Raw genomic sequence first — 43125 nt, 5'->3', positions numbered from 1 at the left:
CGCACAAAAAGGCCTTACACATGTTCGCAGCCGGTCACTGCCCATGGGAATCAGAAAACACTTGCGCAAGCGGGGGTATCCACACATGCCTGACCATCAAGCTCCTGTTCAAGGTGCCGCTGCGGCAGACGACCGGGATGGTGGTCAGCCTGCTGAAGATGGCTGGCCTGGCCTGGGCCATGCCAGACTATACGACCCTGTGCCGGAGGCAGAAGACCTTGGCCGTCCAGATCCCGTATCGGCGCGCCGATGGCCCCTTGAACCTGCTCGTCAACAGCACCGGGATCAAGTTCCTCGGTGATGGCGAATGGCAGGCCAGAAAGCACGGTGTTCAGGGCCGACGCCAATGGCGCAAGGTCCATCTGGCGATGGACACCGCCACGTCCGACATCCGGGCGGTGGAGTTCACCTCCAGCAGCGATGGCGACAGTCCAGTCTTGCCAGACCTGCTGGACCAGATCCCCGAGGGCGAAGAAATCGGCACGGTAACCGCCGACGGCGCCTATGACACCCGCCGCTGCCACACCGCCATCATCGACCGCCAGGCCACCGCGATCATCCCGATCCGCAGGAACGGTCGGCCCTGGAAAGCGGACAGCCCGGCCGCAATCGCCAGAAACGAAACCCTGCGCGCCACCCGGCACTATGGCCGGGCATTCCGGAAGCGTTGGACGGGATATCATGTCCGCAGCCGCATCGAGGCGAAGATGCGGTGCCTGAAGGCCTTCGGTGAACGCATCGCCGCCAGAGACCCCACCGCCAGACCGCTGAAATCCAGATCCGCGTCGCACTCATGAACCGCTTCTCGGCCCTTGGAGCGGCCGAGATCGTTCGCGTGGCGTGATGCTGACGGGGAAAGGCAAGTCACGCCTCAAGCCGCCTTTCTGCAACAACGCCGATGGCGGTTCTCGCGATGATGAACCTGCCACGCTACAATACACAAAGCCTTTCGGACCTTCAGCATCTTGTGCTGGACCCGATGCTGAATGACCGGGTCGCCTTTGCCTATCCCGGGCGGCCCGATCCCGCAGCCGGATCCGATCCGCGGCCCGGGGATGACCGGGACACCACCGGATTTGCCATCTGGGCCAGCGTGTCGGAAGAGGTGGATACCCGCATCCGCCAGCAAATCGCACAGGGGGTGTTCCCGATCCGCCTGAAACCGTCGGAGTGGAATGGCGGCAAGATCCACTGGCTGTTCGACACCGTCACCCCCGACCGCAAGGCGGCAGCGGCGGTGATCGCGAATTTTCGCCAGATCGTGAAGGACGGCGATTTCCGCCTGCATCCGCTGATCGGCCGGCTGGTCGTGCCGGAACTGCTGGAGCGGATGGGCGCCCGCAAGGCGACCGGGACAGCCACGGCAGAGGCCGGGAAGGATGCAAGACCCAAGGAAAAGGCCGCCGCCGACACCACAGGCGAAGCCAGACCGCAGAGCCCGCTCAACTGATCTGCAGTCAAGGCATGCGCCCCCTGCGCCTGCCCCGAATGGCCGGCGCAGGGTGCGTGGCTTGCAGGCGGACAAGCGTTATGGACACCTTGCCCCGGACGAATGGAATATACCCATAAATCAACTTTTACTGCGCCTTTCATGGGCAGGTGTTTCCGTTTTTGACCCTCGGTTTCACCCGACATTCGGGAGGATCAGACCCAAGCCGCAGCGCGTGTCGGGCGACCTGCCGGGCAAGGCGGGCCTGTTAATAGGATACCGGATTTCAGCATGTTTCCGCTGGCCCGTTTGAATCGTCGGATCAGGATCAATAGGTCTTCTGAACCCATCAGCACTGTCTGATGGGCCCGACCCGAACTGAAAGGAAGCCACGATGAAACTGTCCGGAAACCTGAAAACGCTCGCTGTCGTCGGACTTATGGGATCTGCAATGCCCTTTGCGGTGCCAGCACTTGCGCAGCAGGATGCCCCCGCCACATCCGAGGTCTCGGAAACGGAAATCGATGCATTTGTGACGGCCTATCGCGGTGTCAACCAAGTCTATGCCGAATATGAAGCCCCGATCGCCGAGGCCGGGGACGAGGCCAGCCAGACGGCCTTGCAGCAGGAGGCGCAGCAGAAGATGAATGAGGTCATCGACGAAACGCCCGGTATCGACCTCGACCGCTATGTGACGCTTCTCAATCTTGCGCAGACGGATGAACAGATGCGCGCCATCGTCGTGGCGAAGCTGGAAGAGTAAGTCGCGGCACCCTGACAGTCGCGCATTCCCCCCTGTGCAAATGGCGGCCGGGCCACCCATCAGACCGATGCGGTGGGCCGGTTCATGACCTTCTGATGCGATGTCGGGGGTCAGGTACGGCAGGATGGCCTGGCGCATTGGCCATTTCAGGTTCATGATCCTGCAGCACATCGGGATCATGGATTAGGGGCATGGATTCCGGCCCGCGTGTCCAGACTGTTTCCCCAGATTCCCCCGAGAAATCCGCGTAGCCGATCACGGCTTTCGGCGCGGCCAATGGCATTCGGCACGGCCCATACGCTCTGCGCTGGCCCGAAAGATGTTGCCCGGCGCCGGTTGTAACACGGCTGTTGATTTCCACTCAGAACTGACCCGGGCAGGCGCATAATTTCCATTGAGATTTGACCCATGTGACCCTTCTCCCGCGCGGTAAGCGATTGGGGGCAACGGAGTGATCAACATAGGACTTCTGAACGTCAGGTGACCCCGCCAATCGAAATCACGGGCCTGACCGCATTAGCATCTATGGCGACAAAACAACCGTCATCTACATCAAGCTGCGCATGTTTCACAAAGACCATCGCAGCACGGTCTTTCCATAGGATCGGTCGGGGCGGCGGCAGACCGGGCGTTACAGACATCGGCGAGGCCCATCAGACAGTGACTGGCGCGGCGGGAGCCGCGACTGTCACCGACGGCCCGGTGCCGTGTTCGGCAGGGATCAGACACCGGTCAGCAACAAGTCGAGCGCATTGGTGATGATCTGTTCCTGCCCGGCAAGGCTTACCGGCTCTCCATGCAGGACCGAAACCGGAACCGCCGCCAGAAATTGCGAAACCATCGCGTGATCGGCGCCCTCAACCTTCAGCACCGGGTTCAACCGCGCCGCCGGACGCGGGGCCTGTGCAAGGGGGATCAGCGGCACAACCACCCGCGTGGCGAGGTCGCACAAAAGATCAGTCTGCACGTCCAGCAGCCAACCCGGCCCGTCTGAATTCGGCCACGCCTCGAACCGGGCCATCAGAACGGCCGATGCCGGGCCAGAGGCAAGCCGTTCGCCTGCACCCAATCGTTTGAACTGGCAAGCGCAGCCGCATTTTCCTTGAGCCAGTGTGCGGCCCGCGCCTCCGCCACGGCGGCCCGCAGTCCCTGTTCAGCCGCCGCCGACAGGTTCAGGCCCAGTTCCCGCGCCTCTTCCAGAAGGGCGGAGTCCAGCGTCAGATTGGTCGGTTTCTTGATTGCCCGGGATGCGTCCATGTCATGTCTCCATATATCATGCGCATGGTATATACGCGTCATATCCTGTCAAGCGCGCGTGATCACCATCAATCCACAGCCAAAGGCCTTGGCCCGCCCGAACCCCTGCAGCAGTTTCGGCAGAAAAGCCACAGGATCCGTGATTTCAATCCGACCCTCCAGATCCAGCACACCGAACCGGGGACGCGGACGCCCCTTGCTCGGCGGTTCCATCACGCGGAAGGTTGACACTTCGGCCTGCAAGACCCGAAAGCCCGCCCTTGTACCCTGCCCTTCCGGCCATGCCGCACCGGCCCCCCTGCCCCATCTCACGCCACAGAAAATCGCGCCATGCATCGGGATCACCGGCAAAGGCCGCCCAGATCAGCCGGTGCTGCGCATCCATGCGCCGACCGTCATGATCCGGGTTTCCACGGGTATCATCAAGGACACTTGCAGCTTTGGAAAACAACTGGTGATAATGGGCCAGCGATGCCCTTCACCAAGTGTCAATCGGCACGCAGAACCGGCTCTGGCTCAGTTTTGGCGGCGAAGGGTCCGCTTGCAGGGATTGATCCGCCACCTTGCGCTGGCACTGGGCCGACGTGCAGCACATGCACCCGGGCGGCGGCTTCTGCTGTCCGTGAGCAGGGATACGTTCCTGCGAAGCCTCAATCATGGGAGGCCTGAGGCGTGGCTTAAGCGCCGATCATCGGCATTGATGACTGGGCATGGCGGAAGCGCCAGCGCTACGGCACGCTGATTTGCGATCTGGCACAATGCTGGGTGATCGACCAGTTGCGCAGATCGCGGGCCTGTCACGGTCAAAAATGGCTGCGCGCCCATTCGCAGGTGGACGTGGTCACCCGCGACCGCAACGGCGACTATGGCAGCGCAAGCTGGGAACACCTTCGATCCTTGGCAGGCTTTCGATATGGGGCAAATAATCTTCGTCTGCGTTCCGGAGGTCCGCCTCCCGCTTTCGTCACACCATGCCCGCCGTGACCGCAAGAACAAACCCACCAGTGACCATGAGCATCAGCCCCACAGCCAGTGATCCAAGGTCTTTGGCATCGCGCGCCATTGCAGACCATTCGGGCGAAATGCGATCGGTCAACACCTCAAGCGCGGTGTTCAAGGCTTCGACGGCCAGCACAAGGGCGAACAGCCCTGCAGCGACCAGCCAGTGCCAGACATCTGCCCCGCGAAGCAAGAAGGCCACTGCGGCCAACGCCATTCCCAGAATTTCCAGCTTGGTCGCCGTCTCCTGCCAAAGCCTGCGCAGGCCAGCGAGCGAGTAGCCTGCGGCATCGACGATATGCAAAAGCCCCCCCCTCGGCGGGATGATCTTTCTCTGGCTGGTATCTCTGCCTTGCATCATCCTAGCTTCCCTTCGCAACAAGGCCCGGCCAGATCCGGCGCAGGATCCCGGGCATCGGTGACAACATGCTACAGGTCAAGCGCGCTGTGGAACAGATTGTCATGGCCGACCCTGTGGCGTCCCGCTGCGCTCTGGCATGCGGCATAGATTTCAGGCTGGTGCAGCCCGGGTTCCGGGTTCCGGGTTCATCGAGCAGTCTCGGTTGCTGCAAGGCAAGGCGTGCATGGGGGATTGAGATCCCCGCCCATGGCGTTTCCAAGGTTTGTCATCCGGCCTGATCGGGCAGGGCGCGACACCTTTCTGCCATGCTTGTCCCAACTGAATAGTGAAGACTGAACCGACGTATCTCCGGAACCGATACATCCGCAATACCGTGTCACCCTGCTGTGCCTTGCCAATATTGCCTGATTTGGGAGCGACGAGTCACAGGCCGATCTGGTCCAGGACCTCGCCCGCCAGCCGGGCGGTATCGTACCAACCCGGCAAGGCCGCGCCGACCAGGGCCGAGGCGCGGGCCATGTCCTGCCGCAGCGTGGCATTGGTCAGCATCAGGTCCAGAGAATCCGCAAAGGCGGCGGGGTCGTCGGGGGCAGCAAGCAGACCGACGCTCGCAGGAACGGTATCCGGAACGGCACCGGTGCGGCAGGTGACGATGGGCAGGCCCCAGGCCATCGCCTCGTCAAAGACGATGCCGTAGCCTTCATAGCGTGTCGCCAGCGCAAAGATCGTGGCACTCTGGTAGAGCGACGCCAGCGCATCGGCAGGCACGCGGCCCGCAAGGCGCACCTGCGCGCCAAGGCCAAGCCGGGCATGCAGCCGGTCAAGGTCTTCTGCATGGGCCGCGTCATAGCGTGAGCCGACGATCACCGCCTGCCAATGGCGGTTTGTCAGCCGTGCCAAGGCACGCAGGAGGATGTCATGCCCCTTGCGCGGGTGCTGGATGCCCACCGACAGGATCAGCGGCGGATCGGTGCCTTGAGTTGCGCGGGGCAGCGACGGCCGGTCGGTGCCGGGGCGGGCGATGGTGATGCGGTCCCGCGTCACGCCATAGTCCGATACCAGCAGGGCTGCCGTATGCGGGCTTGGCACCAGAACATGGGCGGTGTGGGTCAGGTTGTCCCGTTCGGTCCGCAGAAGATGTGCGCGCAGATCGGGCGAAAGGGCGCTTTCATGCGCCAGAGGGTGGTGGATCATCGCGATGATCGGGGCGGCCATCCGGGCAAGGATGCCCGTGTCAATCGACCCGAACACAAGGCCATCCAGGATCAACGGCTGGTCGGGGGGCAGCGCCAGAAGCTGTGCCGCCGCGTCCGCCATATCGGCGGGCGTGGGTGTTGGAAAGCTGCCGCCCAGTTGCAGATGGTCAACCCGGCGGCCTTGGGCGCGCAGGCCTTCCAGAAGCTGGCGCTCGTAGATGTAACCCCCCGTCAGCGTGGTGATTTCGCCGGGAATGGCAAAGGCGGCAGGGGTCAGGGGAGGGACGGTCATGCCAGCTGCTCCGGTGCATAGCGGCGCAGGACGCGGGTCTCCACTGCACCAACCGCAGCATAGCCCAGTGCCGACAGCGTGGCGACAAGGGCGACCACACTCCACAACAGGTTATAGTCCGATACCGATGCCGCGCGGGCCATCAGGGTGCCGATGCCAAGCCCGGTTGCCAGCCATTCGACCACAGTCACCGCCAACACCGCCGCCGGAACCGCCATACGCGCGGCGGCGAAAAGGGCGGGCAGCATGGCCGGGATGCGCACCCGGATCAGGCGTTGCATGGACGAGGCGCCATAGCTGTCGAACACATCCATCACCTGACCGGGTGCCTGACGCAACCCGTGCAGGCAGGCGACAAGCGTGGGAAAGAACACCATGATGGCCACCAGCGTGATCGTTCCGGTCGCCCCCCGCCCCAGTAACAGGACCACCAGCGGCGCGGTGGTCACGATCGGCACCGACCGCAGCGCAATGGCCAGGGGCATCACCACCCCCGCCACGACGGTCATCAGACTGAACAGAACCGCACAGCCCGCGCCGACCGCAAGCCCTGCCAGATAGCCCGGCAGCAGCAGGATCAGCGTCTCGGCCATCGCCTGCGCCAGAAGGCTGCGGGTCGCGGCAGCATCGCTGTCCGTGATCAGCGTGGCCAGCACGTCCTGCGGACCCTTGGCGAAGAACGGGTTGAGGCCAAGCGCCGCGATGCCGCCCCACCACAGAACCAGCACCGCCATCAGCACCCCTGCCGCGCTGCCCAGCCGACGCAGGGCCCCCGTGCCGAAGGGCAGGCTGGCACGCGGCGGGGCCAAAAGGATCGGCGGCGCATCGCGCAAGACCATCCGCGCAAGCCCCCCGATGCCCAGATAGGCCAGCACGGCCACCAGCGTGGCCACGGTTGCCAGCGCCCAGGTCATCTCAACCTCGAGCCCGCGCATCGCGCGCACGGTCAGAACGCCGAGGCCCCGCTCGGCCCCGGTAAACTCTCCCACCATCGCACCAAGAAGGGCGGCGGGGGCCGCGATCTGCAAGCCCGCGAACAGATAGGGCAGCGATACCCGCAGTCGGACATGCACCAGCGTGGCCAGCCGCCCGCGCCCATAGCTCTGGATCAGGTCCAGCCAGCCGGAGGGGGCCGCCCGCAGGCCGACCAGCAGCGGGATCAGCGTGGTGTAATAGACGGCAAGGGCCGCCAGAACGATCTGCGGGCCATCTCCGGGGCCGAAAATCACCCGCAGGATCGGCCCGGTTGCCACCAGAGGCAGGCAAAACACCACCAATGCCACCCCAGTCACGATGCGCTGGCTGCGGGGCCAGACCAGTGCCACGGCTGCCAGAAGGATCGCCGCAAGGTTGCCGATCACAAAGCCCGCAAGCGCGTTGCCCAGCGTGGCCGTCAGGGCGCGGGCCATCAGCGCGCGCTCCTCCATCAGATAGCGCAGGATCTGCACCGGCCCGGCCAGCAGATAGGTGTCGGCAAGGCTGCGTGCCAAGGCTTCCCACCCCAAAAGCAGCAGCAAAAGGCCGATCAGCGTCACCCGCCCGTCACCCGGCCGCACCACCGGCAGATCGCGCCACGCGGCCATCATTGCGCGGCCAGGGGGCCGTCATGGCGGGCGCGGCCCAGCGACAGGGCTGCGACCACCTGATCGGCAAGCTGTCCGAATTCGGCGGATCGCGCGTCTTGCGCAAAGCGCGGGCGGGGCAGGGGAATGGCGATGTCAGCCACAACTTCGGCCGGTCGGGGGGACAGGACGATGACGCGGTCCGACAGCATCACCGCCTCGGTCACCGAATGGGTGACAAGGATGGTGGTGGTTCCCCGCGCTTCCCACAGCCCGGGCAGGTCCTCGGCCAGCTGCTGGCGGGTGATCTCGTCCACGGCACCAAAGGGTTCGTCCAGAAGCAGAAGGCGCGGCTCGGTCGCCAGCGCCCGGGCAATCGCCGCGCGCTGACGCATCCCGCCCGAGAGTTCCGCCGGGCGGGTATCGGCAAAGCCTGCAAGCCCGACCATGGCGATCAGATCATCAATGGCCTGGCGGTCCACCGGACGACGTGCCAGGGACAGGGCAAGCTCGATATTGCCGCGCACCGTGCGCCACGGCAAAAGCGAGGGATCCTGAAACGCCACCGACAGTCCCGCCGCACGCAACAGCTGCGCGGGCGGCTGGCCGTCAATCAGGACGGTCCCGGCGCTGGGTGTTTCCAGCCCCGCGATCATGCGCAACAGCGTGGACTTGCCGCAGCCGGACGGTCCGACCAGTGCCGTCGTCTGCCCGGCCTCAAAGGTCAGGTTGGTTGGCCGCAGGGCCGCAAGCCCCCCTTCCCAAGTCTTGGCAAGCCCCGCGCAGACAATGCGCGGCGGCGGGGTCCGGTCAGCCGCCATGGACTTCCTCAAGGATCGACCGATCCCATAGGTCGGGCGTGACCTTGCGCCCCAAAAGCGCCAGCGTCTCGATATTGGCGGCCACCGTCTCATCCGTCCACCAGCCGAAACCGTTGGCATCCGTCAGATCGGAAAACATCAGCGGCACCTGGCGTTCCGCCTGCAAAAGCTGCGTCGGCAGGTCAAGCCCTGCGTCAGGGAACATCGCCAGAGTCAGCGCTGCCGCCGCTGCGATATCCTCGCGGTAGATCTGCCAGCCCTGCGCCTCCCCCCGGATCAGGGCCACCAGTTCAGCGCGGCGGTTGGCCAGACTGTCGTCGGTGGCGATATAGGTCTGCGAATGCAGCGCATAGCCGTGATCGGCCATAAGCATCGTCACAGAGTCGACCCCTGCGATGGTCATCGCCACGGGCAGGTCGGTTTCCCAGCACAGCAGGCAATCCACCTCACCCGTCAGAAGGGGCTGGGGGGAATATTGCGTCGGGATCACCTCGATCCGGGCGCTGTCCACGCCGTTCAACGTGCACAGCGCCTGCAAGACCGGCGTGTTGGCCAGCGCCATCCCGATCCGCTTGCCCGCAAGCTGGGCCGGTTCGTTCACCGGATTGCCGGGCAGTGAGGCGATCACAAAGGGATTTTTCTGCATCGCGACGCCAAGAATTCGGAACGGCGCGCCCTGTTCCACCGCAGCGGCGGTATAATCGGCGGCCGATATCCCGACAAGCGCGGTCCCCGCCACCACCGGCGGCTCTACAGGCGCATTGGGCCCGCCCTGCAGCAGTGACACCTCAAGCCCGCCCTGCGACCACAACCCGCGGTCTTGTGCGATGTAGCTGCCCGCGAACTGGGTTGAATGCAGCCAGGACAGTTGCAGCGCGGCCTGCGCCTGCGCCGCCGCGCGCCCTGCGGAAAGCCCCAGCGCCGCTGCGCCAAACCCCACGGTGCCGGCGGCCAGCATCCCGCGCCGCGTCATTCTGCGAAGATCGTTCATGGTCTCTCCTTTGTAACAGAGGGAATCTAGCGGGTTTGACAGATTGGCAAGCGGGGATGACCGGTTATCAGAAAATATTAGTCGTCAACGCCGCCCGGTCGCTTATGGTTTCATCGTGAGTCGGCTCGGCACGGTCGCCAGAGCCGCTCCGCCAAGCAGGGTGGATGCCAGAAAGATCAGGCCGAAGGCGATGCTGGTTGCCAAAGCATCGCCCGTGCTGACCCCGGCAAGCGGCAGCAGCGCCACCGCCGCACCTTCGCGCAGGCCCCAGCCCGCGATGGTCAGCGGGATGACCATGGCCAACAGGATCAACGGCACCAGCGCCAGCATGGCGGGCAGCGACAGAGGTGCCCCTACGGCCCAGGCGCAGAAACCGAATGCCGCGATGTTGCACAATGCCGCCACGACGCTGAGGAGCAGCTGTTGCCGCAGGACGCCGCGTGCCGCGACGGCGCGCGCGAAAGCACCCCCTTGGGCGCGCAGAGCGGCGGGCAGACGGCCGCGGAGTGCCCAAAGGCCTGTCACCAGGATCAGCGCCGCCGCCGCTGCCCAGAGGAGCGGCTGCATCACCCAAACAGGCCAGTCCAGCCCCCCCGGAGCCCAAAGTGTGGCGGCGAAGGCAACCCCCAGAACCGCCAGCAGCGCCAGCTGTCCGGCCAGACGCTCGAACACGACAGCCTGACCCGAGGCCATCAGGCCCGCTGCACCGCGTGTCCGCATCGCGCGCCCGGCATCGCCCAGCACGCCGCCCGGAAGCAATTGATTGACAAGTTGCGACAGGTAATATTCGCGCAGCGCTTCGGACCGGGGCAGGGTGATGCCCAGTCCTGCCGCCGTCACCTGCCAGCGCGCAGCACAGGCGCAGGTCTGAAGGGTCAGCGCAAAGGCCGCCGCCACCAGCCAGACCGGATCAGCGGTGATCAGCGCCGTTGCCGCTGCATCGCCCCCGGCCAGATGCCAGACCAGCGCGCAGAGCCCCACTGCCAGCATCAGCCTTGTCGCGAAGACCAACCCCACTCGCGCCATACATCAGCCCCCATCCATGACCGGCAGGGCCGAGGAATAGGCCTGCAAGACAAGGTCGCGCAGCTGGTTCATCGGGATAACGGGCGCGTCAGGCGCCGGGATCAGGCCCGGCGTCGCAGCGAAGGCCTCCGCCCGCGCCACCAGATCCGCCGGGCCGATGACATGCACCGGCACCTCGGCCCGGCTGTCCAGCGCCACGAACTCGGCCGCCTGATGATCGCCAAGCACAATGATCAGCGGCGGATCGTCGGCGTGCAGCTCGGCATAGGCCAGCACGGTTTGCAGCGCATAGTCGATGGCCAGACGATACTGCGCGCGCACCCGATCATTGTCGCGCCAGACCACATCGGGCGGGTCGCCCTCGGCTGCCATGGCGTTGAAGATGGTCCCGTCACCGATATCCTGCCACGGCACAAGGCGCGGCACCGGTACCCAGGGCGCATGCGATGTGCCGGTGGCAATCTGGATGAAATGCCGCTTACCGCCGGATGCGGTGTCAGGCTGATCGCGCAACAGGCGGTCCAGGGCGGCAAAGGTGAATTGATCGGGCATCGTCACCCAGTTGAACGGCTTGCCGCGATACCCAAGGTCGGCCGCCGCCAGAATGGTGTCAAATCCAAGGGCCGCCGATTCAGGCCAGGGCATCGTGATCTGTGGCATCACGGCGGCGGTGTGAAACCCGGACCGTGCGGCAAGGTGAAACAGCGTCTGACGCCCCGAGACCAGCGATGCGCGATAACGGGTCTGGTCGGCAATCCACAGCCCGTTGGCAAAGGTGGAATGGGCCAGCCAGCTTTGCCCGCCCCGGGTCGGAGAGCCAAGGATGCCCGAGGCCATGGCAAGACCCGCCTGCGCCAACCGTTCCTCTCCACGCGACAGCGTTGCGCGGTGCAGGTCGGCGAACTGGGGCGTGTCAAGGCTGGTGCGCCCGTAGCTCTCGACAAAGACCACGATCACATCGCGGTCGATCAGGTCAAGAAGGGCAGGCAGGTCGGCAAAGGGGTCGATCCGTGCCGCGATGCGGAATGCCGCCAGTTCGGCAAGGGTGGCGCGCATAAGCTGCACCTGCTCCAATCCGACGCGCGCGGAAAATGCCGTGCCGGGCAGGTCGATCTTCAGGGTGGTCAGCCGCTTGGCCTGCGCCACATCCAGCGCCGCGACGGCTGAAAATACCAGTGTCGCACTGGCCATGAGCAATCGCAGGGCACCAGAGCGCAGCCCCATTCCAGACCACGCCCCTGCCCAGATCCCCGTCGCCCACCAGACCCCGATCAGGATCAGCCCTGTCGCCGCCACCGCGGCCACCGCCACCAGCCCCGCCGCAAACCCGCCCACCGAACCCGCCAGCAGGTGCAACCCGGCCTCGATCAGCGAGATGTCACTGATCAGGTTGAACGGGCGCGACAGGGCCGAAAACATCGCAAGGTTCGCCACCTTGAGGATCACGACCGGAACCAGCGTCGCGGTGATCGCCACGCGGATCAAAAGTCCGATCCGCCCGGGCCCGGCGGCAAGTAACGCCAGCAAGAGCACGGGCAGCTCCAGAGGCAGCAGCAAAAGCGCGCGCGGGGTCAGTGCGCCCAGGTGGTTCGGCAGGATCAACAGAAGGTGCAGCAGCACCGCTGCCAGACCAAGCCGAAGCGCGGGGTGTCGCAGGAATGCCCTCATGCCCGGGTCCGCCACAGCCAGACCACATCACGCCCGAAGGACCAGATCAGTGCCACCGAGACCGCAGCGACAATCATTTGCGCCGGGATGCCGGAGAACAGGGGCAATTGCAGCGCCATCAGACCAGCAATCTGCGCCACACACACCGCCTTGCGGCTGAACCGATCCGGCAGGGGGCGGTCCGCCCAGGGAAACATCAGCAGTGCTGCCGCGAACAGATAGCGCGGAAGTCCAAGCAGCAGAACCGCAGGACCGGCCATGCCTGCAGCCCAGGCATTGAGGGCCAGCAAGAGCGCCAGGCCCGAGTCCACCTCCATGTCGAAGCGCGCGCCAAAACCGGACACCCACGCCGCGCGCCGCGCCAGCCAGCCGTCAAGGCCGTCAAGCGACAGCGCAATCATCGCAAGGGTGAACATGGCCATGGGCGGTGCGGGTCCCGAGGCCAGTGGTGCCAGCAACGCCGCGGTCAGCGCCAGCCGTGCCAATGTGACCATGTTGCAGGCGCCAAGGGTCGGATGCGGAAAGCCACGGCGAAAGAGCGTCAGCGTCAGGCCAAGGCCGAGCGCATAGCCCCCGGTCGCAAGTGCAAATCCACCCGGAGCCGCCCCCAACCAGATTGCCCCGCCCCAGGTCAAGACCACGAATGCCATACCAAGCCGCGCCAGCTGCGATCCCGCGAACTGGCTGACGTCCGTGCCTTGCGGCGAGGGCGAAGATCGGGCGGCGCTGCGGAGTTGGGCCATTCAACTTGATCCCGCTTCACCGGATGACTGTCAAGCCGGGCAACGAATGCTTGCGCCTTTGCAGGTTTGAACTAATTGTTATGCAAATGGGTCTGGGCCTGCCGCCTGTCGGGCAACCTGTCGGGCCCCCGGTCGGGATTGGCAAAGCAAAGGGATGTCACGATGCAGCACGTCCGCTACTCCGCGACGGCACGACTTTTGCACTGGATCATGGCGGTGCTGATCCTGTCGATGCTGCCGGTTGGTTTTCTGATGGTGCAAACTGGGCTCGCCCGCGCGGTGCAGGATGCGCTGTTCCTCTATCACAAGAACATCGGCGTCGCAGTGTTGCTTCTGGCCTTTGCACGGCTGCTTTGGCGCTGGCGGCATCCGGGCCCGGATTTGCCCGCGTCCATTCCCGCGTGGCAGGCAAGGGTGGCAGGGGTCAGCCATGGTCTTCTCTATATTCTCATGGTCGCCATGCCCTTGGCGGGTTACATCCGGGTCCGCGCCGGTGGGTTCCCGATCGAGATGCTTGACCGCATTGGTCTGCCCACACTTGTCCCCCGGTCCGACGCGCTGGCAGAGGTGGCAAAGTCGGCGCATTATTACGGCGGCATCGCGCTTGCGGTCCTGTTGGTGCTGCATATCGGGGCGGCGCTCCATCATGCGCTGATCCTGCGCGACGGGGTGTGGGAGCGGATGGCGCCGCTGTCCCGTGAGTGCAAGACTTGACGATTTCCGGGGTCTGGACTTTGGGTGAGCAAGACTTTGCCGCGCCCGGATAAGATCCGAGGCGTCACGGATTGCGAGGCAGTCCAGTCTCTCGACCCGGATCATACGGGCCGGATCACACGGGCAGGATCACTCGGGCCAGTTCACACGGGCCGGAGCGCTGGCAAGAATGCGGTCCAGCGGCAAAAATGGCCGACCTACCGGAAAACTGGCACGCACGGGGCCGGACAAGGCAAGCCCGCTGACGCCCGGCAAAAAGCGCAAACCTGCCCCATGGCCGCCATTCGTTCAGATCACCGCACAGCGCGGTCTGTCCGGGCGCGCGCCGGAACAGATTCTGGCCAATGGTGCGCGTGCCCGCGAGCTGATCGCGGTCCGGGTTGCCGACGACAACACCGCGCGGCGCCACTCGGCCCTCGGCTCCCAGACCGCCGCAGGTTTCGCTCTGCACCTGACCACCGCAATCGCCCGACCCGCTGCGCGAGATGAAAGCTCCGCGCCCAGCGCGATTGCTCAAACCTCGCCGATCGGCGTAAATGACCACCGGGCTCCGGTCGCGGCTCAGGGAAAGTTCAGTGGCATGTCACTGTCCGCCATGGGCAGTGTGTGGGCGATGGTGGTTGTAGAAGGTGATCCAGCGACCGATTCCTGCTTTGGCCTGCGATCCGGTTTACCAGGCGTGCAGGTAGACGCATTCATATTTCAGGGATCGCCAGAGCCGCTCGATGAAGATGTTGTCGAGGCAGTGCCCCTTGCCGTCCATTGAGATCCGGGTGCCGAGCCGTTTCAGCCGGTCAGTCCAGGCGAAGGACGTGAACTGGCTGCACTGACGTCGCCTGGCCGCTCGAACCGATGGCGCGACCATGCTCCATGTTCATGATCTCGGGCGGGCCGAAGCGGTGGACGGCCTCGTTCAGCGCCTCGACGCAGAAGTCGGCCTCCAGCGTGTTCGATATCCGCCACGCCAGAACCTTGCGGGTGGACCAGTCTATGACGGCGACCAAATAGAGAAAGCCGCGGCGCATCGGCAGGTAGGTGATGTCAGCGCACCAGACCTGGTTGGGTCGATCAACCCGCAGCCCGCCCAGCAGGTAGGGATAGGTCTTGTGCCCCTTGGCGGGCCTGCTCGTATCGAGCTTCTGGTAGATCGGCATCAAGCGCATGAGGCGCATCAGCCGCCGGATGCGCTTGACGTTCACGGCATTGCCTTCGTTCTGCAGGTGCCACGTCATCTGCTGCACGCCGTAGAAGGGCGTCTCCATAAACTGCTTGTCGATCAGCAACATGAGGGCAAGGTTCATCTCGGTCTCGCCCTTCAGCGCGTAGTAGAACGAAGAGCGCGCGATCGACAGCAGGCGGCACTGCGCGCCCACCGACAGCTCAGGATGGTCCCCTTCGATCATCTTGCGCCTCACTTCTCGGTCCAAGGCTTCAGCTTTCGCGACAAAAAATCATTGGCGACGGCCTTCGCGTGCAAGGACCGGACCGTCTCCTCATCGACCCCAGCAGCCTGCGTTCTGCCGCCGCGCTCGAAGATGTCAACCCCAGTAGCACGATCCCCAGTCGCAGCAGGCGGCGCATCGCAAAGCGAAGTCCGGGACCGGTCTGCGGGATCGGCCCGGCGCAGGTACGCAGCACGATCCCCAACCCAACCCCCAGGATCATCGGCCCCAGCCCGGGAATTCCGGCAGCGCGCTGAAGTGCCAGCGCAAGCAGGGCCAACCCCAGCGCCAGCGCAAGCCCGGGCAGGATGGACCCGTCCGCACCGGGCAGGCGAAAGCGGCGGGGGACAAGGGCGGTTCGCGGCATCGTCAAATCCATCATGCAGGGCTCCCCATGGTCTGCGCCGGATCTGGAACGCATTAAATCAATTAATTCTGCTTGATATGATCGACAAAACCGATTGATTAAATCCAGCGATCCGGCAGACTGTCCGCATGACGCTGGACCAGCTTCGTATCTTTCTGGCCGTGGCGCGTCGCGGGAACATGACCCGCGCCGCACAAGACCTGCGCATGACCCAATCCGCCGTTTCGGCCTCGGTCGCAGCGCTGGAGACGCAGCATCAGGTCCGTCTGTTTGACCGCATCGGCCGTGGCATTGCCCTGACCCCCGAGGGCCGCGCCTTCATTCCCGCCGCCGAGGCCGTGCTTGCGCGGGCCGGAACCGCGCAGGTGCTGCTGGAGGATCTGCGACAGGATACGCGCGGGCTTTTGCGGCTGCATGCCAGCCAGACGGTCGCCAGCTACTGGCTGCCGCCGCATCTGGTGCGGCTGAATGAACTGCATCCCGGCATCACCATCGCGCTGGCCGTCGGCAATACCGAACAGGTCGCCCGCGCGGTGCAGGAGGGTGAGGCCGATCTGGGTTTCGTCGAGGGTGATGTGCGCCACAGCGGTCTGCGCCGGCAGGTGGTGGCGCGGGATGAACTGGTGCTGGTGCTGGCCGCCGATCATCCGCTTGCAACCCAGAAATTCCTTGATGCCGGTGATTACCGGCGTCTGGCATGGGTGCTGCGTGAACAGGGATCGGGCACGCGGGCGGAATTCGAGTCGCATCTGCAGACCATGGGCCTGACACTTGCCGATCTTGATCTCGCCTTCGAATGCCCGTCGAATGAGGCCCTTCTGGCGGCGGTCGGGGCGGGGCGGATGGCGGCGATGCTGTCGCGCCGCGCGGTCGGGGCGCATCCGGGCATAGCCGCGCGCACCGTCGACTGGGCGCCCGCGCCGCGCCGCCCCTTCGCCGCCCTGACCCATCCCGACCGCCACCGCACCCGCGCAGTCACCGCCTTGCTGGCACTGGTCAGCGCCTAGGCCTGTTCTGCGGGCAGGTGCAGTTCCAGCCCGTCCATCGCCCCGGTCACCTTGATCTGGCAGGACAGGCGGGATCGTTCCGGATCCGGTTCCAGTGCGAATTCCAGCATATCCTCCTCCATCGGGCCCCGTTCCGGCAGGCGACCCATCCAGCCGGGTGCGACATAGACATGGCAGGTCGAGCAGGAACAGGCCCCGCCGCAATCGGCGCGGATGGCCTGAATGCCATAGTCGCGGGCGGCCTCCATCAGTGACTGACCGGGGGATGCAGGCACGTCATGGCGCGTGCCGTCATGCTCGATGAAAATGATCGTGACCATTGGTGAAGGCTTTCAGATGCGTGGTTTCGGAAATGGCGTGGCGGTGCGTCAGTCGATGTCGATCACCAGCCGCCCGCGAACCTTGCCCGCCAGCAGTTGCGGGGCGACGTCGGTCACCTGATCCAGTGAGGTCTGACCGGTGATCCGGTCCAGCGCGGCGCGGTCCAGCCTTTCGGCCAGCAACGCCCAGGCCGCTTCGCGCAGCGGCCGTGGCGCCATCACGCTGTCGACTCCGGCCAGCGTCACACCGCGCAGGATGAAGGGCATCACAGAGGTTGGCAGCTCAAAACTTTCGGCCAGTCCGCAAGCCGCGACCACGCCGCCATAGGCCATCTGACCCAGCACGGTCGCAAGGGCCTGACCGCCCACTGAATCAACGGCTGCGGCAAAGCGTTCCTTGCCAAGAGGGCGGCCCCGGGCGGCGAATTCGGCCCGGTCGATGATCTCGGCCGCGCCCAGCGCCTTCAGATAGCCTGCTTCACCGGGGCGTCCGGTCGAGGCCGCAACACGGTATCCCAGCGCCGAAAGCAGCGTCACCGCAAACGAACCGACGCCACCCGAGGCCCCGGTGACCAGAACGGTGCCCGCCTCCGGTTTTGCCCCCAACGCCATCAGACGCTGCACGCAAAGCGCGGCAGTATACCCGGCGGTGCCGATGGCCATGCAGTCCCGCCCGCTCAGCCCCGCAGGCTGTTTCAGGAGCCAATCGCCCCGGACGCGGGCAAAACGGGCATAGCCGCCCATATGAACCTCACCCACCCCCCAGCCGTTCAGGATCACCGCATCTCCGGCGACGAAACCGGGATTGTCCGAGGTCACGACCTCACCGGCGAAATCAATCCCCGGCACCATGGGAAAACGACGCACCACGGGACTGGCCCCGGTAATCGCGAGGGCATCCTTGTAGTTCATCGTCGTGTGCCGCACCCGCACGGTCACATCACCCGCCATCAGGTCATCAAGCGTGATCTCGGACAGGCGCACGCTTTGCGTCTTTGTGGTCTCGTCGCGCTCGATCAGCACGGCTGGAAAGGTCTGGGACATCCTGTGGTTCCTTGTCTTGGCAATGGTCGACCGATGGTCCGGCATCCCGGGCCATCAGCGCGCGGTTTCGCTGGTCGCGGTTTCGCCATCCCGGCGCCGGACATTCCACGCCATCAGGTTGCGCGCCAGTCCCGCCGCCATCAGAACCACACCGACCAGTTGCAGCCAGAGTGGCGACAGGAACAGCAGCAGCGCAGCCACCACCAGCAGCACCCTTTCAATCCGCGTAAGGTTGCCCATCATGTACCGCTCATTCGCACCAGACATCGCAAAGACGGCGAGGACGGCGAAGGCAGCCGTCGAGGCGATCTCAAGGACCGTGCCTTGCAGCAGAAGCGGCGCATGTGTGGCAAAGGCAAAGGGCGCGATGAAGATCACGATGGCCCGCCGCATGGCGGCGAAACTTGTCTTCATCGGATCCGATCCCGCCAGGGCTGATGCCGCGAAACTCGCTATGGCGACGGGTGGTGTGATGGCCGACATGGCGGCGAAGTAGAACAGGAACATATGCGCCTGCAGCACCGACAGCCCCATCCGCACCAGAATGCCCGCAATCAGGACCGAGGCAAGGATATAGCTGGCCGATGTCGGCAGACCCATGCCCAGCACGATGGTCATCAGCGCCGCCGTGACCAGCGCCAGCCACAGGTTCCCGCCCGAGGTCAGCGCAATGATGCTGGCAAACTTGTTGGCGAGACCCGTCATGGTGATACCGCCCATCACCAGCCCCGCCGCAGCGCAGGCCATGGCGACCGGCAGCACGCGCTGGGTCGATTCCGCCAGTTCCTCAAAGATCACCCTGAGGCTCATCCTTGTGGCGCTGCGGATCGTGGCAACGACGATGATCGTCAACGATGACACAAAGGCCACCATCGAGGGCGAATAGCCCATCGACAGGACTCCGACCAGCACGACAAGCGGCAGCAGGAACAGCCAGTCGCGCCGCAGCACCGCCAGAATCCCGCCTGACTGTGTCGGGTCGCCCCGGATGCCGTCGCGAACCGCCTGCAGATGGACCTGCAGATAAAGACTGAGATAATAGACCATTACCGGGATCAGCGTGGCAAGCGCGATGCTGCCATAGGCGATGCCGGTGAATTCAGCCATGATGAAGGCCGCCGCCCCCATCACCGGCGGCATGATCGACCCGCCGGTTGAGGCCGTGGCCTCGATTGCCGCCGCCTCTTCGCGGGAATAACCATTGCGCACCATCACCGGAATGGTGATGGAACCGGTAGTCACCACATCCGCCACGGGGTTGCCCGAGGCCGAACCGAAGAGACCCGAGGACACGACGGCAATCTTGGCCGGCCCCCCCGGACGGTTCCCGACCGAGGCCGCGAGATTGTAGAAGAAATCCCCGCCCCCGCAGCGATGCAGCAGCGTGCCGAAGATCACGAAAAGAAAGCCATAGGTCGCGGCGACACGCAGCGGCGTTCCGAAGATCCCCTCGGTGGTGAAAAACCCCATCTCGACATAATGCACATAGCTGATGCCGTTATGCCGGATCAGCCCGGGCATATAGGCGCCATAGAGATTGTAAAGGAACAACAGCCCCGCGATCACGCACATCGCCAGACCGATCGTGCGGCGGACGCAGTCGAACAGCATGAGCAGCAGCATGGTCGAGAAGGCAAGATCCCAGGGTGAGAGAGGATCGAACATCGGAATGCGCATTGCCATCTCATCGACCTTGAGCAGGAAGTACCCCCCCGCCACCAGCGCCATGACCGCCAGGATGATGTCGTGAAGCGGCAGCTTGCCGGGGTCGGATCTCCGCGTGGGCGTATAGGTCAGAAAGGTCAGCGCCAGCGTCAGAGACAGAAAGACGATGGTCAGAGACACCACATCTATGGTCGCCCAAAGGGCCTGATAGATGCTCCAGAGCGCGGTGGCAAAGCCAAGCGTCTGGATGACCAGTCTGACCCAGTTGTCGATGCTGCGCCGCGTGCCCGAGGTAAGGGCGGCCCTGAGGAAATGCATGCGTCGTGCCTCGCGGTTCGGAAAGGATCGGGATCATGGGGAAGGCCGCCGCCCGGCCTGAAATCCGGGCGGTGGCGGGCGCGGGACCCTCAGTTGACCGGCATCATGTCGCGTTCTGTATAGAATGCCGTGGCGGCGTCATGATAGGGCAGGGTCGATCCCGAGAAGTTGGCCACGTCAAGGCGGCTCATAGACGGGTGAACCGAGGCGATCATTTCGGCATGATCGACGATGGCCGTCAGCACCGCCTGTGCGACATCCTCGGGCATTGAGGACAGGGTCACCAGATGTGCACCCAATGTCACCGTCTGCACATCTTCACCAATGAAATCATAATCCGATGAGCTGATCGTGAATTCTGGCACGTTCCACTGTTCGGCGATCTTGAGACGCACCTCATCCGGGATCGACAACAGTGTGATTGGCACCGCATGCGCCACGTCCAGCACCTGCGCCGCGCCGGGGAACAGGACGTTCATGCCGACATCGGCGCGCCGGTCGCGGAACAGATTCGCCTGTTCGGCCGAGGCCCCGTTCATGATCGTACCGCCCCATTCCTCGATCTGCTCGAACGAGGCCCCGGCCGCTGCCAGCACATCGCGCGAAACCGCATATCCGATATTGCCGGGGCGCTGCACGACAATCCGGACCGGCACCTGCTTGGCGGCAATGTCAGCCACAGTGCGCAGGCCATGCTGATCAGCCAGTTCACGCGAAACCATGATATGCAGCGGTGACCAGCTTTCAATCCGGGCCAGCAGGCGCAGATTGTCCATCGGCGCGCGGAACGGTTCCCCGCCCGCCATCGCAAGACCCACCTCGGGTGCATGCATGATGGCAAAGTCGCAGCCCCCCGATTGCAGCGATGCGGCATTGGCGATGCCTCCCGCCGAAGTCTGGATCGTCACGATGGAGCCCGGAAAAGCCTCACGCACGGCATTGTCGATACCCGCGCCGATCAGGCTCCAGGTGCCGCCGACCGATGCAGCGCAAAGTGTCAGGTTATAGGGCTGGGCGCTGGCCGGGGAATGGCCCGCCGTCACAGCCGCCAGCGCAATGGCTGCGCCAAAGACCGCGCGCCGCATTGGGCTGGGGAATCCTTTGATCGACTTCATGTTATTTCCTCCCTTGTTCGTCTCGTTGAAAGCCGGCCGCGTTGCGATGTTCCGGCGATGATGCTGTCTGCCGGTTCCCGCAGCGGCCAGCGGTCGACATCTGACGACCGGATCTTGCCCGGCCCGGGCACATCTGCTGGCCTTACCCTGGCCTGTGCCCCTTTTCTTGTTCTGCTCGGGTCCCTGATCCGCGCAAGCCCACAGCCGGACCATTGACACTGCGCGAAAGCAGTCGCCCCAGGCGCTGTCTGAAATGGTTCCGGTGTTCTGCAGCCCTCCCAAACCGCAGGTCGTTTCTGCCCGCATTCGCGGGCGCTGATCGTTGTCTTTTCTGCATCGGGCTGAAACACCGCCCCGGCCGACCATCGCGGGCCAAGGACGTGGCCCTTTTCCTGTCAAAACCGCTTAACAACGCAAGCCCGGCACCGGGCTCGGGGTCACCCTGCCTGCCGGTGTTCAGTCGGCAGAACCCGCTGCCCGGCCTGACGCCCGGCGACACGGCCAAAGACCGCCCCCGACATCAACCCCGTGCCGCTGGGATAGTTGAAATAAAACAGACCGCCGACGATCTCACCGGCGGCAAACAGCCCGTCGATCACCGCCCCGTCGGTATCCACCACCTCGGCCGAAGGCGTGATGCGGATGCCGCCGAAGGTGAAAGTGATGCCGCAGGTCACGGCATAGGCCTCAAACGGGCCTTCATCCAATGGCTGCGCCCAGTTCGTCTTGTCGATGGCCAGCCCGCGCGTGCGGCGCCCATCCTTGATATTCGGATCAAAGGCGCGGTCCTCCTCGACCGCCGCGTTGAAGGCATGAATGGTCTCCAGCGCACGGACCGCATCGACATCGGCCAGCTTGCCGACCAGGTCCTCCAGCGTATCGGCGCGGACGCGGGTCATGCCGCGAAACCGGTATTCATCCCGCAGGAATTTCTGTGACTTGGCATCGAAGATCTGCCAGGCGAACTGACCGGGCTGCCGAAGCACCTCACGGCCATATTTGGCATAGGTATAGCTGAAGACATCCGCGCCCTCATCGACAAAGCGTTCGCCATTGGCGTTGAGCATGATGCCGAAAGGATAGGAATGTTTCTGGAAATTGTCACCGACCACCAGATCACCGAATTCGGGTGCATTGCGGTCCCAGCCGGTGGCATGGCAGCCCGACCAGTTGCCGGTGGGCATCGCACCGATATCCATCGCCATGCGATGCCCGTCGCCGGTGTTGAACCGGGTGCCGCGCACCTTGGCAAGTTCCCAGTCCGGTCCAAGATATTTGGTGCGCCATTCGGCATTCGCCTCAAACCCGCCCGATGCCAGCACGACCGAGCGCGCGCGGATTTCATGCGTGCGGCCCTTGTGGCGGACGCGCACGCCCCGGACACCGTCATCACCGGCCAGAAGATCCGTCGCGCGGGTATCATAAAGGATCGGCACCCCCACCGCCGTGACCGCCTTGACGAGCGCCGCAACAAGGCCCGGCCCGCCGCCATGGGCCTCGACCGTCAGCCCGCCCCAGAAACGGAAGCGCCCCTCATGCTTGAAGGCCTGCCGCCCATACATCGGCAGGAAGCGCACGCCCTTGTCGCGCATCCACAGCATGGTGTCGCGGCTTTGCGTGACCAGCACTTCGGTCAGGTCCGGATCGGCGCGATACTGGGTCTGGCGCCCCATGTCGTCATAGAAGCGGCTTTCGGGATGCTCGCCGAAATCGGTCATCGCGATCTCGGACTCGCTGAGGTCGGGCATGAGACGGCGCAGGTCATCGACCCCGTCATAGACACATTTGATCGCGCCTGCGGTGAACCGGCTGTTGCCACCGGCCTCGGGCTCGGGCGCGCGTTCCAGCACCAGAACCCGGGCGCCCGTCTCGGCGGCAGAGAGCGCCGCGCACAGAGCGGCATTTCCAGCACCAACAACCACAACATCTGTCTCTTGCGGGATCATCTGTTTCCTCCCCGGAACTGTCTTTGCTGTCGTCCTTCATTCAGAATTGTGAATACTTTTCCAATTTATGTCATTACGTCACAGCCCATTCCCCCTGTCAAGGTTTCAGTCCCTGCCTCAGAAAGATGCCAGCCAGAAGCGTGGAAAACCGGCCAGTATCCATTTTCAGACAGTCATTTCTATCTCGTGCCGCGGCAATCGACCCGCTATGGAAATTCCCGCTGGCAAAAGGCGCGCCGATGCGGAATAGTTGATTGCAGCATTCACAAAAACAGCAAAGCCTTCTAAATGTCGAAAAAAACTTCTGATAAGGTGCTTGCCAAGGGGCAGGATGGCGGTCGCACGGTGGGCCGTGTCCTTGCCCTGCTCGAACTGATGGCGGGTTCGCGCGTGCCCCTGCGGCTGACCGATATTGCCCGCACTCTCGATCTGCCGGCCAGCTCTGCCCATGCGTTGCTGCAGCAACTGATCAAATATGACTACGTCAAGCTTTCGGCCGATTCGGACCGGCTTTATGAACGCGGGGCCGAACTGGCGCTTTTGTCCAGCAAGTCCAACGCCAATCTGGATCTGGTGCGCACCGCAAGACCGATCCTTCGCGAACTCTCGGCCCAGGTTGGCGAAAACACCTTCCTTGGCATGTGCCATTCGCGCGGTGTGTCCTATGTCGACTCGGTCGAGGATATTTACGGGCTGACCATGCGCTTTCCGATGGGCACGCTGCGTCCGCTGCACGCCTCCAGCACCGGCAAGCTGTTTCTGGCCATGTATTCGACATCCGACACGCTGAAAACCTATCTGGGCGCCGAGCCGCTGGCGGCCTTCACCAGAAACACGATGACAGATCTTGTGGTTCTGAGCGAACAACTGGGTGAGATCCGCCAGACCGGGCTTGCGCTGAACCGCGAAGAAGTGGTCGAGGGCGCCTGCGGCATCTCGGCCCCGATCTTTGACGCCAATCAGCGCTTTGTCGGCTGCCTGACCGTCGGCGTGCCACAGGTCCGGTTCGAGGCGCGGCAGGCAATCATCAAGAAGAACATCCTTGTCGGCGTGCAGAAAATCTCGCGCCGGCTGGGAAATCCCGACTGGGAGGGCACGCTGGCCCTCTTGCGCGACAATCCCGAAGTGGTGCTGGAACAGCCCTGAGCGTGGACGCGCCCTGATTGCGGTGCGTGCCATCATTCAACCGCCGACCGGGTCGGGCGAGGCGCGCTGCTGCGCCGAAAAGCGCGTGACGCGGATGCCTGCCGCCTCGCGATCCCACATCGTCTTGGCCGCGGTCTGCGCCCTTTCACGCAGGCCGTTCTTTTGTACCTTCTGTGACGGTGTCTTCGGCATGCTGTCCACGAACAGGACGAAGCGCGGCACCATGAAATAGGCCATATGATCAATCGCATAACTGACGATTTCGGCCTCGCTCAGCGTCTCGTCCTTGCGGACGACAAAGATCGCCACCTCATCCTCACCCATCTCGGACGGGGCGGGAACTGCCGCAATTTCGCTGATACCAGGATGTTTTTGCAGGATCGTTTCGATCTCGAAGGCCGAGATGTTCTCTCCCCGGCGACGGATGGCGTCCTTGACCCTGTCGACAAAGTACAGATAGCCCTCGGCGTCGATATAGGCCCGGTCGCCGGTATGGAACCATAGGTTGCGGAAGGCGCTGGCCGTGGCCTCGGGCTTTCCATAATACCCCGAAAAGATAGACCATGGCTGCCGTGGCCTCAGCACCACCTCACCGGGTGTGCCGGCGGGCAATTCGATGTCGTGCTCATCGACGATGCGCACGTCGATCGCGTCATTGGCAACCTTGCCCGAAGTGCGCGGCTTGTCATAGGCGTCGCCCGGATCCAGCAGCGCGATCGGCACCGCCTCGGACAGGGCATATTGCGCGAATATCTTGAGGCCCCAGCGATCCTCCAGTTCGCGCCGGTTGCGCGGCGGTGGCACCATCATCGCAAGTCGCAGCGGGTTGTCGCGTTCAAGTTCAGTCGGTTCCAGCTTTTCCAGAACCGAGGTTACGATCATCATCGCATTGAACTGTGTGGCCTTGTAGGCATGCACATCCGACCAGAAATTGCTGGCGGAAAAGCGTTTTTCAAGCGCAATCGCGGCCCCGCCCCAGATCGCGGTCAGGGTCGAATAGTTTAGCGCATTGCCATGAAACAGCGGCAGGAAGGTATACATCCGGTCCGCCGGATCCAGATCCATGCGCCGCGCCTGCAGCCGCGCAATCGACATCGAATGCGCATTCGGACAGACATTTCCCTTGGAAGGCCCGGTCGTGCCCGAGGTATAAAGGATCAGCCACGGCTCCCACCCCAGGGGCAGGTGGTTCAGTGCCGCCGAGGCCCTGACCTGCCCGTCCGACAAAAGATCGCCCCAGACCGGCCCGGCACTCGCGGCACCGGCCACACCCCGCGTTGGCACCACGCAGACCGGCAGCGGTGGCGCATCGGCCAGCGCGTCATCGACCACGGCGCGGTGAACATCCTGCACCAGCATATGGGTCGTATCGGCATCCACAATGAAATAGCGCAGCAATTCGCCTCGCGCAGCGGTATTGATCGGAATGCTGATCGCGCCCAGCCGGTTCAGCGCCAGAAGTGTCAGCACATATTCGGGTGAATTGTCGAGCATCAGGGCAACATGGCTGCCCGCGCGCACCCCCCAGCGGGCCAACCCCTCGGCCAGTTGCATCGACCGCGTGACGCAGGTGCCATAGCTCAACTCCTCATCCCGATGCAGGATAAGGGGCGCGTCCGGCTGCCGTTCGGCCTGTCGGCGCAGCATTTCGGACACGGTCATCTGTTCGATAGGAATATCGGTCATATAGGGGATCCTGCCGGGGGTCAGGCGCGAACGGCCAGTTTCAGACGGGTTTCATCAAGGTGCCGCCGTGCCGAGGCTTCGACGATGCCCATGATTTCGACGCGTGACATCTTGGTGTGATCGACACGCGGAATGGCGGCAGCGCGGCGGTTCACCTCGCCATTGCCCAGAATCTCCAGCGGATCATCCAGCAGATGCGCGCGGCGGGTCACGGCGCGATAGATCCCGGGATCCCTGAAGGCCGCAGGTTGCACCTGCGTGACGAAATATTCCGGCGTTCCGGGCGTCTGCGGCTCGGCCAGTTCGCCCTTCCAGTATTTCATCCGTGCTCGGTCCTCACCGGCTGAGGCCTCGAAATGCTTGCGGCCGTAGATATCAGCCTCTGCCTCAAACCGGGCGACCGCCGCCGCGATGCCGCCGCCTGCGGACAATGCGTCGACCAGCATGGCCGACTGGCGCAGCGCCAGCCCCATGCCCCAGCCGAAGATCGGATTCGTATGGAACCGGGAATCGCCAAGGATGAACAGGTTTTCCAGAATCGGCCTGCCATCCTGCGTGAAGGTGCGGTGCCGGTTCACCAGCCCGGTGAACCATTCGACCCGCCAGATCGGCTCGGACAATTCGGGAGCCAGCCAGGACATCGTGCCGGGCAATGCGCGCGCCACATCCATGAAAACGCGCTCATCCTTCAGATGATTGAACAGCGGCTCCCACGGCGCGACACCCAACATCAGGCTGAACGTGCCGTTATCGGTGCGGTTCATCGTGTATTGCAGTGTCGAAAGGTTGGCACTCGGCCCCGAAGGGTAATTGCCATGGTCGATCCTGACCCCTTCGCGAAAACGGAAATAGCGGCTGTAATAGATGATGCCGCAATCCTGCTCGATCTCGGTCGGTCGGCGCAGGCCCAGCCCCTGCAGCCAGTCCATCAGCTTGGACCGGCGCCCGGTGCATTCCACGACGGCATCGAAATCATGGACCGCGCCACTTTTCGTCGTGACACCGGCAAGCCGCCGGGGATTGGCCGGATCGGCATTCAGTCCCGTCACGCGTTCGGTCACGAAGGTGACACCCGGGGTGCGTTCAACCACCGCGCGCAGGGCCTTTTCAAAGGTCGGACGGCGGCCAAGGAAACCCACGAGTTCGGGGTCGTATTCCTCGTCGCCGAAATCGGGTAGGCGGAAAGGCCATTCGATCATCCCGCCATCCAGCACCGCGCGGTACAGCTCGGGGTCCCGCTCAACCAGCAGCTTGCGAATGATCGAACGCGCGGAATGCGGCTGGCGCAGTTGGGCGATATGCGGGCGGACCCAGTCGGTAAACGCGTCATCCGCACTGAACCCGGTTGCGGGCATGTCGGGCTCAAAGACCGTGACCTGATACCCGTTGCGCCCCAGAACCCGCGCCACCGCCAGACCGGCGATTCCCCCCCCGACGATGCCAAATGTATCCACCGGTTCCTCCGATTTCCATATAATGAATTTATTTCAGTAATACAGACTAGGTATGGCGCCACCCTCTGTCAACGCCCTAGATCTACTTCATCGATACCGTAAAGACGCCGCATTGCGGCTTGACGCATGAAGTCAAAGCCGACAGTATTTTCCTATACATGAAATATTTTCTCTAAATTGGAACCCTCCATGTCAGAAGCCACCCTGCAGCCAGTGCCCGCAAACACCACCGGGATCGACAGGGTTCGAATCACCCAGGTTGAGGTGATCCCCGTCCGCATTCCGTTCAGCGCACCGTTCAAGATCGCCTCGGGCGCGGCGCGGCTGACCAATGACACGCTCTATGTGCGGCTGCATACCGATGCCGGGATCACCGGGCTTGGCGAAACGCAGGCATGGCGGCGGCAGGGCAGCGTCGAAACGCTGGCCTCCCTGATCGCGGCGATTGAAACCATTCTGGCACCGCATCTGACGGGACGGTCTCCCTTCGCCATGAATGCCATCATGGCCGATCTTGATGAGGCGCTTTACAACTCATTCTATGCCAAGGCCGCAATCGGCGATGCGCTGATGGATCTTCAGGGCAAGCTGTTGGGCGTGCCGGTACATGTCCTGCTGGGCGGACGCTGTCGTGACTGGCTGGAAGCCTGCGCCGTGCTATCGATCAAGCCCGATTTCGCCGAAACGATGGATCAAGCAAGGGCCTTCTGGGATCGGGGTTTCACCAGCTTCACCTTCAAGGTGGGCCTCGATACCGATGCCGATATCCGCAACACCCGCACACTGCGCGAGGCTTTTCCAGACGCCATCCTGCGCATCGACGCCAATGCCGCCATGGGCTTCGATGCAGCCGCCACGCTGCTGGAGCGCATCGCACCCTATGGCATCGACGCCGCCGAACAGCTGATCGCCCTGTGGGATGTCGAAGGCATGGCCGAACTGGCGCGACGGACGACGATTCCGCTGATGGCGGATGAATGTTTGGGCAGCGATCATGACCTGATGCGCATCATCCAGCTGCGCGCCGCGCGGGTGCTTCAGACCAAGGTTGCCAAGAATGGTGGCATCCACCGGTCCCGGCATCTCTGGGCGCTGGCCCACACGGCAGGGATGCGGATCTATCCGGGCAATCACCCGTCCACCAGCGTGGCCACCGCCTCGGTGGTGCAACTGGCGGCGGCATGGCCGGGCGCGCTGCTGCACGGGCCCTTTGCCGTGGGCATCACCGGCGCGCTGGCCGCCGATCCGGTCGAACAGCCGCTGACCATGCAGGGCAACCGGGTGCTGGTGCCCAAGGGGCCGGGGCTTGGCGTGACGCTGGATGATGACAGGATCGCGGCGCTGCGCGTCGATCTGTAAATCCGGCGACAGGAGGGGACTATGACGGACAAATTCGGTTCTTCAGGCGCGCATCTGGCAAAGATGCTGGTCGGTCTGCAGCCCCCTGCCCCGGTCCTGCACCGGGTGCGCGGCTTTATCCTTGATTCGCTGGGTGTGATTCTGGCCGCCCGCGCAGCACGCGGCATGCCCGGGCTTGTTTCGGCGATGACTGCGCTGGACCCCAGCACCGGGCCGGCAACCGAACTGCTGACCGGACGCCGGGTCAGCGGCCCCACGGCCGCCCTTCTGAACGGGGCAGCGGCCCATGCGTTGGAATTTGACGACACCGACGATATCGCGCGCATCCATGCTTATTGCGTCGTGCTTCCGGCTGCGCTGGCCGTGGCCGGGACCGAACCCGATATCGATGAGCGCCGCTTCACCGAGGCTGTGGCATTGGGGGTTGAGGTGTTCTGCAGGCTGGGTCTGGCGGCGCCCGGATTACTGGCAACCGGCTGGCACCCGACCACGGGCATCGGCTCGATCGCGGGGGCGGTCACGGCGGCAAGGCTGCTGGGGCTGGATGTAAACGGTCTGCTACAGGCAATGGGGCTGGCCTATGCGCAACTGTGCGGCACGACCCAGCCAATCGCCGACAATGCACTGGCCAAGCGGATCGGCCCGGGCTTTGCCGCCCGTAACGGGCTGACTGCCGCCTATATGGCGCGCGCCGGTCTAACCGGCCCGAGGCGGTTTCTTGACGGTGCTGCGGGCTTCTTCGCGCTTTATGGCGGTGACGATGCCGAACCGGCGATGCTGCTGGACGGGCTGGGACGCGACTGGATGCTTGAACGGGTCTCGGTCAAGCCGTTTCCCTGCTGCCGCTGCACCCATACGCTGATCCAGATCGGCATCGACCTGCATCGCAGCGGGCTGCGCATGGCCGATGTTGTCGGGGGTGAATTGCGGCTGGGGCGGGTCAACTGGGGCATTGTCAACGCGCCTTTCGACCCTGCGGCAGCGCCAGATCCGGTGGTACATGCCCAGTTCAACGCCACCTATTGCTTTGCCCGGGCGCTGGATCATGGATCGGTCGGTCTGGAGAGTTTCCACCCCGAGGTGATCCTGTCACCAGAGGCCGCGCGCGCCGGTCGCTTCGCCACAATCGACGCCGATGACATTCCGGCAAATTCCCTGCCCGTTGCCGAGGTGCGCCTGCGCCTTGCCGATGGGCAGGAACGGCGGATGCGCCATGAGGTTCTTCCCGGCTCGCCACTGGCCCCGCTGAGCGAGGCCGCTCTGCGCGCCAAATTCGCGGCGAATCTTGCCCATGGCGGCCATCCCGCCGATGCCGGGGCGCTGGCGGACCAGATCCTTGCCGGAGGCACATCCCTGCGCCCGCTGATCGCCACCCTTGCCGCGCAGCGTGAAGCGCTTCCTGCCTGACAGTCCACAATCGGCCATCCCGGCCTGTCTCCAGCCTCCGGAGCGCCCATGCCCAGCATCGAATATCTCAGTTCTGCCGACTGGGTATGGCAGGCGTTCACCATCGCCGCCGCGCTGTTTCAAGTGGCGCGCAACACCTCACAACGCACATTGTCCGACCGGATCTCGGCCATTGGCGCGACCTATGTGCGGTTTTTGTTCGGTCTGCCCGTCGCGATCCTCTGGCTGGCCCTGCTGTTTCCGGTCTTCGGCTGGCATATGGCCAATCCGGGCGCCTTTCTGATGTGGTGCCTGATCGGCGGGGTGGTCCAGATCCTTGGCAATGGCTGCCTGTTGCTGGCAATGCGCGAACGCAGTTTCATGCTGGCCGTCGCCTATTCCAAGACCGAGGCGATTCAGGCGGCGCTTCTGGCCATTGTCCTTTTGGGAGAGGCAATCCGGATGGGCGTCGGGGTCGCGCTGATCATCGCCACGGCGGGGGTGATGATGATTACACTGGGGCGCGGGACGCTGCGCGAGGTGGGACTTGCAGGGGCGCTGAAATCCCGGGGCGCCCTGTGGGGCCTGCTGTGCGGGGCGCTGTTCGGCTATGGCGCGACTCTTTATCGTGCGGCGGCGCTGGCCTCCGAGGCGACCCCCTTCATTGCCGCCGCCTATACGCTGATCACGGTTCTGCTGATTCAGTCGGTGATCCTGACGATTTATCTGGTGGTTCGTGCGCCGCAGACCTTTGCGGGCATCCGGAGCAGCGTGCGGCTTTGCCTTTTCTCGGGAGCGATGGGCGGGCTTGCGTCGCTCTGCTGGTTCACCGCCATGGCGCTGCACACGATTGCCGATGTGCGCGCGCTTGGGCTGACCGAGATGCTGTTTTCCTATCTCGCCTCCCGCAGGCTGTATCGTGAAGGGATCACCCGCGCCGAACTGGCCGGATCGGTCCTGATCGGCGGGGCCGCGCTGGCGCTGATCTATGTCAACTGATCGGCCAGAGCGACAACGGCCTGCGCCTGCCGGTATTGGTGCAGCGTGACCCATTGGCCATTGCCGCGCACGAAGGCCGCGCGTTTGTCGGCCAGCGCCGCTTCATAGCCCGCAACGATCTCACGCGCATCGGCCACCCTGTCCGGGGCCGGCGTGAAGGCCGCGTTGATCGCCGGAACATGCGGGGCGTAGAAGGTCGAACAGGAGTCGAATCCCAGCCGTTTCGAAGTCTGGATGTAGTCGGCGACCAGCGCCGGGTTCTTCAGATCCGAAGGCAGGATCGTGTCGATGGACCGCAATCCATAGGCCCGCGCATACAGTACCGTCTGGCTGGCCGTATAGAGCAGCGTCTCACGCGTGTCGGTCAGTGTGGCACCGAGATTGAGTGCCAGATCCCCCTGCGCATGGCACAGCGTCGTGACCCGCCGCACCGTGCAAAGATCCTTGATATTGACGAAACTGCGTGGCGTTTCCAGCAGCGCCATCAATTCTCCCTCGGATCCGGCAGCCTCCATCGCGTTGCAGACCAGTTGCAGTTCTTCGGCGCTGTCGGGTTCGGGATAATAGATCCCCGCCGCCCCAAGTCCCGCCACCGCCGCAAGATCCGCCGGCCCCCAGGGGGAATGCAGGTTGTTGGGCTTGATGACCAGTTGCCGGTTGCCGAAAGGATGACCATGCGTGAACCAGTCGACAATGCGGGCGCGGGCGGTCTCCTTGCGGTCTGGGGGCACGCTGTCCGACAGATCAAGGATCAGCACATCGGCATCGCATTCGGCCGCCTTTTGCACCTTGCGGTCATCGGCGGTTAGCACCAGCAGCCAGGACCGTCGCGCGGGTTTGGATTTTTTCATCTCTCGCCTCCTTCAGATCACGGATTTCGCGCGCAGCGCATCCACCGCTGCCGCATCGAGGCCAAGCAATTCGGCAAAAACCTCGGCATTGTGCTGACCCAGATGCGGCCCGGTAAAGTTGATCCGCCCGGGCGTTTCCGACAGGCGCGGCGCGGGGGCCTGCATCCGGATCGTGCCCAGATCCTGATCAGGCACCGGCACCACCACCTTGCGCGCCTGAAAATGCGGGTCGGCCATCACATCGGACACGTCATAGATCGGCGCCGCCGCCGCCTGCGCCGCGACAAAGATCGCCACGGCCTCATCGGCATTGTGTCGGCGGGTCCATTCGGTGATGATCTCATCCAGAAATTCGACATTCAGTCCCCGCGTTCGATTGTCGATGAAGCGCGGATCTTCAATCAGATCGGGCCGTCCGATCGCCTGCATCGTCCGTTCAAAAATGCTTTGCGCCGATGAGGACATGGCAATCCATTTGCCATCGGCCGTCGGATAGGTGTTGCGCGGTGCCGAAAAGGGCAGTCGGCTGCCTGACCGGTTCTGGATCACGCCCAGCTGATCATATTCCACCACCTGCCAGCCCAGCAGGGTTATCAGCGGCTCACACAGCGAGACATCGACATGCTGGCCTTTGCCCGTCCGCCGCCGCGACTCAAGCGCGACCATGATCGCATAGGCCCCGGTCAAACCGGCCAGTGAATCCGCCAGCCCGAATGAGGGCAGCGTCGGCGGGCCATCGGCCTCACCGGTGATATGGGCATAGCCGCTCAGGGCCTCGGCCAATGTCCCGAAACCGGGGCGGTCGGCATAGGGACCGCTTTGCCCATAGGCCGAGATCGACAGCATCACCAGCCGCGGGTTCACCTTGGCAAGTTCGTCATAGCCAAGGCCCCACTTCGCCATGGTGCCGGGTGTGAAATTCTCGATCAGCACATCGCTTTGGGCGACGAGGTCCTTCAGCATGGCCTGCCCTTCGGGGTTGCCAAGGTTCAGCGTCACGCAGCGCTTGTTGCGCGACAGCATCTTCCACAGCAGCGGGTGGCCGTCCTTGGTGCGACCCCAGTGGCGGAACCCGTCGCCCCGGGGATGTTCGACCTTGATGACCTGCGCGCCGAAATCCCCAAGCCACATGGCGGCCATCGGTCCCGCCATGAAATTCCCCAGATCCAGCACCCGCAATTCACCCAATGCGCCCTCCGACTTTTGCTCTGACATCAGGTCCTCCTTCCGCTTTTCCATCTTCGTCCTGCGGACAGGCTGGCATCTGGCGGGTGATCGCATAAGATATGCAAAGCAGTGTTTCGATAACTAAAGGCTATCACTATGCGGGCGATTATCCATCCGGCACGGCTGAGCGATTTTCTTGATATCCTTGAGGCGGGCAGCATCCGTGCTGCCGCCCGTCTGTCCGGAACCAGCCAGCCCGCGCTGACCAAAAGCCTCCGCAGGCTTGAGGCCGAGCTGGGCGTGCCCCTGTTCGACCGCAAGCCGACCGGGGTCGTGCCGACGCCCTATGGTCAGGCGCTGGCGCGGCGGGCGCGGGCGGTGCGTCACGAATTGCGGCTGGCTGGGGATGAGATCGCGGCCCTTGCAGGCGGCCCGCCCGGCAGCGTCGCCTTCGGCATCGGGACGGCCTCGGCGATCCTGCTGGTGCCTGCGGTCACGACGCAATTGCGCTGCCAGTATCCCGAACTGCGCATCCGCATCCGAGAAGGCCTGCCGCACACTTTGCTGCCGCTTCTGCGTGACCATTCGCTGGATTTCTTTCTGGGCGCGCGCATGGCCGAAACCGCCGATCCCGCCATCCGCTTTCAGGCCCTGTTCAACAGCCAGCGCTGCGTTGTGGTGCGGCGCGGGCATCCGATGGCCAGGGTAAAAAGCCTTGCCGAATTGCGCGGCGCCGAATGGCTGTCGCTGCCCGCATTGCCGGTGCTTGAGCCTGCGGCGGCATGGGCGGGCATGGCGCGGCAGATGGTGGAATGTGAATCGGTGCAGTCCTTCGCGGCCCTGCTGGCCGCAAGTGACATGATCGGTCTTGTCTCAAGGCGGCTGGTGGAAAATGAGATCGCGCGCGGCCATGTCGTCGAACTGAGGCTGCGCGATGCGCTCCCCGTCTTTCGTGTGGGGCTTTATCAGCGTGCCGACAGCCCGCCCTCACCCGCAGCGGCCGCCGCCATGCGCATCCTTTCGCAACGCGCAAGACGAGTGTTCGGCGACAGCAGCAGCCTGACGGCACTTCCGCGCTAAAGCAACGCCTTCAACTCGACCCCCGGATCAGCCACCCGTTCAGGCGCAGGGGACCGTCCAGCGTCGATCAGGCGCTTGGCAACCATGTAGCAGCGCGGTTCATTGATGGCATCGACCGCAAGCAGTTCCTCGCCGCGATAATACCAATGCGCCGAAGTTCCGGGTTGCGCGCCATGGCGGACCACGACACGGTCATACCCGGTGTTCAACCCGGCAATCTGCAGTTTGGTTTCATACTGATCCGACCAGAACCACGGTTTCGGCCGGTAATCCTGTGCCGCGCCCATCAGGTTTGCCGCCACCGCCTCAGCCTGATCTATGGCGTTCTGCACCGATTCAAGCCGCAGCATCTGGCCCCGGAAGGAAAATCGCGCGCAATCCCCCGCGGCCCAGATTGCCGGGTCCGAGCTTTGGCCGCGCGCATTGACAAGCACCCCGCCATCGCAATCCAGCCCCGCCGCTGCCGCCAGCCCGTCATTCGGAAGGATCCCGATGCCCGCGATGATGAAATCATAGCTCCGAACCTGCCCGTCCGTCAGGACCGCCTTGCCACCGGCCAGCGATTGCAGGCCCGTCGCCTCAAGGATCTCGACCCCGCGATCGCGATGCAGCGCGCGGAAATAATCCGAGGTTTCGGGGGCTGCCACACGTTGCAGGATGCGGGCCGACATCTCGACCAGCGTGACCTGCAGCCCCAGCCGGACAGCCACCGCCGCAGCCTCCAGCCCGATATAGCCGCCTCCGACAATCAGCACACGACGCCCCGCCCCGAATTCCGGCGCCATGCGGTCAACATCGGCAAGCGTACGGACCACATGCACCCTCGCAGGATCCGCACCAAGGGTTTCGGGCAAGGGACGGGCGCGCGCGCCGGTCGTCAGGATCAGCGCGTCATAAGGCAGATCGCCCATGGTCGTCACCACCCGGCACCGTGCGCGGTCAATGGCTTGCACCGCGATACCCCGACGCAGGTCGATGCCTGCCTCGGCATAGAATTTCCCAGGCCGCAGATGCAGCCTTTCCAGATCCATCTCTCCCAGCAGGTATTTCTTCGACAGGGGCGGACGCTGATAGGGCAGCGTCGTTTCCTGTCCGATCAGCGTGACCGCACCGCCAAAACCCAAGGCGCGCAAGCGGGCCGCAGCCGTGGCCCCAGCCTGACCGGCGCCGACAATGACCACCTGTTTCATGCGATGGCGTCCCGCCGCAGAATGCCCACCGCCTTGTCCTGCGCATCCTCCCACGCGGCAATACGTTCGTCACGGTTGAGGATATAGGACAGTTCATCCTGCCCCGAGAGCAACATCTCACGCCGGAAATGGCTGATCGTGAAGCAGAAGCGTTCATTCGGCAGCGTCACGGTCTGCGCGTCCAGATCCACGGTCACAGGGGTACCCGGATCATGGCCCAGCCGCTGCACCAGTCGCGCCCAGTCTCCGACTGCCAGGGGCACGGGCAGGATCGCGTTTTGCAGACAGTTATTGCTGAACGTGTCGTTGAAACTGGTGCCGATCAGCGTGCGAAAGCCCCAGGCACCCAGCGCCCAGGCCGCCGCCTCACGCGAGCTGCCACAGCCGAAATTCGGCCCGACGACCAGAACCTGACAGGCAGCGGCGTCGGTAGAGTGCAGGACAAAACCCGGCTCTGTGAGCCTACGATTCCTAAAAAGCGCTGCGGCAAGGGCGGCCTGACCCTTGGCATTGACATGCTGCGCGGGGATGATCTGGTCGGTATCGACATTCGGCTCATCCAGCAGCAACGCGGTCGAGGTGACGGGGGCAAAGGACTCCATTCAGGCCTCCAGATAGGGGCGGGGATCGGCCACGCATCCGGCGATGGCGGTGGCGGCGGCGGTGGCGGGACTCATCAACAGGGTGCGTGCGCCGCGGCCCTGACGCCCCGGAAAATTGCGGTTCGAGGTACTGGCGACGAATTCGCCCGCTTCCGCCGCTTCGCCATTCATGCAGACGCACAGCCCGCAGCCCGGCTCCCCCCATTGCGCACCGGCGCGGCGGAACACTTCGGCAATGCCCTCAGCCTCGGCCTGCGCGCGCACTGCAACCGAACCGGGCACGACCTGAAGCATCATCCCGGGACTGACCTGCCGCCCCGCCAGCACCCGTGCCGCCAGCCGCAGATCCTCGATCCGGGCATTGGTGCAGGACCCGATGAACACCCGGCCCACGGCCTGCCCTTCAATCGCCTGCCCGGCGGTCAGGCCCATATAGGTCAGCGCCTCGGCCCCGCCCTCGGGCACCCTGCCGTCAAGCGGCAGCGCCGTATCGGGCGAGGTGCCCCATGTCACCATCGGCGTCACCGCATCTGCGCTGATCGTCAGGTCGCGGTCGAAACCGGCATCGGGATCGCTGCGCCAGCGCAGCCAGTCCTCGGCGGCGGCGTCAAAGGCGGCAGGCGCATGTGCAGTGCCGCGAAGATAGTCCACAGTCTTGGCATCTGGGGCGATCAGCGCAACCTTGGCCCCCATTTCAGCCGCCATGTTGCACAGCGTCATGCGCTCTTCCATGCTCAGCGCCGTTACCCCTTCACCGGTGAATTCGACGGCATGGCCCTTGCCCGCCGTGACCCCGTGCCGCGCCAGCAATACAAGGATCAGATCCTTGGCGGTAACACCCGGGGCAAGCCGCCCGGTTACCGTGACACGCATATTTGTCAGACGATCAACCAGAACGCATTGGCTGGCCAGCGCATGGGCGATCTGTGTCGTGCCAACTGCAAAGGCCAGCGTCCCGAACGCGCCCAGCGTCGGGGTATGGCTGTCACCGCAGATGATGCTGAAACCCGGCTGGGTCAGGCCCAATTCCGGGGCGATGACATGGACAATACCCTGACGCGCATCCCCGGGGCCAAAGACCTCGATCCGGTGTTCTGCGCAGACCTTCAGCAGCCCCGCCACGACCGGCAACATCCGGTCAACCGGCATGTCGGCGCGCCCCGCGACCGGAACGCAATGATCGGTCACCGCCACGGCGCGGCCGGGACGGCGCACCGATAGACCCCTGCCTTGTAGAATGCTGAAAGCTTTTGAGAACGTGCCATCATGCAGCAGATGCAGATCGACATAGACCAGACCGGGGCTGCCGGGGCGCTCCTCCACGACATGCGCCTCCCATAGCTTGTCATACAATGATTTTCCGCGTGACATACCTGCTCCCCTGTCCCGCAGCGCCCGATCCGGCAAATCGTTGACGGCGCCAGCCTGTGTCTATACTTCTAAATAATGAATAAATTTCCGCATCACGAAAGTCAAAGGAAACAACCCGTGCAGATCATTGACTTCAGCCGTTATATGCCCGGCCCCTTGGCCAGCCGGATCCTCCTTGATCTGGGGGCGCAGGTCATCAAGGTCGAAAACCCGGTCGGCGGGGATGCCAATCGCGGCGCGCCCCCCTATGTGAACGGCGAGGCGCTGTTTCAGGTCGCGCTGAATGCGGGCGCGCGCAGTGTCGCAATGTCGGCGCGTGATCCGCGATGGCCCGCGTTGGTCGAAGGACTGGTCAAGGGCGCAGATGCCGTGATCGTCGGCGGGCAAGAACTGGCGCTGGCCAAACTGGGCCTTGGCTATGACCGGCTGACTGCTATCAATCCGCGGCTGGTCTGGTGCAACGTCACCGGCTATGGCGAGGTCGGGCCCTGGCGCGATCTGCCCTCCCATGGGCTGAACCCGGATGCCTTTGCCGGGCTTGTGCCGCTGGAATGGACCGATGGCATCCCCGATCCGCATGGCGATTACCAATCGGCGGGAGCACCACTTTCGGGGATCTTTGCCGCGCTCGGCATCCTCGGCGCGCTGCGGCGGCGAGATGAAACGGGCCAGCCGCAGCGCGTCCATACCTCGATGTTCAATTCCGCGATCTGGTGGAACTGGCGCCACGTGACGACATTGGCCAATACAGGAGAGATGTGGTGGCGCTACAAGGACTTCGGCGGACGCTATGCGACCTATCGCTGTCAGGATGACGACGTCGTACTGGTCTGCCCGATTGAACGCCATTTCTGGCAACGCTTCGTCGATCTTCTGGGCCTGCCCGCCGAATGGCGTGACAAGGGCAGCTGGGCCGAGACAGTCATGGATCACGGCTACAATTACCCCGATGAGCGGGACATCATTGCCGAACGCATGGCGACCCGCCCGCGCGACGAGTGGCTGACGGAGTTTCAGCGCATCTCGATCCCCTTCGCACCGATCTTGTCGCCAGCCGAGGCGATTGAAAGCGAACATGCGCGCGCCAACCATGCGCTGCGCGAGATCATTGCGAATGGCAAAAAGGCGCGTATCCCTGGTTTCCCCGTACAGTTCGGACGTGATCCGCAGGTGGATGCAGTTCTGCGCACACCTGCACTGGGCGAGCATACCGCAGCGGTGTTGGCTGAACTCAGCCTGTCATCCCAGACCAGACAGGATGCGGGATGAAATGAGCGGGCAACACGTCGCTGGACGCATGGATGTCACGGCTGATGACGATGGCTTCACTGTCACAGCCATCAGCCTCCCTCGCCTGTCACCGCGAGCGGGTACATGACCGAGCGTCAGCCCCTGTTCGCAACGGCCGATCCTGATACTGGCCGCCCTGCCCTGCTGCTGCTGCACGGTATGTTGACCAGCAGCCTGCATTGGCAGCCCAATGCCGCGTTGTCCGACCATTTCCGGCTGATCCACGTCGATCTGCCGGGGCATGGCGCCTCCCCCCCACCGATGACACCGGAGGAGGCGCATCCCGCAGCTATAATTGCTGCGATTGAGACGATCCGGCAGCGCCTGGGGATCACGGCCTGGCATCTTTGCGGGGCAAGCTTCGGCGCAGGGATTGCGCTGCACTATGCACTGGATCATCCCTACACCTGCCTGAGCGTCAGTTTTACCAACAGCAATTCGGCACTGCGACCTGCATGGACCGTATCCGATCTGCAGGCGCAGGCAGGGCTGGCTGCACGCATCCGGGCAGGTAGGCGCGATGCGGTGCGCGCCTTGCCCTATCATCCGGCGCATGCCCGGCGCTTTCCCTCCGATCTCCGTGCCACGCTGACCGATGTGGCCGAGAGGATCTTGCCCGAAACGGTGGCGCTGCTGCAGCAAGAGGCGATTCCGCGCCTGACGGTGCGCCACCATCTAGGGGGTCTGCAGAGACGGTGCCAATTGCTGAACGGTAAATTCGAGCGCCGGTTTCAGGCGGTCCGCGACTGGTTGGCCAAAGCACATCCCCGAATCGTCATAGTTGATCTGCCGGGCGGCCATTCAGTGAATATCGAAAATCCTAAGGATTTCGACGCCGCCATGATCGCCTTTCTTAACAATTCTGGCCCATGAATGTGAAAGACGGCGAAAAAATTGCCATTCTTTCAAAAACATACAATGATAATAGCGGCGTTGACGCACAGGATTGGATCGAATGCTATTGGGGGGCGGTGGACTGCCGCCAGTGAGTGGTTCGGTCTGAATGTTAGTGCATGATGGTCCTCGGGTCTATCTGGACGATGGTTTCCGGCGCTGGGGGACGGTATCCCAAGGCGCTGTGGGGACTGACGGTGTTGTAGTGGCGGCGCCATTTGTCGATCAGGATCTGGGCTTCGCGCAGTGAGTAGAAGACCTCGCCGTTGAGGAGTTCGTCGCGGAATCGGGCATTGAAGCTTTCGCAATGTCCGTTTTCCCAAGGTGAGCCTGGTTCAATGAAGGCGGTCTTCGCCCCGACAGCCGCGATCCAGGCGCGGACCTTTTGGGCGACAAATTCGGCGCCATGGTCGGACCTTATGAACCTGGGCGGCCCGCGAAGAATGAACAGGTCGGTCAGAGCATCGACGACATCGGTGGAGTTGAGCTTGCGTTTGACGCGGATCACGAGCGCCTCCTTCGTGAACTCATCAATGATGTTGAGCGTGCGAAACACGCGGCCATCATGGGTTCGATCCTGAACAAAGTCATAGGACCAGACATGGTTGACATGTTCCGGCCGCAGCCGAACGCAGGAGCCGTCGTTCAGCCAAAGCCGGCCCTTCTTTGCCTGTTTCTGCGGGACTTTAAGCCCTTCCCGCCGCCAGATCCGCTCGACGCGTTTGTGATTTACGTGCCAGCCAGCGTTGTTCAGCAGGCCCGTGATCATCCGATAGCCGTAGCGTGCGAACTGCCGCGTCAGCTCGATGATGTCCTCGGTCAGCCGTTCTTCATCTGGCAAGCCGCAGGGCAACTTGCGGTTCGTAGAGCGATGTTGCCCAAGTGTGCGGCAGACCCGGCGTCAGATACGCCAAAGGTCTGCTGCACATGGACAATGCACTGACGGCGGCGGGAAGGGCTCAGAAGTTTCCCCGGGCAGCCTCGGTCAGGATCATCTTGTCCAGCGTCAGATCCGATACCGCACGCCTGAGGCGCTGGTTCTCGCTTTCAAGCTCCTTCAGTCGCTTCAACTGATCGCGGTTCATACCGCCATACTCTTTGCGCCATCGGTAGTAGGTCTGCACCATCACACCAATCTGACGAACCGCCTCCTGAACCGACTTGCCCTGACCCTGCAGCACCTCAACCTGCCGAAGCTTCAAAACAATGTCTTCTGGCTTCTCTCGCTTTCCAGCCATCTTCTGGTCCTCCAAAAAGTGGGATCATACTATCCCAGTTGGTGGACCACTTCAGTGGGGGCACTCCAGCCTGAGAGATACAGTTGCTAGATCGCCATTCCCCATTCGCGGCTTGTCTCAATCAGGGTGTCGTGAAGCCCCGCATGTTCCGGATGGTTTTCGCCAAGGTCATGCAACTGCCAGAAATCGTTTTCCAGGTCGTAAAGCTGTGTTGTCCCGTCATTGTATCGGATGAGGCGATAGGTGTCTTTGCGGATTGATGCATTCTGCCAAAAGAACGTAGGGATCGTCCTGGATCCGGGTTTTTCGCCCTCAAGATGGGGCCGCAGGCTGCGACCAACGGACCCTTCGATTTTTCCCAGTTTCAAAAGGTCCAAAACTGTCGGCCCGATGTCGATTGTGCTCACGGGGTCATGCACTGTTCGGGATTTGGGGAGATCCGGCAGATGTATGATCAAAGGAATATTTGCGACCTGTTCCCACAGACTGCTTTTTTCCAACCGGTCCTTGTTCCCGAGGTGAAATCCATGGTCGGCAAGAATGACGACGATGGTGTTGTCTGCAAACCGGGACGCCTTCAACGCATTCCAGACCCGGCCCAGCTGATCATCGACCAGTGAATAAGCGGAATAATAGTTCCTGACGCTTTTCTTCCACCAAAGCGTTCTTCCGTTGCTCAGTTCCTTGAACCGGGGGAAGCGCCTGTCAGCATATCGATTGCTGTCATAGCCGGTCGCCCATTCCGCAGGCTGTTCGAACTTCCAAAGCGGATACATTTCCTTGAAACGGGCTGGGGTGGCCCAGGGCGTGTGCGGGCTATGAAACCCGACCTCCCGGTAGAAGGGGGCTTTGCCGTCATAGGTTTCCAGAAACCCGACCGCGGAATCGGCCGAGCGCGTGTCGTAGAAAATATCGTCGTCTTTGGCGTCGAGCGTTGCTGGCCCGTTCCTGTATCCGCCAAAATGCACAGTTGGGACCGGCCTCCGCACACCATAGACGAAATCCTTCTGATGATCTGAGTAAAGAATGCTATGCACCGGTTCAGGCAATGGCGAATGCCCATGATGCACCTTCCCGCCAGAAGAGCAGAAATACCCGTTTTCCTTGAGGCGGTAGGGCCACATGATCCGCGGGTCATGCTGTTCAAAGACATTTTGCCTGTTCGAGAAAACCCCAAGTTCATGGGTTGTGCGTCCCGACATAAAGCTTGCACGGGCAGGGTTGCAGACAGTGGCGGGGCTGTAGGCGGCGTGAAACGCCGTAGAGACCGCGCAAATCCGGTCCAGATTTGGCGTTTGAAGGGTTTGGTTGAACGCCGTCTTGTAGGGCCAATAGGCGACTGCGTCATCGAAACTGACCAGAAGGACGTTGGGTCTCGTCAAGCCGCGCCTCCGGTGGATTGAGCGATGCGCTCCGCATCCAGGTGACACGCATCATCGAGGTGGCTGATTTTGTGACATGGAAGCCGCTCAAGCGCCCGGACGGGCCGGGCTTCAGGACCGACACCGTTCATTTTTGCCGTTTCATTCAGGATATAGGCGATTGCGGCGGCCTTGCCGTCCCCGAACCGTCCAGTGAAACCTGTGACGCCCCCTCGGCCATCAAAAGCGCGCTGACCGCGCGAAGCGCGCGCGGGGCCTTCCGGCAAAGGGTCACTGGTCACAAACATGGCCTGAATATACTGGAACACCCCAGGGGGTGGAATGCAAAACCGCGCTAAGACCCTATTTTTACGGGCTTGGTCTGCCCTGTCATCGGCAGCTTTCAGGTCTTTTGCGGCATGCGCCAGCCGGTCCCTTCCATGTGCATCGAGAGGGGCAGAAAGCGCGCCTCCTCTGCCGGACCGGCTCCGGCAGGGTCATCTGCCACAAGGCGCTTCAGCTTGGCGTTCTCGGCCTTGAGCTGCTTGAGACGATTGGCATCAGACAGGTTCCCGCCATGCTTGGCCTTTAGCTTGTAGAACGTCGCAGGGCTGAACCCATGCTTGCGGCACAGCTCAGCAGTCGGCAAGCCAGCCTCCTGCTCTTTGATCATCCCGATAATCTGCGCTTCAGTGAAACGGCTTTTTCTCATCTCGTCCGCTTCTTCAGGTTGCGCAGACTCCACATCAGACTGAGGGAGCTTCCGGGGGGCAGGTCAGTTGAGGCCACCCGGCGGTCAGCACAGGGGGGGGAGGAGTGACACGCCGGGGAGGCCGGCGCGTCAGAACTTCATATCGAAGCTCAGATTTGCACCATAGTGTTGATTTTCACCCAGAACTGACCCGGGTTTTTCATCGAGAATTGACCCGGCTTTGAGTATGGATTTCGGGTCAGGCAGGGGTCAAGATCTGTGTTGTCTCCTTCTTTTTCTTTGCTGCGGATGCG

The 43125-nt window shown here is 63.4% G+C and carries 36 protein-coding genes and 5 pseudogenes; 13 read left to right on the top strand and 28 right to left on the bottom strand.

What is annotated here, in order from left to right:
• The 3 genes and pseudogenes from JL811_RS18730 to JL811_RS18720 all read left to right on the top strand — a co-directional run.
• Nucleotides 1-844: pseudogene (locus tag JL811_RS18730) on the top strand (IS5 family transposase); the annotation flags it as partial.
• A gap of 54 nt (nucleotides 845-898) precedes the next feature.
• Nucleotides 899-1450 carry a toxin-activating lysine-acyltransferase RzcC gene (locus tag JL811_RS18725; protein ID WP_202690237.1) on the top strand — a complete coding sequence of 184 codons (552 nt, stop codon included), beginning with the start codon at nucleotides 899-901 and terminating at the stop codon, nucleotides 1448-1450.
• A 373-nt stretch (nucleotides 1451-1823) separates the two neighbouring features.
• Nucleotides 1824-2192 carry a DUF4168 domain-containing protein gene (locus JL811_RS18720; RefSeq protein WP_202690236.1) on the top strand — a complete coding sequence of 123 codons (369 nt, stop codon included), beginning with the start codon at nucleotides 1824-1826 and terminating at the stop codon, nucleotides 2190-2192.
• A gap of 721 nt (nucleotides 2193-2913) precedes the next feature.
• On the opposite strand, the gene JL811_RS18715 is transcribed toward JL811_RS18720, so the two are convergent.
• The 11 genes from JL811_RS18715 to JL811_RS18665 all read right to left on the bottom strand — a co-directional run bounded on the left by JL811_RS18715 (nucleotide 2914) and on the right by JL811_RS18665 (nucleotide 13108).
• A complete protein-coding gene (locus JL811_RS18715) occupies nucleotides 2914-3213 on the bottom strand; it encodes a CcdB family protein (protein ID WP_202690235.1) in 300 nt (99 codons plus the stop codon).
• Nucleotides 3213-3449 (bottom strand): type II toxin-antitoxin system CcdA family antitoxin, encoded by a 237-nt coding sequence (locus JL811_RS18710; protein WP_202690234.1) that lies wholly within the window; start codon nucleotides 3447-3449, stop codon nucleotides 3213-3215. Before JL811_RS18710 ends, JL811_RS18715 begins: the two co-directional genes overlap by 1 nt.
• A gap of 48 nt (nucleotides 3450-3497) precedes the next feature.
• Complete coding sequence (gene cas6e / locus JL811_RS18705; RefSeq protein ID WP_202690233.1) at nucleotides 3498-3785, bottom strand: type I-E CRISPR-associated protein Cas6/Cse3/CasE; 288 nt, start codon at nucleotides 3783-3785, stop codon at nucleotides 3498-3500.
• Nucleotides 3786-4413: 628 nt separating this feature from the next.
• Nucleotides 4414-4809, bottom strand: a complete 396-nt coding sequence (locus JL811_RS18700) for a diacylglycerol kinase (protein ID WP_237685069.1) — start codon at nucleotides 4807-4809, stop codon at nucleotides 4414-4416.
• 423 nt (nucleotides 4810-5232) lie between these two features.
• Nucleotides 5233-6297, bottom strand: coding sequence for a glycosyltransferase family 4 protein (locus JL811_RS18695; RefSeq protein WP_202690232.1), 1065 nt, complete (start codon nucleotides 6295-6297; stop codon nucleotides 5233-5235).
• Nucleotides 6294-7880, bottom strand: coding sequence for an ABC transporter permease (locus tag JL811_RS18690; protein WP_202690240.1), 1587 nt, complete (start codon nucleotides 7878-7880; stop codon nucleotides 6294-6296). Before JL811_RS18690 ends, JL811_RS18695 begins: the two co-directional genes overlap by 4 nt.
• Nucleotides 7880-8680 carry an ABC transporter ATP-binding protein gene (locus tag JL811_RS18685; protein ID WP_202690231.1) on the bottom strand — a complete coding sequence of 267 codons (801 nt, stop codon included), beginning with the start codon at nucleotides 8678-8680 and terminating at the stop codon, nucleotides 7880-7882. Before JL811_RS18685 ends, JL811_RS18690 begins: the two co-directional genes overlap by 1 nt.
• Nucleotides 8670-9671 (bottom strand): ABC transporter substrate-binding protein, encoded by a 1002-nt coding sequence (locus JL811_RS18680; protein ID WP_237685068.1) that lies wholly within the window; start codon nucleotides 9669-9671, stop codon nucleotides 8670-8672. The genes JL811_RS18685 and JL811_RS18680 overlap by 11 nt, the downstream gene beginning before the upstream one ends.
• A 102-nt stretch (nucleotides 9672-9773) precedes the next feature.
• On the bottom strand, nucleotides 9774-10697 hold the full coding sequence (locus JL811_RS18675) for a lysylphosphatidylglycerol synthase transmembrane domain-containing protein (protein WP_202690230.1): 924 nt from the start codon (nucleotides 10695-10697) through the stop codon (nucleotides 9774-9776).
• 3 nt (nucleotides 10698-10700) lie between these two features.
• Nucleotides 10701-12365, bottom strand: coding sequence for a sulfatase-like hydrolase/transferase (locus JL811_RS18670; protein ID WP_202690229.1), 1665 nt, complete (start codon nucleotides 12363-12365; stop codon nucleotides 10701-10703).
• On the bottom strand, nucleotides 12362-13108 hold the full coding sequence (locus JL811_RS18665) for a CDP-alcohol phosphatidyltransferase family protein (protein ID WP_202690228.1): 747 nt from the start codon (nucleotides 13106-13108) through the stop codon (nucleotides 12362-12364). Before JL811_RS18665 ends, JL811_RS18670 begins: the two co-directional genes overlap by 4 nt.
• Nucleotides 13109-13270: 162 nt before the next feature.
• On the opposite strand from JL811_RS18665, the gene JL811_RS18660 reads away from it, so the two are divergent.
• Nucleotides 13271-13822, top strand: a complete 552-nt coding sequence (locus JL811_RS18660) for a cytochrome b (RefSeq protein ID WP_202690227.1) — start codon at nucleotides 13271-13273, stop codon at nucleotides 13820-13822.
• A 343-nt stretch (nucleotides 13823-14165) separates the two neighbouring features.
• A pseudogene (locus tag JL811_RS20060) lies at nucleotides 14166-14384 on the top strand (integrase core domain-containing protein); the annotation flags it as partial.
• Nucleotides 14385-14408: 24 nt separating this feature from the next.
• On the opposite strand, the pseudogene JL811_RS18650 reads toward JL811_RS20060, so the two are convergent.
• Together JL811_RS18650 and JL811_RS20330 are read right to left on the bottom strand one after the other, a co-directional pair.
• Nucleotides 14409-15273: pseudogene (locus JL811_RS18650) on the bottom strand (IS3 family transposase); the annotation flags it as partial.
• Entirely contained in the window at nucleotides 15254-15631 is a 378-nt protein-coding gene (locus JL811_RS20330; protein WP_202690225.1) for a putative sulfate exporter family transporter, read from the bottom strand. The gene JL811_RS20330 and the pseudogene JL811_RS18650, both read right to left, overlap by 20 nt.
• Nucleotides 15632-15759: 128 nt before the next feature.
• On the opposite strand from JL811_RS20330, the gene JL811_RS18640 reads away from it, so the two are divergent.
• The gene (locus tag JL811_RS18640) at nucleotides 15760-16638 is read left to right on the top strand and encodes a LysR family transcriptional regulator (RefSeq protein WP_202690224.1); all 879 of its coding nucleotides are present in this window, start codon (nucleotides 15760-15762) and stop codon (nucleotides 16636-16638) included.
• On the opposite strand, the gene JL811_RS18635 is transcribed toward JL811_RS18640, so the two are convergent.
• The 5 genes from JL811_RS18635 to tcuA all read right to left on the bottom strand — a co-directional run bounded on the left by JL811_RS18635 (nucleotide 16635) and on the right by tcuA (nucleotide 23046).
• Entirely contained in the window at nucleotides 16635-16958 is a 324-nt protein-coding gene (locus JL811_RS18635) for a 2Fe-2S iron-sulfur cluster-binding protein (RefSeq protein WP_202690223.1), read from the bottom strand. The two genes, JL811_RS18640 and JL811_RS18635, sit on opposite strands and share 4 nt — an antisense overlap.
• 48 nt (nucleotides 16959-17006) lie before the next feature.
• Complete coding sequence (gene acuI, locus JL811_RS18630; RefSeq protein WP_202690222.1) at nucleotides 17007-18002, bottom strand: acrylyl-CoA reductase (NADPH); 996 nt, start codon at nucleotides 18000-18002, stop codon at nucleotides 17007-17009.
• A gap of 54 nt (nucleotides 18003-18056) precedes the next feature.
• Nucleotides 18057-19985 carry a TRAP transporter permease gene (locus JL811_RS18625; RefSeq protein WP_202690221.1) on the bottom strand — a complete coding sequence of 643 codons (1929 nt, stop codon included), beginning with the start codon at nucleotides 19983-19985 and terminating at the stop codon, nucleotides 18057-18059.
• 89 nt (nucleotides 19986-20074) lie between these two features.
• The gene (locus tag JL811_RS18620) at nucleotides 20075-21100 is read right to left on the bottom strand and encodes a TAXI family TRAP transporter solute-binding subunit (RefSeq protein ID WP_202690220.1); all 1026 of its coding nucleotides are present in this window, start codon (nucleotides 21098-21100) and stop codon (nucleotides 20075-20077) included.
• Nucleotides 21101-21537: 437 nt separating this feature from the next.
• Entirely contained in the window at nucleotides 21538-23046 is a 1509-nt protein-coding gene (gene tcuA, locus JL811_RS18615; protein WP_202690219.1) for an FAD-dependent tricarballylate dehydrogenase TcuA, read from the bottom strand.
• Between the two features lie 288 nt (nucleotides 23047-23334).
• Between tcuA and JL811_RS18610 the strand changes: the two genes are divergently transcribed.
• Nucleotides 23335-24192 carry an IclR family transcriptional regulator gene (locus JL811_RS18610; protein ID WP_202690218.1) on the top strand — a complete coding sequence of 286 codons (858 nt, stop codon included), beginning with the start codon at nucleotides 23335-23337 and terminating at the stop codon, nucleotides 24190-24192.
• A 36-nt stretch (nucleotides 24193-24228) separates the two neighbouring features.
• On the opposite strand, the gene JL811_RS18605 is transcribed toward JL811_RS18610, so the two are convergent.
• Together JL811_RS18605 and JL811_RS18600 are read right to left on the bottom strand one after the other, a co-directional pair.
• Nucleotides 24229-25878, bottom strand: coding sequence for an AMP-binding protein (locus tag JL811_RS18605; protein WP_202690217.1), 1650 nt, complete (start codon nucleotides 25876-25878; stop codon nucleotides 24229-24231).
• A gap of 20 nt (nucleotides 25879-25898) precedes the next feature.
• Nucleotides 25899-27332, bottom strand: a complete 1434-nt coding sequence (locus tag JL811_RS18600) for an FAD-dependent oxidoreductase (protein WP_202690216.1) — start codon at nucleotides 27330-27332, stop codon at nucleotides 25899-25901.
• Between the two features lie 189 nt (nucleotides 27333-27521).
• Between JL811_RS18600 and JL811_RS18595 the strand changes: the two genes are divergently transcribed.
• Genes JL811_RS18595 through JL811_RS18585 form a run of 3 tightly spaced genes read left to right on the top strand, consistent with a single transcriptional unit; the run spans nucleotide 27522 to nucleotide 31076 of the window.
• Nucleotides 27522-28691 carry a mandelate racemase/muconate lactonizing enzyme family protein gene (locus JL811_RS18595; protein WP_202690215.1) on the top strand — a complete coding sequence of 390 codons (1170 nt, stop codon included), beginning with the start codon at nucleotides 27522-27524 and terminating at the stop codon, nucleotides 28689-28691.
• A gap of 21 nt (nucleotides 28692-28712) precedes the next feature.
• Nucleotides 28713-30098: an MmgE/PrpD family protein gene (locus tag JL811_RS18590; protein WP_202690214.1), complete on the top strand. Its 1386-nt coding sequence runs from the start codon at nucleotides 28713-28715 to the stop codon at nucleotides 30096-30098.
• A 48-nt stretch (nucleotides 30099-30146) separates the two neighbouring features.
• Nucleotides 30147-31076, top strand: a complete 930-nt coding sequence (locus JL811_RS18585; protein ID WP_202690213.1) for a DMT family transporter — start codon at nucleotides 30147-30149, stop codon at nucleotides 31074-31076.
• On the opposite strand, the gene JL811_RS18580 is transcribed toward JL811_RS18585, so the two are convergent.
• Together JL811_RS18580 and JL811_RS18575 are read right to left on the bottom strand one after the other, a co-directional pair.
• Nucleotides 31064-31927 (bottom strand): HpcH/HpaI aldolase/citrate lyase family protein, encoded by an 864-nt coding sequence (locus JL811_RS18580; protein ID WP_202690212.1) that lies wholly within the window; start codon nucleotides 31925-31927, stop codon nucleotides 31064-31066. The genes JL811_RS18585 and JL811_RS18580 overlap by 13 nt on opposite strands.
• A gap of 12 nt (nucleotides 31928-31939) precedes the next feature.
• On the bottom strand, nucleotides 31940-33142 hold the full coding sequence (locus tag JL811_RS18575; RefSeq protein WP_202690211.1) for a CaiB/BaiF CoA transferase family protein: 1203 nt from the start codon (nucleotides 33140-33142) through the stop codon (nucleotides 31940-31942).
• A 108-nt stretch (nucleotides 33143-33250) separates the two neighbouring features.
• On the opposite strand from JL811_RS18575, the gene JL811_RS18570 reads away from it, so the two are divergent.
• Complete coding sequence (locus JL811_RS18570) at nucleotides 33251-34174, top strand: LysR substrate-binding domain-containing protein (protein ID WP_202690210.1); 924 nt, start codon at nucleotides 33251-33253, stop codon at nucleotides 34172-34174.
• Here the strand turns inward: JL811_RS18570 and JL811_RS18565 are convergent.
• From JL811_RS18565 to JL811_RS18555, 3 genes are read right to left on the bottom strand one after another with little or no spacing between them, the layout of a single operon-like run.
• Nucleotides 34171-35364, bottom strand: a complete 1194-nt coding sequence (locus tag JL811_RS18565) for an NAD(P)/FAD-dependent oxidoreductase (RefSeq protein ID WP_202690209.1) — start codon at nucleotides 35362-35364, stop codon at nucleotides 34171-34173. The two genes, JL811_RS18570 and JL811_RS18565, sit on opposite strands and share 4 nt — an antisense overlap.
• A complete protein-coding gene (leuD, locus tag JL811_RS18560; protein WP_202690208.1) occupies nucleotides 35361-35966 on the bottom strand; it encodes a 3-isopropylmalate dehydratase small subunit in 606 nt (201 codons plus the stop codon). The genes JL811_RS18565 and leuD overlap by 4 nt, the downstream gene beginning before the upstream one ends.
• On the bottom strand, nucleotides 35967-37337 hold the full coding sequence (locus JL811_RS18555) for a 3-isopropylmalate dehydratase large subunit (RefSeq protein WP_202690207.1): 1371 nt from the start codon (nucleotides 37335-37337) through the stop codon (nucleotides 35967-35969).
• Between the two features lie 117 nt (nucleotides 37338-37454).
• Here JL811_RS18555 and JL811_RS18550 point away from each other — a divergent pair, with 117 nt between their 5' ends.
• Together JL811_RS18550 and JL811_RS18545 are read left to right on the top strand one after the other, a co-directional pair.
• Nucleotides 37455-38606 (top strand): CoA transferase, encoded by a 1152-nt coding sequence (locus JL811_RS18550; protein ID WP_202690206.1) that lies wholly within the window; start codon nucleotides 37455-37457, stop codon nucleotides 38604-38606.
• Nucleotides 38607-38711: 105 nt separating this feature from the next.
• Complete coding sequence (locus tag JL811_RS18545; RefSeq protein ID WP_202690205.1) at nucleotides 38712-39500, top strand: alpha/beta fold hydrolase; 789 nt, start codon at nucleotides 38712-38714, stop codon at nucleotides 39498-39500.
• Nucleotides 39501-39633: 133 nt separating this feature from the next.
• Here JL811_RS18545 and JL811_RS18540 read toward each other — a convergent pair.
• The 3 genes and pseudogenes from JL811_RS18540 to JL811_RS18530 all read right to left on the bottom strand — a co-directional run.
• A pseudogene (locus tag JL811_RS18540) lies at nucleotides 39634-40759 on the bottom strand (IS3 family transposase).
• An 86-nt stretch (nucleotides 40760-40845) separates the two neighbouring features.
• Nucleotides 40846-42141 (bottom strand): sulfatase-like hydrolase/transferase, encoded by a 1296-nt coding sequence (locus JL811_RS18535; protein WP_202690204.1) that lies wholly within the window; start codon nucleotides 42139-42141, stop codon nucleotides 40846-40848.
• Between the two features lie 478 nt (nucleotides 42142-42619).
• Nucleotides 42620-42832, bottom strand: a pseudogene (locus tag JL811_RS18530) (transposase); the annotation flags it as partial.
• Between the last annotated feature and the right edge of the window lie 293 nt (nucleotides 42833-43125).

The organism is Szabonella alba (assembly GCF_016765775.1).
Lineage (GTDB): Bacteria > Pseudomonadota > Alphaproteobacteria > Rhodobacterales > Rhodobacteraceae > Szabonella > Szabonella alba.
Note: the sequence above shows the minus strand (reverse complement) of the source record. Positions and strands in the feature narration are given on the sequence as shown.

Excerpts from the sequence above, each read along its gene's own strand:
- JL811_RS18680 (WP_237685068.1), bottom strand. The coding sequence starts at position 9,671 with ATGAACGATCTTCGCAGAATGACGCGGCGCGGGATGCTGGCCGCCGGC.
- JL811_RS18670 (WP_202690229.1), bottom strand. The coding sequence starts at position 12,365 with ATGAGGGCATTCCTGCGACACCCCGCGCTTCGGCTTGGTCTGGCAGCG.
- JL811_RS18575 (WP_202690211.1), bottom strand. The coding sequence starts at position 33,142 with ATGTCAGAGCAAAAGTCGGAGGGCGCATTGGGTGAATTGCGGGTGCTG.
- JL811_RS18610 (WP_202690218.1), top strand. The coding sequence starts at position 23,335 with ATGTCGAAAAAAACTTCTGATAAGGTGCTTGCCAAGGGGCAGGATGGC.
- JL811_RS18695 (WP_202690232.1), bottom strand. The coding sequence starts at position 6,297 with ATGACCGTCCCTCCCCTGACCCCTGCCGCCTTTGCCATTCCCGGCGAA.
- JL811_RS18685 (WP_202690231.1), bottom strand. The coding sequence starts at position 8,680 with ATGGCGGCTGACCGGACCCCGCCGCCGCGCATTGTCTGCGCGGGGCTT.
- JL811_RS18585 (WP_202690213.1), top strand. The coding sequence starts at position 30,147 with ATGCCCAGCATCGAATATCTCAGTTCTGCCGACTGGGTATGGCAGGCG.
- JL811_RS18545 (WP_202690205.1), top strand. The coding sequence starts at position 38,712 with ATGACCGAGCGTCAGCCCCTGTTCGCAACGGCCGATCCTGATACTGGC.
- JL811_RS18715 (WP_202690235.1), bottom strand. The coding sequence starts at position 3,213 with ATGGCCCGGTTCGAGGCGTGGCCGAATTCAGACGGGCCGGGTTGGCTG.
- JL811_RS18660 (WP_202690227.1), top strand. The coding sequence starts at position 13,271 with ATGCAGCACGTCCGCTACTCCGCGACGGCACGACTTTTGCACTGGATC.
- leuD (WP_202690208.1), bottom strand. The coding sequence starts at position 35,966 with ATGGAGTCCTTTGCCCCCGTCACCTCGACCGCGTTGCTGCTGGATGAG.
- tcuA (WP_202690219.1), bottom strand. The coding sequence starts at position 23,046 with ATGATCCCGCAAGAGACAGATGTTGTGGTTGTTGGTGCTGGAAATGCC.
- JL811_RS18675 (WP_202690230.1), bottom strand. The coding sequence starts at position 10,697 with ATGGCGCGAGTGGGGTTGGTCTTCGCGACAAGGCTGATGCTGGCAGTG.
- acuI (WP_202690222.1), bottom strand. The coding sequence starts at position 18,002 with ATGTCCCAGACCTTTCCAGCCGTGCTGATCGAGCGCGACGAGACCACA.
- JL811_RS20330 (WP_202690225.1), bottom strand. The coding sequence starts at position 15,631 with ATGCCGCGAACCGCCCTTGTCCCCCGCCGCTTTCGCCTGCCCGGTGCG.
- JL811_RS18640 (WP_202690224.1), top strand. The coding sequence starts at position 15,760 with ATGACGCTGGACCAGCTTCGTATCTTTCTGGCCGTGGCGCGTCGCGGG.
- JL811_RS18720 (WP_202690236.1), top strand. The coding sequence starts at position 1,824 with ATGAAACTGTCCGGAAACCTGAAAACGCTCGCTGTCGTCGGACTTATG.
- JL811_RS18580 (WP_202690212.1), bottom strand. The coding sequence starts at position 31,927 with ATGAAAAAATCCAAACCCGCGCGACGGTCCTGGCTGCTGGTGCTAACC.
- JL811_RS18710 (WP_202690234.1), bottom strand. The coding sequence starts at position 3,449 with ATGGACGCATCCCGGGCAATCAAGAAACCGACCAATCTGACGCTGGAC.
- JL811_RS18725 (WP_202690237.1), top strand. The coding sequence starts at position 899 with ATGGCGGTTCTCGCGATGATGAACCTGCCACGCTACAATACACAAAGC.
- JL811_RS18570 (WP_202690210.1), top strand. The coding sequence starts at position 33,251 with ATGCGGGCGATTATCCATCCGGCACGGCTGAGCGATTTTCTTGATATC.
- JL811_RS18565 (WP_202690209.1), bottom strand. The coding sequence starts at position 35,364 with ATGAAACAGGTGGTCATTGTCGGCGCCGGTCAGGCTGGGGCCACGGCT.
- JL811_RS18700 (WP_237685069.1), bottom strand. The coding sequence starts at position 4,809 with ATGATGCAAGGCAGAGATACCAGCCAGAGAAAGATCATCCCGCCGAGG.
- JL811_RS18590 (WP_202690214.1), top strand. The coding sequence starts at position 28,713 with ATGACGGACAAATTCGGTTCTTCAGGCGCGCATCTGGCAAAGATGCTG.
- JL811_RS18605 (WP_202690217.1), bottom strand. The coding sequence starts at position 25,878 with ATGACCGATATTCCTATCGAACAGATGACCGTGTCCGAAATGCTGCGC.
- JL811_RS18690 (WP_202690240.1), bottom strand. The coding sequence starts at position 7,880 with ATGGCCGCGTGGCGCGATCTGCCGGTGGTGCGGCCGGGTGACGGGCGG.
- JL811_RS18620 (WP_202690220.1), bottom strand. The coding sequence starts at position 21,100 with ATGAAGTCGATCAAAGGATTCCCCAGCCCAATGCGGCGCGCGGTCTTT.
- JL811_RS18555 (WP_202690207.1), bottom strand. The coding sequence starts at position 37,337 with ATGTCACGCGGAAAATCATTGTATGACAAGCTATGGGAGGCGCATGTC.
- cas6e (WP_202690233.1), bottom strand. The coding sequence starts at position 3,785 with ATGCATGGCGCGATTTTCTGTGGCGTGAGATGGGGCAGGGGGGCCGGT.
- JL811_RS18665 (WP_202690228.1), bottom strand. The coding sequence starts at position 13,108 with ATGGCCCAACTCCGCAGCGCCGCCCGATCTTCGCCCTCGCCGCAAGGC.
- JL811_RS18625 (WP_202690221.1), bottom strand. The coding sequence starts at position 19,985 with ATGCATTTCCTCAGGGCCGCCCTTACCTCGGGCACGCGGCGCAGCATC.
- JL811_RS18635 (WP_202690223.1), bottom strand. The coding sequence starts at position 16,958 with ATGGTCACGATCATTTTCATCGAGCATGACGGCACGCGCCATGACGTG.
- JL811_RS18595 (WP_202690215.1), top strand. The coding sequence starts at position 27,522 with ATGTCAGAAGCCACCCTGCAGCCAGTGCCCGCAAACACCACCGGGATC.